The sequence below is a fragment of the Hymenobacter chitinivorans DSM 11115 genome (assembly GCF_002797555.1).
GTDB lineage: Bacteria > Bacteroidota > Bacteroidia > Cytophagales > Hymenobacteraceae > Hymenobacter > Hymenobacter chitinivorans.
The window spans coordinates 1,945,119-1,999,590 of the sequence record NZ_PGFA01000001.1 but is presented as its reverse complement, the minus strand read 5'-3'; the positions used below and the strand labels follow the sequence as shown (position 1 = coordinate 1,999,590).

The window sequence follows — 54,472 nt, the reverse complement described above, 5'->3', positions numbered from 1 at the left end:
TGGGTACCTGCAGCTCCATCTGGTCGAAGGCCAGGTTCAGCTCGACGCCGCCGGAAAGCTTGGACAGCAGCGAAGCGGCCGTGTCGGCCCAGCTGCCGGATGATTGGGAAGAATCAGCCATGAGGGGAAAGGGGTTGAGAAGAAAAAAGGAAATGCTACCCGGCAAACGTAGCCGGGCGGCGCAAGTTACACCACCGGCCGGGCCGCCGGCAGCCTGGCAGGCCATTTGCCCTAGCCGGCGTAAATCTAAATAAAGTTGCCTGCGTATGTTGCCCAGGTTGCGCCCCTACTGTTCACCTTCCCCGCCATGTCTGCTCTTCCCTCCCTGCGCCTGCTCGGCGCTCTGCTCCTGACCCCGCTGCCCCTGGCCCTGCTCCGGGCCCAGACAGCTCCCCCAGCCGCCCCCGACACCGCCACCACCGTCGCCCCCGCCGCTACCCCGGCCCCGGCCACCGGCCTCGACTGCCACCACCCCTTTGGGCTGAGCGACAACAACGAGCGGGTGTACCGCCTGACCTCGGCCGACGGCAAGCCCGCCGGCGAATTGCGCATGCGGGTCGTGAGCCTGAGCGCGGAGATGAACAAGAAAAAGACCGTCGAAACCCATAAGGTGCTACTCAAAAGCGGCCTCTACGACAGCAAGAGCCGCCTGCTCAACATGCAGGACCTGACCATTAGCTGCCGCCAGGATACGAGCTTCGTCGACGGCATGAGCGAGTTTAAGCCCGAAAGCATCCGCTCCTTCCGGGACCGGAAGTTTGAGTACGCCCCCGTGGCCCTGGCCTGGCCCCACCAGCCCAAGATTGGCTCCCTGCTGCCCGCCGGCGGCAGCCAGGTGGCCGTCAGCAGCTCGGTCGTCGATATTGCCAAGGTCAGCAGCATGGTGCGCAAGCGCAAAGTCGTCGGCGGCCCGGCGCCGGTGCAAACCCCGGCCGGCACCTTCTCCTGCTACAAGGTCGAGTCGGAGCACGAAGACGCCACCCAGGCCCGCAAGGACATCGTACTGCGCACTACCTATAAGGTCGTCGACTACTACTCGCCCACCATGGGCATCGTCAAAACCGAGGTCTACGACAAGAAGGGCAAGCTCAGCCAAACCCGCACCCTGGCCGTCGTCAACAGCGGGCAGGGCCAGTAAACTTCCTGGAAAACTGCTAGTTTAGGGGCCGAATCTTCGGCCCCTTTTTGTTTCTACGCCCATGACGCTCAAGCTGCTCGCCCTGGCCGCCGGCCTGGTTTCCCTGGCCGCCTGCCACTCCGCCTCCACCCCCGAAACCGCCGCGGCCGCGGCCCCAGCCACTGCCGCCCCGGGTGGCCACACCTACGGCGCCCCCCTTACCGCCGCCGGTGCCCGGCCCATGAGCGAGTTGCGCCAGGTGCTGGGCCAGCAGGATTCGGCCCAGGTCAAGCTCGTGGGCACGGCCGCCGAGGTCTGCCAGGCCAAGGGCTGCTGGCTCACGATGACCACCGCCGAAGGCCAAGCCATGCGGGTGCGCTTCAAGGACTACGCCTTCTTCGTGCCCAAGGACATCAGCGGCAAAACCGTGGTCATCAACGGCTGGGCCCACCGCGAAGTCGTCCCCGTCGAGGACCTGCAGCACTACGCCAAAGACGCCGGCAAGTCGGCCAAGGAAGTAGCCGCCATCACCCAGCCCGAGGAGCAGCTCAACTTCGAAGCCGACGGCGTCCTGGTCCAGGACTAACAGCAGCCCGGTCGTAGCGCGAACTTTGTAGTTCGCGTACCCCGCGCCGTTCCAACGATTGTCATTCAGCCACGCAAACTATACAGTTCACGCTACGCATTCCCCATCAAAAGGCAGCCCGCAAGAGCTGCCTTTTTACGTTCCAATTCCAACGGAGCAGCTTCCAACTTCAACGGAGAAGCTTCCAACTCCAACGGAAAGGGTTTCTACCCCAGCGGAGTGGCTTTCTACCATGACGGAGCAGCCTCCGACTCCAACGGAGCAGCCTTCGACCCCGGCGGAGAAGCTTCCAACTTCAACGGAGCAGCCTTCGACCCCGGCGGAGAAGCTCCCGACCCCGACGGAGAAGGTTTCTACCCTGACGGAGAAGCTCCCAACTACGACGGGGCAGCTTCCGACCCTGAAGGCGGAGACTTCTACCCCGGTGGCGGAGCTTTCAACCCTGACGGAGAAGGTTTCTACCCTGAAGGCGGAGCTTCCGACCATGAAGGCGGAGCTTCCTACCGTGAAAGCGGAGCTTCCGACCATAAAGGCGAAGCTCCCGACCATGAAGGCGAAGGTTTCTACCTTGACGGCGGAGCTTCCCACCCCAACCGCGCCCCACCTGACAACTGACAACGAACAACTACCAACTAAAACTGCGTACACTCAGGCCAACTCGGTTACTTTTGCCCCATGCCCGACAACACTACCGCCATCCAGGAGAAAATCACCGCCCTCACCGAGCGGCTGCACTACCTCAACCACCAATACTACCAGCACGACACCTCCGAAGTTACCGACCAGGAGTTCGACCAGCTGCTGGCTGAGCTCCAGCAGCTCGAAAAAGAGCACCCCGAGCTGGCCCTGCCCAACTCCCCCACCCAGCGCGTGGGCGGCACCATCACCAAGCAGTTTCCCACCGCCCTGCACAAGTACCCCATGCTCAGCCTGGGCAACACCTACTCCGAAGCCGACCTGCGCGACTTCGACGAGCGGGTGCGCCGCGGCCTGGAAGGGGCCGAATTCACCTACGTCTGCGAAATGAAGTTCGACGGCGTCGCCATGAGCCTCACCTACGAACAGGGTCAGCTCACCCAGGGCGTAACGCGCGGCGACGGTACCCGCGGCGACGTCGTCACCAACAACGTGCGCACCATCAAGAACCTGCCCCTGCACCTGCGCCCCGCCGGCCCCGCCCAGCCCGCCGAGTTCGAGGTGCGCGGCGAAATCTTCATGCCCCTGCCCGTCTTCGACGACCTCAACAAGGAGCGCGAACAAAACGGCGAGGCCCTGCTGGCCAACCCCCGCAACGCGGCCAGCGGCACCCTCAAGCTCCAGGACTCGGCCCTGGTGGCGGCCCGCCGCCTGCGCTTTTTCGCCTACAGCTTCCTGAGCCCCGTCCGCGGCGTGTTTCCCACCCACAGCGCCTCCCTGGAAGCCCTCAAAGCCTGGGGCCTGCCCGTCTCCGACACCTGGCGCCAGTGCCACAGCATCGACGAAGTCCTCGACTTCATCCACCACTGGGAAAAGAAGCGCTTTGAGCTGCCCGTCGCCACCGACGGCATCGTCATCAAGGTCGACGACTTCCAGCAGCAGGAAGCCCTGGGCTTCACCTCCAAAAGCCCCCGCTGGGCCATTGCCTATAAGTACCCCGCCGAAGCCGCCCGCACCCGCCTCAACAGCATTCAGTACCAGGTGGGCCGCACCGGCGCCGTCACGCCCGTGGCCATGCTCACCCCGGTTCCCCTGGCCGGCACCGTAGTAAAACGCGCCTCCGTCCACAACGCCAACCAGATTGCCGCCCTCGACCTGCGCCTCGGCGACATGGTCTTCGTCGAAAAAGGCGGGGAAATCATTCCCAAAATCACCGGCGTCGACCTCACCCAGCGCCCCGAGGGCAGCCAGCCCATCCAATATCCCACCGAGTGCCCCGCCTGCGGTACGCCCCTTATCCGCCCCGAGGGCGAGGCCCACTTCCGCTGCCCCAACGACACCGGCTGCGCCCCCCAGCTCAAGGCCAAGCTCGAACATTACGTGAGCCGCAAAGCCCTCAACATCGACGGCCTGGGCGCCGAAACCGTGGCCCGCTTCTTCGACCTGGGCCTGGTCCGCACCCCGGCCGACATCTACGACCTCTCCGCCGACAAGCTCACCGGCCTCGAGCGCCTGGGCGAAAAGTCCATCCAAAACCTGCTCAGCGGCATCGAAGCCAGCAAGCAGGTCCCCTTCGACCGGGTCCTCTTCGGCCTGGGCATCCGCTACGTGGGCGAAACCGTGGCCGAAAAGCTGGCCGCCCACTACCGCTCGATGGACGCCATCCTGCTGGCCGCCGCCCCCGAGCTGGGCGCCGTGCCCGAAGTCGGCGGCGTCATTGCCGAGTCCCTGGCCGCCTGGAGCCAGAACGAGGCCAACCGCGCCCTGGTAGAACGCCTGCGCACGGCCGGCGTGCAGCTCGCCCTCACCGGCGAGGCCCCCAAGGCCGTCAGCGACCGGCTGGCGGGCCTCACCTTCGTGCTCTCGGGCGTCTTCGAGCAGCACAGCCGCGAGGAATTGCAGCAGCTTATCGTCCAGAACGGGGGCAAAATCACCGGCTCCATCAGCAAGAAGCTCAGCTACCTCGTAGCCGGCGACAAAATGGGCCCTGCCAAGCGCGAAAAGGCCACCGAGCTCAAAGTGCCCATCATCTCCGAAACCGACCTGCTGGCCATGATTCCCACCGACACGCAAACGGCGGACGAGGAAGAAATTTTGGCGCCCCAAAACCCCGATTCCAGCGCGGAAACGGCTTCCAACGAGACTTTTCCGGCCCCCACGGGCACTGCAAACGATTTAGGTCGGCAAGCTTCCCTATTTTAGCGCCTGAAACCACTGTTCCGGTGGTATTTTGGCCTCAACCGTGAGCCGGACCGCGCCTTCTGCCAGCCGGTCTATTCCCACCCCGGCTCACGGTTGTACCGCCCCCTGCGGCGGCGCACTTTTTTGGCCCCCAGCCGTTTAGCCCACGGCCCCCTACCCGCCTTGACGTTCTTGCTTATGCTCCGCTTCGCCTTTTCGGCCGCCGTGTTCTGCGCGCTGCTGTCGGCCCCCTCGGCCTTTGCCCAAACCGCCCCCGCCGACGCGCCCCTGCAAGGCGCTCCTACCGCGGCCCCCAGCCGCCCCATCACGCCCCCGGCCGAAACCCAAAAGCTGCTTAAGAAGCGGAATGTGGTCGTGCTGGACGTGCGTACGCCCGAGGAATTTGGCACCGGCCACCTGCGGGGCGCTCAGAACCTAAACTTCCGCGACCCAAACTTCCCCACCCAGCTCACCGCTCTGGACACGACCAAAACTTACGTGCTCTACTGCGCCTCCGGCAACCGCAGCGGCAAAGCCGCCGTGCTGATGCAGGAGAAAGGCTTCCGCAAGCTGGTCAACGCCGGGGCCTACAAGGACTTGAAAGCCGCGGGCCTGAAAACGGAGTAATCCGCATGGCGCAGTTCGTTTCCAGCAGATGGTTAGGCAACCACTGGCCCAGCATCGAAGTGGAGCCGGCTGAAACTGCCTTGTTTCAGCGTCTGCTGGCTCACTTAGCGGCCACTTATCATTTTCCCCTCCCGCCGCTAATCGACATTCTGGATGGCTACGTCGCCGATTTCACCTTACTAGGCTCGGCGGCCACCCTGCATCTGGACAACTGGACCCTGTCGTTGGCCTGCGCAAGTGAAGCCGTCCGGGACCAGGTGCTGGCTGAGCTACTGGCTCTGCCCGCTGACTTTTTCGCCTAGTCATGACTCAAAGAAAGCCCAACACCAAAGCAGGTGTTGGGCTTTTTTACGTCAGCAACATTCTATTTCTCGAAGGTCAATAAGCCGGTCTTGAATTGCCCAGCCGCTTCAGCGCTACCCGTTGCTGGCCACTACCTCATTCGAATGAACAACGGACGGTGCTGGCACTGTGGCTTGACGGCGTTGCTTCCGGGGCTTGAGGCCGAAGAGCACCCGCAGCAGCGCAAACTGCCGGATTACCAGGTAGAGCAGCAGCGTAACGCCAAACGTCCCCAGGCTGAGCAGCACAAACTTGGCGGCGTTGCTGGCGGGCCAGGGCAGCACGTAGTAAGTCAGCCAGATAAGCACCGTTTGGTGCAGGATGTAGAACGGGTACACGGCCTCGTTGGCCTCCTGTAACAGGGGCGAGTTGCGGTTGAGGTGGCGCCGCCCAAAGCCCAGCACAGCTAAAATCCAGCACCAGCAGTTCAGCCCCTGTACCCCGCGCTTGATGGCCCCGCCCAGCTGGGCGTAGTAATAATCGTCGGCCCAGTAGTAGAAGCTGAAGGCCAGCAGACCCAGGGCCAGGAACCAGTAGCGCTGCCGCTCGGCGGCCTGCCAGAAACCGTTCAGGGAGCCCAGCAGGTAGCCGTAGACAAACAGTGTGAGGTAGAAGGCGAAGTTGAACCAGTCCGAAATCAGGTTGCGGTGGTCGGGCCAGGACGGGCGCAGCACCAGCTGCAGCAGAATCAGGGGCAGGGCCAGCAGCAGCACGGCGCCGGGCCGCTGCAGCCACTGGCTCAGCCGGGCCAGCACCGCTTGCCCCGCAGCCTGGCGGAACAGCAGAAAAACGGGCAGACTGACAAGGGAAAACACCAGCAGGTAGGCAATAAACCAGAGGTGGTTCCAGGTGAAGTTGCCCTTCGGATACGTCCCTTCGAAGTAATGCGGGTAAAAATCGAGCAGGGATGCATACGCGGCGCCCTGGCTCAGCCGCTCGTAGTACACCTGCGGCACCACCACGACCACCATCCCAAACGCCAGGGGCAGCAGGAGCCGCTGCAGCCGCTCACCCACAAACTGGCCCGCGGTGCGGTGGCGCAGGGCGAAGCTGATACCGACCCCGGATATTACAAATAGCAGCGGCATGCGCCACTGGTTCAGAAACTCCATGGGCAGCTCCAGGGCGGGGCTGCTGGGCTGGCTCATGAGGTGGAAGTTCCAGCCCACGAAAACCATTCCCGTGTGGTAGAAGATGAGCAGGCCAAAGGCCAGCACCCGAAGCCAGTCGAGGTCGTAGCGGCGGGTGGCCGGGGCTAGTGCGGCAGGAGAAGAAAGCATAGCGGCAAGCGGTGTAGGTGAATCGATGCTCAAACCTACTCGGGCCGCCGCCACTACACGACGTACCTCACAAACCCGGCGTACTACCTTACGAATCCGGACGCGACACTCTTAACTAATCCCCTCTGCTACTGCGTAAACGCCGTTTTTCGGAATTGTGACGGGGTGGTCTGGGTGTGCTTCTTAAAGGCCGCGTTGAAGGCCGATTTCGAGTTAAACCCCGCCGCAAACCCGATTTCCTCCAGCTTGAGGTGGGCCAACTCGGGCCGCAGCAGCTGGCGTTTCACCTCCTCGATGCGGTAGGAATTGATGAAGTCGAAGAAGTTCTGCTGGCACTGCTCATTGATAACCTGGGAGAGCTGATAGCCGGGCACCCGCAGCTGGGCGGCCAGCTCGGCCAACGACAAGTCGGGGCTGCGGTAGGGCTCGGCAGTGGTCATCAGGGTGCGCAGCCGGCCCAGTATTTCCGCGGACACCTCTGGGCTCAGCGCAGTTTTTTCATATTTCCTACGCGCGGCTTCCGCGGGTTCTGCGGCCGTTTCTGTCTCCGAAACTGGCTGGGTCAGCAGGTTGGAGCGACTAATGGCCCAGCCGTTCATGCCGTAGAAGAGCAGGGAAATCAGGGAAGCCAGCCACACGTCGCCGGCATCGTTGACGTCGCCGGTGGCGCGGTGGAAGTAGGTCGTGGCTCCCACGTACACGAGCAGCACCAGCCCAAAGCCCAGCCCCAAACGGCCGAGCCAGGCCCGCTCGGTAGTTGCCCCCTTGGGCTGGGTCGCCAGCCGGCGCCAGTACGGCACCAGCACGCGCAGCTGCAGGCCCAGGTAGAGCAGCAGATAGCCGCTCAGCACCAGGTAGAAAACGGGGTAAAACTGCTCGTAGGTCGCAAACCACCAGAAATCATGCGCCGGGGCCGGAACTGCCGGCGGGGCCCGGTGAAACGAATTGGCGACGGTGCACAGCTTCCAGGCATCAGTCTGGGCGAAGAAGGGCAGCATGTACACCGCGTGCAGCCCGGCCGGCCCCAACAGCCATAGGTAGCGCGGCTGCCAGCGAAACGCGGGCTGGGTAAGACTGCGCACGTAGAGGTAGAGCAGCGGCGGGGCCACGAAGGTGAGCGGCTCGGTGAGGCCCACGAAGAAGGGCGCAAACTTGATGTAGCCCGAGTAGCAGAGCAGAATCTCGATGACCAGCAGAGTCAGGCAAAACAGGAGTAGCCCCAGCAGGCGGTTGCGCAGGCGCAGGCCGTGGGGCGAGAAAAAGAACGTCCAGCTCAGAAACAGCCCCTGCCCCGCCCCCAACAGAATCAAGACCGACCAGATATCCAGAAAAGGCTGCATAGAAAAAAGTAATCATCACCTGGGAGCTGGGGCGCTATACCAGTAGGCCTGCCGGGGTAAAAGTAACGGATTCACTTGCTCCTGCCGGCGGTACAGATTCTGAAAGCCGATGCAAAGCAGCTTGTCCTTTGAAACGTAGAGAGCCCTATATGCCGTACCGCGAAGTTCTACTTCGCGAGTCGTTGCCCGACACTCGTACCAACGGCGCGGGTGTCTCGCGAAGTGAAACTTCGCGGTACAGCAGAAAGCCCTCTACTCCGGCTGGAATAAAGGGCTTTTGGGTACAGGTCACTTAGGCCTGCGCAGCGGACGAATTGCTTCGTCTCTGCTTTATGCGCAGAATGCTCGCAACGACAGGCGCCAGTGGCTTAGAAGCTCTGCACGATGCTGTTGTGCAGCGTCCGGGGCTTCCAGTAGCCGCTGGCAATGATGCGGCGAATGGTGAAGAGCGGGTCCTGCTGGTCGCGCTTCTCGGCCAGCACGAAGGCTGCCACCATGCCGCGCTGCTTGAGCTGCGGAATGGCTTCGGGGTTCCAGAGGCCGAAGGGGTAGGCGAAATACTTGATGTCTTTGCCCGTAATTTCCTCCAGGGTCTTGGTGGGCTTCTCAATCTGGGTTACCCAATCCTGGCCCTGGTATTTCTTCACGTTGTGGTGGTCCCAGGTGTGGGAGCCGATGACGTTGCCCTCATCCGAGAGCTGCTTCACCTGGGCCTTGCTCATGTAGTTGGGGCGGCCCAGGCTCACGGTCATCACGAAGTAGACGGCCTTGTAGCCGTACTTGTCGAGCGTGGGCTTCGCCACGGTGAACTGGTCGAGGTCGGTGTCGTCGAAGGTGAGCATGATGGGCTTGCTCGGCAGCTTGGCGCCCGTGGTCAGGTAGGCGTAGAGCTGGTCGGGCAGAATGGTGTGGTAGCCCGAGTCGGCCAGCATCTTGATCTGGTCCTTGAACTGCTGCACCGGCACGATGTAGTCCTTGGCGCCTTTCGAGTCCTTGGCGCGCCAGTCGCGAATCTGGTGGTAGCACAGAATCGGCACCTGGGGGCGGGCGGTGATGGTAGCCGCGTCGGCAATTTTATTGGCCGGAATGCTGCTCGGGTCGGGCGCCGGGGTGGCGTTGGCCTCGTCGGTAGCCGTAGCGGCCGTGCCCGACATAGCGGCGGCCGTGGCGGCTGAATCCGACGTTACGGCTTCGGCCGTGGGGCTGCCGGCCTCGGAGGCCGTGGCGGGCTTGGTGTCGCAGGCGGTGAGAAATGAGCTGGCGGCCAGGGCGGCGGCGGCCACAAAAAGCGGGGTACGGAACAAAATCATTCGGTGAATTGCGGCGGCACAAAGCCAGACCCGGTACTTTTGGGGAGAAAATGCCGGAAGCCGACCTTGACCAAGCGCATTGTATCTTCGCCGCCGGCCTTCCAAGTCACAAAACAACAGCTAATTCCCCGCATGGACAAACTTCGCGGCACGGGCGTTGCGCTCATCACGCCCTTCACCCCCGCCCCCGACCACGCCGTCGACTACCCCGCCCTGCGTCGGCTGCTCGATTTTAACATCGACGGCGGCGTAGAATACCTCGTTATCAACGGCACCACGGCCGAGTCGCCGACGACGACGGCCGAGGAAAAAGCCGAAATCTTGCGCGTGGTAAAAGAGCACGTGGCCGGTCGGGTACCGCTCGTGTACGGCATCGGCGGCAACGACACGGCCGGCCTCGAAACCCTGCTGCGCACCACCGACCTGACGGGCATCACCGCCATTCTCTCGGCCAGCCCGGCCTACAACAAACCCAGCCAGCAGGGCATCATCCAGCACTACCTGCGCCTGGCCGACCTCAGCCCCCTGCCCATCATCCTGTATAACGTGCCGGGCCGCACCAGCTCCAACCTGACGGCCGACACCACCCTGCGCCTGGCCCAGCACCCCAACATCATCGGTATCAAGGAAGCCAGCGGCAATCTGGAGCAGTGCATGGCCATTGCCGCCCGCCGGCCCGAGGGCTTTATGCTCATCAGCGGCGACGATATGCTGACCACACCCATGATTTCCTTCGGGGCCGAGGGCGTTATCAGCGTGCTGGGCAATGCCTACCCCAAGCGCATGAGCGACATGACCCGCCTGGCCCTGCAAGGCGACTACGCCGCGGCCACCAAGCTGCTCTTCGAGTTTCTGCCCCTGAACCCACTGATGTACGAGGAGGCCAACCCGGTGGGCATCAAGGCCGTGCTCGAAGCCCTGGGCCTGTGCTCCCCCGCCGCCCGCCTGCCCCTGCTCGAAGCCAGTGAAGGCCTGAAGCAGCGGATTCAGAAGCTGCTGTAGGTTTTCTGTCATTGCGCGGCCGAAGGCCGTGGCACCCGAAGGACAGCGCCGCTAATCCGTCCTCTGCGCCGGTAGTCCCATCCTTTAACCAGAAAGCCCTTTCCCGTTGCTAACAGGAAAGGGCTTTTCAGTTTAGAAGGCGTCGCACATTTCAGCGGACGGATGGCTTCGCGCTGCTCGCAAGGACACGCAATTTCTTCGGGCCTCCTCACTCACAACCGGCTCCGACCTACCACCCACTAGCCAGCACGTCGGCCACGTGCAGGGTTTTGATGGGCTTTTTCTCCCGGCGGATGTAGGCGTCCAGGTGCATGAGGCAGCTCGTGTCGGTGCTGATGAGGTAGTCGGCGCCGGTGGCCAGGGCGTGCTCTACTTTCTGCTCGGCCATTGCTACCGAAATGGCCTCGAACTTGACGGCGAAGGTGCCGCCAAAGCCGCAGCAGGTTTCGGTTTCGGCCATTTCCAGGCGCTCCAGGCCCTGCACGGCATCCAAGAGCTGGCGCGGGGCCTCCCGGATGCCGCACTCCCGCAGGGCCGAGCAGGAATCGTGGTAGGTGTACTTGCCCGGCAGCTGGGCGCCCTGGATGGCCGAGACGCCGAGCACGTCGACGATAAACTCGGTCATTTCGAAGATGCGGCGCTGCACGCTGTGGTACTGGCCCTGCTCGGGCGTGTTTTCGAACAGCTCGGCGTAGGTATTGCGCACCATGCCCACGCAGGACGCCGACGGACTCACGATGTAGCGGCCCGTGTCGGAGGGAAAGTCGCGCAGAAACTTGGTGGCCACCGAGCAGCTTTCGGCCTTGTAGCCGGCGTTATAGGCGGGTTGGCCGCAGCAGGTCTGGTTACTGTTGTAGTGCACCTCGCAGCCCAGCTTTTCCAGCACTTTCACCATGTTCATGGCGGTGTCGGGGAAGAGCTGATCCACGAAGCAGGGAATAAACAGGTCGACGGCAGTTGGCATGGCGTGTGGTGTGGTTAGGCAGGAGTAGCGCGAACTTTGTAGTTCGCGTGACAGAACGACAATCGTTGCTGCCGTTGTTGGGTTTGCGCGGCACCGTATCGTTCAACGACGAGACGCAAATATGCGTCTCTACAGGCAAAACCGATTCAACATAAGCCTTAAAAATGAAACACCGAGCCGGCCGCCTGCCAGGCCTGGGCTAGGGCTTTGGGGTCGAGGCCGGTGTCCTGCCCGATTTCGGAGAAGTAGGCCACCAGGTTTTCCGTGGGCATGTTGCCCGTGAGCTGGTCGGCGGCCATGGGGCAGCCCCCGATGCCGCCCAGGGCCCCGTCGAAGCGGCGGCAGCCGGCGGTGTAGGCGGCCTGCACCTTCTCGCGCCAGGTGCCGGGCGTGGTGTGCAGGTGGGCCCCAAACTCGATGCGGGGGAAGGCCGGAATGAGCTGGCGAAACAGGGGCTCGATGGTGGCGGGCGTAGAGGCCCCGATGGTGTCGGAAAGAGCCACCACGCGCACGTCCATGTCGGCCAGCTGCTGGGTGAAGTCGGCCACGGTTTCGGGGCTCCACGGGTCGCCGTAGGGGTTGCCGAAGCCCATGGAAAGGTAAGTCACCAGCGTTTTGCCCGACTTTTCGCACAGGTCCTGCATGGCGTTGAGCTCGGCCAACGCCTCGGGAATGGTCTTGTTGGTGTTGCGCAGCTGAAAGGTTTCGGACACCGACAGCGGGAAGCCGATGTACTGAATTTCGGGGAAGCTGGCGGCCGTTTCGGCCCCGCGCAGGTTGGCTACAATGGCCAGCAGCTTGGTCGTGGTCTGGCTCAACTCGAGGCCGGCCAGCACCTCGGCCGTGTCGCGGAGCTGGGGTATGGCCTTGGGCGAGACGAACGAGCCGAAATCGAGCGTATCAAAGCCCACGCGCAGCAGGGTGTTGAGGTAGCTGATTTTGGTGGCGGTGGGAATAAACTCGGTCAGGCCCTGCATGGCGTCGCGGGGGCATTCGATGAGCTTCATAGGATGGCAAGGTTGGGTGGATGAGCAAAGTAAACCGTTTTTACCCGCTTGCGGATTTCTGTTCAGCTCGCCCAGCCCCGGTTTTACCCGCTCAGGGAATCCGCCAGGGCCTTCCGCCCACCGTTTTGCCCGCTGAGGGAATCCGCAGCGGGCTTCCCGGCGCCGGGAAGCCCGTTGCGGATTCCCTGAACCCGCTCCCAGACGCCCGGCAGGCCGTTGCGGATTCCCGCAATGCCCTCCCAGGTACCGCGAAGGCCATGTAGGATTCCCTGCATGCCTTCCAGGCGCCATGTGGCCCGCTCAGGATATCCGCAGTGCCCCTTCGCCTACCGTGAAGCTCTTGGGACGTACGTCCCACGCCCGTTTTGCTACCGAATTGGGCATGGGACGTACGTCCCATGCCCTTCCCAACGCCGTGGAGGCCGTGGAGGCCGTGGGACGTACGTGCTACGCCCTGCCTGGCACTGCGGAGGGCATGGGACGTACGTCCCACGGCCTCCCAGCCACCGCGGAGGCCGTGGGACGTACGTGCTACGCCCTGCCTGGCACTGCGGAGGGCATGGGACGTACGTCCCACGGCCTCCCAGCCACCGTGGAGCCCTTAGGACGTGCGTGCTACGCCCTTCCCGATACTGCGCAGGCCGTAGTACGCACGTGCTACGGCCTGACGGGCGCCGTGGAGGCCCTAACACGCGCGTGTTACGGGCTTCCCGACACGCGGGAGGGGTTGGTACGCGCGTACTACGGCTTCCCCGGAGCGGTGCCACCCTCGGTACGCGCGTACTACGGCATTCCCAGTGCCTTGGCGCCCTCAGTACGCGCGTACTGAGGGCGCCAAGGCACTGGGAAGCCAGGCGAACCACTCCGCTGCATTTGGGGTTTAGTCTGGTATATCAATTCCGTTCGATGCCCGCTATCCGCCTGTCGCTCCGCTTCCTGTTTCTAGTTCTCCTTACCACCGCCTGTAGCCAGCAGCAAACCCTGCAGGGCCTGTTCCAGAAAAGCACGCCCCACGAAGCCTACGCCCGCCGCCTGCGCCAGGCCCACCTCGACGAAACGGCCCTGGGCCGCGACTGGCTGGCCGCCGCCGACCGGGCCCTGCGCGACTCGCTGGTGGTAGCCCTGCCCTTCCAGGAAACCGGCCTCTTTCGGGCCGACCGCGCCATGGCCGCCGCCTACCGCTACACCGTGCGGGCCGGGGAGCGAATCAACATCAGCCTGACCCTGGCCCCCGGCACCGACGCCCACGTGTTTCTGGACGCCTACGAGCTTAGCCCCAACCACCTGCCCAGCCCCATAGCCTCGGCCGATACCACCGCCCTGGCGTTTAGCTACGACGCCGCCGACGACCAGCAGCACCTGCTGCGGGTGCAGCCCGAGCTGCTGCGGGCCGGCCGCTACACCCTGCGCATTCAGCGGGCTCCGTCGCTGGGCTTTCCGGTGAAGGGCAAGAACGACGTGGCCGTGGCCAGCTTCTGGGGCGCCGACCGCGACCAGGGCGCCCGCCGCCACGAGGGCATCGACATCTTTGCCCGGCGCGGTACGCCCGCCGTGGCCGCCGTGTCGGGCCTCATTACCCGCACCGGCGTCACCAAGCTGGGCGGCAACGTAGTCTGGCTGGCCGACGCCCAGCACGGGCAGCACCTCTACTACGCCCACCTCGACAAGCAGCTCGTGCAGCCCGGCCAGCTCGTACAAGCCGGCGACACGCTGGGGCTGGTCGGCAACACCGGCAACGCCCGCACCACCCAGCCCCACCTGCACTTCGGCGTGTACCGGGCCGGCCGCGGGGCCGTCGACCCCTTCCCCTTCGTGCGCCACGCCGACGCCCTGCCGCCCGCCCCGCGCACCAAGCCCGAGCGCCTGGGCCAGTGGGTGCGGGTGAGCCAGAAAACCACCAACCTGCGCCGCAGCCCCGCCGCTAAAGGCAGTGCCCTGGCCGCCGTGAGTCGTAACACGCCCCTATTCGTGCTCGGCAGCCAGGCCAGTTGGTACCGCGTCGAGCAGCCCGACGGCCGCATCGGCTACGTGGCCGCCGAGGCCGTGGTGCCCGCCGCCGCGCCCGTGCTGCGCCGCGAGGCCCTGGCCGCCACCGCCGACCTCTACGCCTACCCCACGGCCGCCGCGGCCCCCCTCGACCTGCTGCCGGCCCAGAGCCAAGTGGCCGTGCTGGGCGAGTTCCGGGGCTTCCGGCTGGTGCGCAGCACTTCGGGCAGCATTGGCTGGCTAAGCAAGGCCGCCAAGCAGGGATAATTTCCTGGGCACTTCACCCAAACCTCACGCAAGCCCCCGCATCTTTCGCCCAGGTGATTGGATTTAGACATGGCGTGGCTCCTTGGTTGGGGGCTGCGCCATTCTTTTTTCCGGGGAACCCAGCGGGTAGCGCCCCGTATGGGAACTAGCCGAGGGTATTAATCCTTTTTTAATCTCCTCCTTCCTCCTCGCCCTTATGCGTCTAGTAACCCTGCTCTTCAGCGCCAGCCTTGCGCTTGCGGCCCAGTCTGCCGCCCACGCCCAGGCTCCCGCTGCCACTACCACGGCTGCCGGCCCCACCTGGGGTGCCGACCTGACGGCGGCCCTGCAACAGGCCAAAGCTTCCCACAAGCCCGTGCTGGCCGTTTTCTCCGGCTCCGACTGGTGCAAGCCCTGCATCATGCTCAAGCAGGAAGTGTTCGACCAGCCCGAGTTTGCCCGCTTTGCCCAGGACCGCTTCGTGCTGGCCCGCTTCGACTTTCCGCGCAGCAAAAAGAATAAGCTCCCGGCCGAAGCCACCCAGCGCAACGAGCAGGCCGCGGCCCAGCTTAATAAGGAAGGTGCCTTCCCGCTGGTCGTGCTCTTGTCGCCGGAGGGCAAGGTGCTGGCCAAAACCGGCTACCGTCCCGGCGGCGTGGCGGCCTACGACGCCTATTTGCAGTCCTTGCTGGCCAAGCAATAACCGCCCCGATGACGCGCTGCTGGAAGGCTGTTCTGCTCTTGCTACTGTGGCCCGCCGGGCTGCTGGCGGCCCCGCGCCCGGTCCGCAACTTCACCAAGAGCGCCCACCTAATGGGCTCCCACTTCGAGTTTACCGTCGTTTCTAGCCACGACACGCTGGCCTGGCAGGCCCTGGAGGCGGCCGTGAGTGAGGTGCGCCGCATCGACCACCTCATGTCGTTCTGGGACTCCACCTCCCAGATAACCCAAATCAACCGCCAGGCCGGCCGGCAGCCGGTGCAGGTCGACCAGGAAGTGTTCGACCTGATTCAGCGCACCCTGCGCATCTCCGAGCTCAGCGGCGGGGCCTTCGACGTGACCTTCGCCAGCGCCGACAAGATCTACAAGTTTGACCGGCAGGCCCACGCCGCCCTGCCCGACCCGGCCGTAGTCAAGGCCTCAGTGGCCCGCATCAACTACCGCAACATCCTGCTCGACCCCGCCCGGCGCACGGTGCTGCTGCGCGAGCCCGGCATGCGCCTGAACCTGGCCGGGGTGCTGCAGGGCTACGGGGTGCGGCGGGCTAAAGCGCTGCTGGAAGCCCGGGGGCTTAAAGGCGGCCTGCTCAACGGCTCCGGCGACGTGCTCTGCTGGGGCCGGCAGGCCGACGGCTCCCTGTGGCGCGTAGCCATCGGCGACCCGAAACACCCGGGCAGCGTGGCCTCCTGGGTATCCCTGACCGACATGGCCGTGGTGACGGCCGGCAACTACGAGCAGTTTTTCACGGTGCAGGGCCAGGTCTACGGCCACATCATCAACCCCCACACCGGCTACCCGGCCACCGGCCTGCGCTCGGTCACCATCCTGTGCCCCGACGTGGAGCTGGCCGACTGCCTCGACGAGGTGGTGTTCGTGCTGGGTCCCGAGGCCGGCCTGGCCTTTGTCAACCGGCTCAAAGACGTGTCCTGCGTGCTCATCACCGACGACAACCGCACGCTCACCTCCAAGGGCCTGCAGCTAAACTACTACCGCAACAACGACCCGAGCCAGCCCGTGCCGGCTCCTGATTCCGCTCCCAAACCATGAGGCTACTTTTCCCATTTCCCCGCCCCGGCCGGCTGGCGCGGCTAGCTGTAGTGGCTGGCCTGCTGGTGGCCCTGCCCGGCTGCGTATCGGTGGCGGCCTACCAGAAAGTCTACCTCAACGACGAGGACATGAAGCTGGCCACCAAGCGCGTCGAAACCTACGAAACCAACTTTGAGTCGTACCGCGAAGGGGCCGGCGGAGCCAACGGCGGCAAGGTCGGCGGGGGCTGCGGCTGCAACTAACCGGACGTTTTCAACTACAGGCAATACTTTACGTGAGCAGACGCATACTTTTGAAAAACAGCGCCTTGTTGCTGAGCCTTAGCCTAGGCCTGCTGGTGCCGCTAAAATCGTTAGCACAGGGCGGCAACACCCAAAACCGGGTGGATGGCTACGGCGCCCCGGCCACTCCTGCTGCCACCCGGGGCGCGGCCGGCGAAACGGAGCTCAACATCCTGATGAGCTACTACCAGCAGGATGGCAGCCACGGCGCGGTGGAAGGCGGCCGGGGCACCGAGCACCTCACCAACCTGACGCCCACCATTATTCTGAACGTGCCGCTCGATACCCTGAGCCGGCTGTCGGCCAACCTGGGCATGGACGTGTACGCCTCGGCCTCCACCGACCGAATCGACCAGGTACTCTCCTCCCCTTCCTCCAGCGACACCCGCTTCCACGCCGACTTTGGCTACACCCGGCAGCTGCCGGGCCGCCGCAGCATCGTGGGGCTGGGCGCGGGCGTTTCCACCGAGTACGACTACAAATCGGTGAACGTGGCCGCCTCCTGGGCCCAGACCTCCCGCGACGGAAACCGGGAGCTGAGCGTGGCCGGGCAGGTATTTTTCGACCAGGCTACCATTATCCGGCCCGTGGAGCTGCGTACCAACGGGCGCAAGGAAGACGGCTCCGCGCCCCGGCAGAGCTATAACCTGTCGGCCGTGTTGTCGCAGGTGCTCACCCAGCGCCTGCAGGTGAGCGTGAGCACCGAGCTGGTGTATCAGAAAGGCTTGCTCTCGACGCCGTTTCACCGGGTGTATTTCCAGGGCAGCACCGGGGCCCTGGGCGAGGCCAAAGTGGAGGCCCTGCCCGGCTCCCGCTTCAAGTACCCGGTGGGGTTGCGCCTGAGCTACTACGCCTCCGACCTAGTGCTGCTGCGCGGCTACTACCGGTTCTACAACGACGACTTCGGCATCCGGGCCCACACCCTGGAGCTGGAAACGCCGGTGAAAATCACGCCGTTCTTCGTCGTGTACCCCTTCTACCGCTACCACACCCAAACCCAGGCCCGCTACTTCGCGCCCTACCTGCAGCACCAGCCCGGCGAGCAGTTCTACACCTCCGACTACGACCTCTCGGGCTTCTCGGCCAATAAGCTGGGCCTGGGCCTGCGCTACTCGCCGGTATACGGTATTGGGCGCTTCAAAACGCCATTTGGGGGCCGGATTGCCCAGTTCAAGGCCCTGGACCTACGCTACGCCCACTACCGCCGCAGCACCGACCTGACAGCCGACATCTTCAGCGCCGACTTCTCCTTTATCCTGCCCTAAGGCGTGGTAGCGGCTGATACCGAGTTGTCCTCCTGAGGCGCAGCCGAAGGACCTTCCTCACCTATCCCGCAGCAGGTACTACCACCGCTCAACACTTTTTACTACTGGCGTGGCGAGGGGCTAAGGCCCATTGACCGAAGCTTGTCAGAGCATAGAGGAAGGTCCTACACTGCGTTCAGGATGACAGCCTGGAAACACAAAAAGCCCCGCTGCGTGCACAGCGGGGCTTTTGCTTTGGGCAACTACCGACGTTACTCGGCAATAACTACTGCTTTCTGCAGCTTCTTGGCGTAAGCAATGCGGCGCTCTTTGCCGCCGGCGGTGATGTAGTCGAAGCCAACGGCCTTGTTGTCTTCCTTCACGGCCGACCAGCTTTGCGGATCAATTTCGGCGGGCTGAGCAGCAGTTTTGGGCACGGCGGGCTGGGTGAAACGGTCCTCGCGGAAGAAATTGTTCATGCCCTTGAGAATGGCAATTTCCTTGTCGCGCACGGTGGCAGCCTGCGGATCTTCCAGCTCCCGCTCGTCGAGCAGGGCACTGGCCGGCATTACTTCCTTGCGCAGCGTATCGCCGGCGCTATTGACAATGATGAACCGGGCCTGGGCATTCAGGATTTTGGGCCCCTGAAGCTGCAGAATGAAGTTATCCTTGGTTTTGGTATTGGAAAAGTAGTGCGAAGCCCGCACCGTGTTGAGCACCGTACGGCTGCTGACGCGGTTGGTCGTCGTGGGGGGCGTGTACACCTTATCCGCGTTCTGCGATGTTCCAACCTCCCGCTCCGTGTTGATACACGAGGTCATTTGCAGCAAGAGAGCTGCACAGGCAGCGGGGAGAACGAGTTTTTTCATTGTGGGGTAATCAACCATCTTCAAATCAGTTCGGCAAAATACAAAACGTCCCGAACAGCCTTGCTACCTGAACAGGAAATCAGCGGCAATTTTGCAGCAAAGCAGGGTTGTTGGGTGCATGTACCACAAAAACGGGCCGAAGGTTGCCTTTTCCCGGCCGGGTATTTTACAAATTACAGCCAGCCCAGCTCCAGCCCGACAACCCAGCGCGGCAGCTCCGGATAGAGCCCCTGATAGGGCGCCGTAAACACGTCGGAAAGGCGGTAGCGGGCCGTCAGGGCGTAGCGGCTGGAGCCGGCCCGCAGCCCCGCCCCGTAGGTCCAGCGGCGCAGGTAATCTAGGCCGTGCTCGGTCACGTCCACACGCTTGGCCCCGCTGGTAGCGGGCCGGTCCTCGTAGTGGTGGGCCGTGCTAATCACCCAGCCGCCCCAGCCGCCCACGTCCACGTAGCGCCCGATGACGTTGCCGCGCCGGCCGTAGTTGACGCGCACGAAGCCTTCCAGCTGAGCCTGGGGCAAAGCCAGATACTCGCGGTAGTGCGGGGCGGGGTTGGGCACCACTTTCTGGGCATTCTGGGCCAGGTAATAAGCCACGCGGGCGTAGCGCAAATCGAAGCCCAGGGCCAGGGCCTGCGACACCCGAAACTTGTTGCGCAGCCCCACCACGATTTCGGCCGAGTTGCCGTAGCGCAGCCCGGCCCCGGCCCGTGCGCTACCGGGCCCCGCCACCAGGCCGTAGCCCACGTAGAAATGGTTGTAGTAGGCCCGGTTGGGCCCAAAAACGCTGGCCACGGTATCCTGGGCCGGGTTTTCGCGCAGCAGCACACGCTGGGCCTGGGCGTGCCCACCTACGCCCAGCAACCCGGCCAACAGCACGAAGCGGGAATTATTCATGGCACTAAATAGCTTTGGGTGAGGCCCCGGTAGCAGACCCGCACCGTGTCGCCGGGGCGCAGGGTGCGCAGCGGAATCTGGAGCACGGCCCGCTGGGTTACTTCCCGCACTTCGTAGCTGCGCAGCACCCCGCGGCCGTCGGCCACGTGCCAGTAGAGGTAGCCCGGGCGCACCAGCGGCACCAGCCCCGGGTCGGCCTCGGCCGGCGGCTGACTTTGGGCGGGGCGGTTACCGCCCGGCTTATTCAGGGGCGGGGCCAGTTCCTCGCGGCCCACGGCGGGCACGGTTGTGTTGCGGGTGCCCCCGACCAGGGTCACCGAATCGGAGTACAGGGGCAGCACCTGGGCCGGAATAACGGCCGCCTCGGGCCGAATCAGCACGGCCAGCACCGTATCCTGCCGCACGAAGTCGACGCTGGGACGCGGCCTGGGCGCCGGGGCCGCCGGGCGCAGCAACGCCGCGGCCTGGGGCAGGCCGTAGCCGTGGGCGTAGTCGAAGTACGGGTACAAGTCGGCGCAGCGCTGCAGCTGGTCGAAGAGCTGCATGACGGTCAGACTGCGGTTTTGCTGCCAGGCGCAGGCCGCGAAGCCCGCCAGCAGCGGACTGGAGAAGGAAGTACCCTGGGTGCGCACGTAGCCGCCGGGCGCGGCGGCCAGCACCGTCCCGAAGGCAATGACGTTGGGCTTCACGCGCCGGTCGGCACTGGGGCCGTAGCTGCTGAAGTCGATGTGCAGGTAGGTATCCGGGTCGAGGCCGCCCACGGCCAGCACCGAGTCGGCGTCGGCGGGCGTGCCGATGGTGCGCCAGTCGGGGTCTTCCCCATCGTTGCCGGCGGCATTGACTACCAGAATACCCTTGCGCACGGCCAGCTCGGCGGCCCGGGCCACCAGGCTGGTGCGCCCGTTCATCTGCTCGGGGAAGTAGCGCCGGTCGGTGTAGCCCAGCGAAGAGTTGATGATGTCGGCCCCGTTACGGTCGGCCCACTCGGCGGCGGCCAGCCAGGCTTCTTCCTCGGCGTAGATTTCCCGGTTGAGCCGCTCGGTGCGGGCCAGCAGAAACTCGGCCTGCGGGGCCAGGCCCAGCGGCGTGCCATCGGGCAGCAGGCCGGCAATGCAGGACAGCACCTCGGTGCCGTGCGTGCCGCTGACAAACACGTTGGGGCGGTTCCGGACGAAGTCGTGGGTGGCTACCAGGCGCTTCTCGGCGAGCAGGCGCTGGAAGGCCGGGTGCTGGGCGGCGCCCAAAAAGCCCACGTCGAAAATGGCAATGCGCAGCCCCTGGCCGCGGAAACCAGCCTGCTGAAAGGCGGCCCCGCCCAGGCTGGCGGTTTGGCGGCGGGCCAGCTGCCGGTCGTCGGCTGAAATCGTCATTGTGCCCCGCTCGTTGGCCTGCTTCGTGGAGGCCACCACGGGCGTTTGGACCGGCCAGGGTTCCACGCTCCGCACGCCGGGCAGCCGGCGCAGGCGGGCGGCCTGCCCGGGCGTGGCCCGGCACGCCACGGCATTAAACCAGCGGCTGACCAGCGTCACGGAATCGGCCACGGCCGTAATCTGGCGCACAAAGTCGGGGCGGACGGGGAAGTCGGTACTGTCGCAGGCGGGCAGGTGCTGGCGCTGGCGGCGGGCCTGGGCGGCGGGGCTGAAGTACGCGGCCGGGCTGAACTGCACGCCGGCCTTGTGGCGCAGGCGCACCCAGTAGCGGGCCGTAGGCGGGGCCGCCGGGTGGGGCGAGGGTCCGGGAGCTGCCGCGGCGCTCAGGCTGCCCAGCAGCAAACCGGCGCCGGCCAACAATTTGCCCCAGCGGGCAGCATACCAACGAGGAGCCGTAGAAAACACAGCAGAAAGCAGCACAGATTGGGAATGAGAGGCGGAAGGTACGAGGCCGGCACCAAAAGCCGGCGGCAACCGGCAAAAAACCCGGTGGCGGGGCGGGCCAACAACTCGCGGCGGGCAGATTACCCCTGCGGCTAAGTCTTTCAGCAGCAGATTCTGGGCCGCCGGGCCGCTTAGAAGCTCAACAACTCCGGCCCGGCGCGGCCCGTTTGAGGCAGAAGCTAACCATTTATTTACCCTACCCTATTGCCATGAACCGTTCCTTTTTTCGCCCTACCCTCGCTTTATTGCTCAGCACCAGCCTGCTCACGCTGGGTACGGGCTGCGTGTCGCAGAAGAAATACACCGCCCTGCAAAGCCAGTACGACGAGCTGACCAAGTCGCGGGAGCAGCTCCAGGCCCAGAAAACGGCCCTGGAGCAGGACAAAGCCCGCAGTGAGGATGCGCTGCGCTCCAGCCTGCTCAACAAAAATCAGCAGGTCAACCAGCTCAACGACAACCTCAGCGGGGCCCAGGCGGCCAATACCCAGCTCTCGGCCGACCTGCGCTCCAAGGAGCAGCGCATTGCCGAAATGCAGCGCATCCTCGACCAGAAAGACGCCGCCGTGAAGGCCCTGCGCAAGAAAGTGGGCGACGCCCTGCTCGGCTTCAACGCCAACGACCTGCAGGTGAACGTGCGCAACGGCAAGGTCTACGTGTCCTTGTCGGAGCAGCTCTTGTTCAAGTCGGGCTCCACCAAAGTGGACCCCAAAGGCCAGGAAGCCCTCAAAAAGCTGGCTACGGCCCTGCAGGGCAACCAGGACGTGAACGTCCTGGTGGAAGGCCACACCGACAACGTGCCCATCACCAAAGGCACCCTGGGCATGAAGGATAACTGGGATTTGAGCGTGCTGCGGGCCACCGAAATTACCCGAATCCTGACTGAGTCGGGTCTGAACCCGGCCCAGGTAACGCCCTCGGGCCGCTCGCAGTACGTGCCGGTGGCGGCCAACACCACCCCGGCCGAAAAAGCCCTGAACCGCCGCACCGAAATCATCCTGACGCCCAAGCTCGACGAGCTGTTCCAGATTCTGGAGGCCAACTAAGGACCTTCCCAGCCACTAGCAGGGTCAGCTACCCACGGGCCGACTTTCCTGGCAACTGCATACAAAAAGCTCAGCCGGTGGCTGAGCTTTTTGTTTAGGGCAATCTACTAGCCGCGGAAGGCCTTGCCGGCTTCCTAATCAGCCAGGGCAAACTCGCGGATATTTTGCCACTGCCGGCCGTCGTGGCGAAACAGCACGAGGCTATGCACCTCGAAACAGGCCTCGTAGTGCCGGGCCTGAAACAGGGGCCGCAGCTCGGGCACGGCGGCCGGGGGCAGGTCCCGGGTAGCCAGGGTCATGTGGGGCGTGAAAGGGCGGGTTTCGCGCGGCACCTGGGGCAAGTGCCCGGCGCACCACTCCGTCAGGGCCGCGTGAAAGGCTTTGACGGCCTCGGCCGGCTCCACGTGCACATACAGGGTGCGGTTGCCAAACCAGCGGAAGTCGCGCAGGCCTACCGAAAAAGTGGACTGCGAGCCCGCAAACTCGGTTAAGGTCTGCGCGGCGGCGGCCTCAAACGTGGCGGGCTGGCGCAGGGGCGGAATCAGGGTAATGTGGGGCGGCAGGCGCACGGCGTTGCGGCTGCCGGTACGCTGATGCACTTCCTGCTTCAGGGCCCATACCTGGGAAAACACGGGCTCGGGCGGCAGCAACGCCAGCAGGTACAGCGACGATGGTGGAGAAGAGGGGGGCTGGTTCACGCTACGTTGAACGGCAAAACCGGCCGCCGGGATTACGAATCCCCCGACGGCCGGTTCCCCGTTCTTTAGCCAGAATATACTGCCTGGCCAAGGGCGGTTAGTACGACAAGCTGGCCGCCTGGCGCAGATAGGTGGGCTCCTGCAGCTGCCCAAGCATGAAGTCGGCCACGTCGGCCCGGGAGATTTTGATTTTCAGGCCTGAAGCCGAAGCGGGAAAGCCGTGGCGGTACGTGCCCGTGCGCACACCGTCGGTGAGCGTAGCCGGGCGGGCAATCGTCCAGGCCAGTGGGCTGCGCTGAATATAGCTTTCCTGCACCTCAGAATCGGCGAAGGCCTGGCGCAGAAACAGCGGCACGATAAAGTACTTGTAGGAAAAAGGCAGCGCGGCCCGGCTGTCGCCCATGCCCAGAGTGGTCAGGCAGATAAAGCGGGAAACCTGGCTGGCTTCCATTGCCTGCAGAATGTGGCGGGTGCCCACCGAGCGCACAGCTCCTTTCTGGGTGGCTGGGGCTCCCAGGGCCGACAGCACGGCTTCGTGCCCGGGCATGGCGGCCAGCACGGCTTCGTAGTCGAGCACGTCGCCCTGCACGGTGCGCAGCCGGGGGTGAGTAATGGCCAGCTTGGCGGGGGTGCGGGCAAAGGCCGTTACGTGGTGGCCGGCATCGAGGGCTTGGGCGACCAGCTGACGACCCGTGCCGCCGGTTGCTCCGAAAATAAGTAGGTTCATGGTGCGGAGAAGTTTGGTTCTCTGCAAAGCACCACTTTCCGAGGCCCAGAAAATAGAACAAAACCGCCAAATACGCTTAAAGCACCAGGGTCAGGTTTTCAAGGACTTCCCGCGTGCGGGTAGCGTACTGGTGGGGGGCTACCCCGGCAAACTCCCGAAAGGCGCGGATATGGTGCGACTGGTCGGCGTAGTCGTTGGCCAAGGCCAGATCCGAAAGCTTGTCGTACTGAGCGGCGCGCAGCTGGGTCAGCGTGGTCTGAAACCGGCAGATCCGGGCAAAGAGCTTGGGTGATACGCCCACGTATTCCTGGAATTTGCGCTGAAAGCTGCGCTCTGAAAACGGCAAGCCGGCCAGCAACTCGCCCAGCGGCAAGGCGCCCCGGCTGGCAATGAGCTGCTGCAGGGCGTACTGAATACCCGGCTCCAGGCTCGCCGGGGTGGTGCCCACCGCCCGCAGCAGAAAGACGCAGAGCTGGGCCAAGCGAGTATCCGGGCTTTCGATGCTTTGCAGCTGCTGCCGAAACCGGCGCCCCCCCGCCGGAAGCAGCTCCACGTCCAGGCAAGTATTGGTTAATTCATCGGCCCGCAGGTGAAACAGCAGCCGCTCGGTGCCCGGGTACAAGCAGGCCCCCAGCAGCGCAAACGCGCCCCCGGCCCGAAGCTGGGTGGCCCGCGTCGCCTGTCCATAGAGCAGAACCTCGGGCCAGAGCTTGCCGACCGGGTCGCAGATGGGCGCTGAACCCGCGGCCTGCAGAATCAGCCCCGGGCAGCCATCCACGATGGTGTGAAACGTGGCGGGCTCCGGGGAGGAATGTTCCAGCCGCCAGAAGTAGCGGACATAGGCTTGAAGCGGCTCCGGCGGCGCAAACTGCTGAAAGTGCATAACAGGTGAGTCAGAAGCTCAACAACGATAACCCAAGGCCCTCCCCGGCTATTCCGGTGCGGGGAAGTGCAGCAAGGTACTGGTTTTTCAAAAACCTGATAGTCAAGAACCTTCCTCAGCAGACTCCTGGATATTCTCCTGGTATTGTATTCAGCAAGGCGGCGGGCGGAAAGCTGGGGCCGGATGGCCTTTCCCCAGTGGCAGCTACCAAAAAGCCTCGCCCGGCTGGTACTACCAACCGGGCGAGGCTACACGGATTCAACCCGAAATACCGCTTACAACCCGTATTTGCTGAGCAGATAAATCAGCGAGGCCATGCTGGCGCCGCCCAGCTCCAGCTCCCGGCGGTTGACTTTGTTGAAGGTGTCGGCGGCGGTGTGGTGGATGTCGAAGTAGCGCTGGTCGTCGCAGTCGTAGCCGATGAGGGCTTTGGCCTGGTCTTTCAGGGGCTCGATGTCGGTGCCGGAGTGGCCGGCCTTGAACTCGGTGCTGCCGTAGGGCCGGAACAGGGGCTGCCACTGCTGTACTTTCTTCACCGTCGCGGCCGGCGCCTCGATGTTGAAGCCCCGGGGCGTGAAGCCGCCCCCGTCCGACTCCATGGCGGCCAGGTGCTGCTCGCCGGCGGCCTTGGTCAGCTCGGCGTATTTAGTGCCGCCCCGCACCCCATTTTCCTCGTTCATAAACAGCACCGCCCGCACCGTACGCTCGGGCTTGAGGCCGGTGGCTTTGAGCAGGCGCAGGGCCTCGATGCTTTGCACGCAGCCCGTGCCGTCGTCGTGGGCGCCCTGGGCCAGGTCCCAGGAGTCGAGGTGGCCGCCCACGGCAATAACCTCATTGGGGTATTTGGAGCCCTTGATTTCGCCCACCACGTTGTAGCTTTTCACCTCGGGCAGGGTCTGGCAGCTCATTTCCAGCTCGAAGCTCAGGCCCGGGTCGGCTTTGAGCAGCTGGCTGAGCCGGTCGGCGCCGTCGGTGCTCAGGGCGGCCGCCGGAATCTTGGTCACCTTCTCGTCGTAGCGCATGGTGCCGGTGTGGGGAAAGTCGTCGTGGGCCAGGGTCAGGGAGCGAACCAGGGCCCCCACGGCCCCGCGCTTGGCGGCCTCAATGGCCCCGTTGCGGCGCTGGTCGCCGGCGTCGCCGTAGGCCTGGCCGGTTTCGATGAAGGTCGGGTTCATAGGGCGGTTGAAGAGCACGAACCGGCCCTTGACCTGGTCGTCGGGCAGAGCGGCCAGCTCGGCCCAGCTTTTGACTTCCACCACCTGGGCCCTGATTTTGCCATTGGTACCCACCGAGCCGCCCAGGGCGCAGACGTTCATTTCCACGCCCTTGCCCTTGGCGGGCTTGATTTCGGCCTTCTCCTTGGCCCCGCGCACCCAGTGGGGCACCATTACTTCCTGCAGGTACACCCGGTCGAGACCCAGCTTTTCCATCGTGGTCTTGCCCCACTGCACGGCTTGCTCGGCCTGGGGCGAGCCGCTCAGGCGGCCCCCAATCTGCCCGGTGAGGTAGCGCAGGTTTTCGTAGCTCTGCCCCCGCAGCAGGGCCTCATCGTAGATTTTGCGCAGGGCCAGGGAGTCGTTTTTAGTGCCGGCCACCGTTTGGGCCTGGGCCGTAAGCGTCAGAAAACCAAGGCCGGAGAGCAGCAGTCCGCGGCGGAAGAAAGAGCGCATAGCAGAAGAAATTCAGCGAGTTGAAAAACGGATAAACGGGCCTCGGCGGGCCTATTTCAAGCCCGTGGCGCCGGGCTAAGGTAACAGGAAACGCGGGTGGGCTGCGTCGGGTGGCTACTTTTTTGGCAGCAGGCCCCGCTCCCGCAGCACCGGTGCCAGGGGCCCCTTGCGCCGAATCAGGGGTAGCAGCTCCTCGTAGGGCAGCACCACTTCCAGAAACCGGTCGGCCTTGTCGTCGAGCGGCTTGCTCAGGGTGGGCGCATCCCGGTCGTCGTAGGTGAAGACCAGGCCCGCGGGGGCCAGCACGAAGCCTCCGGTGGGCAGCTTCGGGGCGGGCCCGCCGAGGGGCCCGTAGCCGGGGGCGGCGGCCAACGCCCGCTTCAAACCCCGCCGAAACAGCTCCAGCAGGCGTTTCTTGTAGTCGGCCACCAGCAGGTCCGGCAGGCGCAGGCGCTGCCCGGTCCGCAGGTCGAAGGTGGCCCCGTCGTACCACTCGTGGGGCTCGTAGTAGGGTCCCTGCTGGAAGCTGGTCACGCGCATCACCGAGAGCAGGTTGTTGCCATTATAGACCACGTCACTGTAGCTGTGAAACTGGTAGCGGTTGTACTGCTGCTGGCGGCGGGCCAGCAGGGTGTCCAGGTACAGGGGCATCAGGTCCGGGGCAAACGGGGCGGCCAGGGCCCGGCGCAGACGCTGCTCGGCCCCGGGGTTCTGGGGCAGGCTGACCCGCACGTAGAGCTGGTGAAAAAAGGCCGAGTCGCGGGGAATGTAGCTCGTGTCGCGCCGCACGGTGTAGCGCCACATTTCCCACAGGTCCTGCTCGTAATGGGCGGCGCCGGCGTAGGTTTCGCGCAGCACAAACGGGTACTGGTGGCGGCCATCGGCATTTTCCCAGGTGCCCTTGAGCTGAGCCGCCGCCTTGGTTGGCAGGCGCAGGCGGCCGGTCAGGTCGCCCGCCGGGGTTTCGCACAGATTCAGCGTGCGGGCCCCCCGGCGCGCGTCGAGGCGCACTTCCAGCCAGCGGCCGGCCCGGTCGTAGTAAAACCCGCCCACGTAGCTGCCGTTGGCCGAGTCCAGCTCCACCGTCACGGACTGCTTGCCGATGGTACCCCGCAGGCGGCGCGGCCCGGGATACCGCTCGTGCGCCAGCAGATTAGGGCGGGCCGCACTATCCAGGGGCCCGATCAGACTGAACTTGCGGGCCAGGGTATCGACCACCACGGGCACCAGAACCGGCTTCCGGGAGCTGTCCGGGGGCAGGGTAACGCCCTGGGCCGCCGACCAAAACCGACCACTCAGCAGCCCTAGTACCAGCAGCAGACGAATTCGGTTCATTTGGCGGGCACGGGTACCGGGGCCGCGCCGTACTGCCGGGCCGTGGCCGTAGCCGGGCCCGCGGCGGGCAGCTTCACTTCCAGCAGGTAGCTGAACTCATTGTCCTGCACCGTGGGCACGGGCCGGGTGGCACCCAGGGCTTCGGCCGTTTCCAGAATCGTGTTGGAGTGGCCCACGACCAGCACCTTTTTACCCGCAAACTCGGTTTTGATTCGCTCGACCAACGCGCTTTGCTGCTTGGCATCGTACACCTGGGGCGTGAGGCCGAGCTGCTGGGCCAGGGGCGCCGCCGTGGTGCGGGTACGGGTGGTGTTGGTGGTAAAAATGGCCGCAATGGGTTGCTTGCCCAACTGCTCGCGCAAGGCCAGGGCCCGTGCCTCTCCGGCCGGGGTCAGGGCCGGGTCGGGCAGGCCGGGCGTGGGGTCCTTCTCGGCGTGGCGCACGATGTAGACGGTCGTCACGGCCGCGGCGCCGGGCTTGGACGCGGCGCAGCCCAGCAGGCCCAGCCACAGCGCGAACAGCAGGCCGCTCAGAGCCCAAACTCGATTGGTACCAGCAAGGCGAAAGGCGAATTTCATAGAACGGGGCGGGTTATTTCAAACTCAGAATCTGTTGCAGCTCGGCGGCCGACACGGTCAGCAAGCCGACTTTGGGCAGCCGCTCGGTGAGGGTGCGCCAGTTGGGCTCCTGCCGGAAAATGGACCGCAGCAACGCCAGCGCGGCGGGTAGCTGCTGCTTGTTGGCCAACGTAATGGCGTGCCAGTACTGCATTTCCAGGTTCTTGGGGAACATCTTCTCGGCCGCCTCATACTCCTGAATGGCCCGGGGCATGTCATTCTTCTCCACGGCCAGGTCGCCGGCATTCATATGGTCGTAGGCGCGGGTGAGGCGCAGCAGGCGGGCCAGCTCGGGCAGCGGGGCCGGGTTGTCTTCCACCCGCAGGTCGATGAGCCGGTCGTCCCAGGGCGCGGCCGTGGCTTTGCCGCGCACCACCAGCAGGGCCGCCGACTGCCGCCCCCGGATGTCGCCGCCCGCGGCCTGGGCCGCGTCCAGGGCCGACAGCACCCGCTCGGCGAAAGGTAGCTGGGCATTTTTCTCGTAGGCCTGGGCCATGGCGGGCCACACTTTATCGGTGAGCATCATGTTGGCCTGCACCGAAAACTGCTTGCCCTGCTGGTGGCCGGCCATGTCCACGCACTTCTTGCCGGTGTGGGTGGCCACGTTGCCCTGGGCGTCGAGGATGGCCACCTGGCGCACGTCGCGGCCTTCGTCGGTGGCCAGCAGCTCGTCGAGGGCCTGCTGGGCGGTTTTGCCGCTTTTGAGCAAGGCCAGGCCCCGGGTGCCAAACGACTTGTTGGTAAACGACTGGGTGGCTACCACGCCCACCCCGGCCTCGCCCCAGCTCACGGCCGTGCCCACCGAAAACCAGTGGCTTTGCACGGCCACGGCCATGTCGCCGGTGGCCGGGTCGCGGGCGACGATGGAAAACGTGTGGGCCAGCGGGTCGGAAGCGGTGTAAACCTGGGCCGTGGCGCGCTGGCCCAGGCCGAGGGCCAGCAGCAGCGCCACGAAAAAGCGGGATTTGAGCAGCATCAGAAAAGGGGGTAGCAGGAGGAAGTAGACGGGCAAGATAACGCACAAACGCGGTTAGGCCCGCCAGGCTTCTTGCGAAAGCAGTCATCACGCCCCGCACGACCGTCATAACCTCTTGCACGACTGTTATAAGGCTTCGCACGGTCGTCACAAGGCTTCGCAAAGCTGTCATAAGGCTTCGCAGGGTCGTCACAACCCGTCGCACGGTCGTCATAAGGCTTCGCACGCGTGTCACACCTCGTCGCAAGTGCGTCACAACGTGTCGCACTTGCGACCGAGCCTATCACAGGGCCGTCACAACCCGTCGCACGACTAACTCAGCCTATCACGCACCGTGTCCGAGCCCGAATCCCCCAAAAATGCCGAGCCCCGAAACGTTATTTCGGGGCTCGGCATTTTTGGATGAAATCCTTACTTCCTACTGGCTTTCTTGGCGGGCTGCGCGGCTTTGGCCGGCTGGGCGGGCTGCGGGGAAGAGGCTTTTTTGGTCGCCACGTTGGCCTTCGATTCTTCCCCATTCAGGGCCAGGCTCCACTGCTCGTTCATCTGGGTGATGCCGTGCAGGGCCGTCAGGTCGAACTGGCAGGGCACGATGGAAATGTAGTTGTGGGCCAGGGCAAACTCGTCGGTGTCCTCGCCCTGGTCTTCGTTCACAAAGTTGCCGATAAGCCAGTAGTAGGGGCGCTTGTGGGGGTCGAGGCGCACGTCGAATTCCTCGGCCCACTTGGCCCGGGCCTGGCGGCAGAGCTTAGCCCCGGCAATGGGCTGCGCCTGCTTCTTGGGGAAATTCACGTTCAGGGCCGTGCCCACCGGAATGCCGTTTTGCAGGGCCTGGCGGGTAATGTGCTCGACCCACTCTTCGGTGTGGGAAAAATCGGCCTCGTGGCCGTAGTCGCACAGCGAGAAGCCGATGGCGGGCAGGCCCTCAATGGCAGCTTCAATGGCGGCCGACATCGTGCCCGAGTACAGCACGTTCACCGAGGAGTTGGAGCCGTGGTTGATGCCCGACACCACCAAATCGGGGTTGCGGTCCTTGAGCACCATGTGCTTGGCCAGCTTCACGCAGTCGGCCGGGGTGCCGCTGCACTCGTAGGCCTCGATGCCCGGGAATATGGTGCTCGGGTCCAGGCGCAGGGAGCTGCCAATGGTAATGGCGTGGCCCATACCCGACTGCGGGGAGTTGGGCGCCACGACCACCACCTCGCCGATGCGGCGCATCACGCGCACGAGCATGGCAATGCCGGGGGCCGTGATGCCGTCGTCGTTGGAAATCAGAATCAGCGGTTTGCGGGCTTTAGCACTCACGGGCGGCTTGGGTTAAGGGTCAGAAAGGTGGGGCAAAGGTAGCCAAGGCGGACGTTTGGCCGGTTATGCCTACGTAAAGCCGGGGCTTTCGTCAACGCTAAACTCGTCCCACCCGTATTTCCTGCCAACCATGACCATCTCCACTCCTATTATAGCCGGCGCCCTGCTGCTGGCTCTGCTCAGTGCCTGCGACTCGCCCGCGGGCCGCACCCCAACGGCCTCCTCGGGCTCCGAAGCCCCGTTTGCCGGCGGCTCGGGCGCCACCGACCCGGCCGCGCTCAGCCCCTCGGCCACCCGCCTGCCCGATTCGCTCCACCTAATTAGCCCTAGCCAGGTGGGCCGGCTGCGCCTGAACATGAAGGAAGCGGAGCTGCTGGCCGTGGTGCCGGCCGCCCAGCTCACCAAAACCACCTATTCCTATAAAGGAGCCACCTACCCCGCCTACCGCCTGCGCGACGCCCAGCAGCCCCAGGCGCCCGAAACTGTGCTGGAGTTCATCCGCAGCGGCCCCGACTCGGCCCTCACCCTGCGCCGCATCCGCATCTACGACCCGCAGTACCGCACGGCCGAGGGCATCGGGGTGGGCTCCCCGTTTGGGGCGGCCCGGCAGGTGTACGGCCTGACGCGGGTGCGCCAGGACGAAAATGACTTCGTGGCCATTTCGGGTCAGATGCGCATTGGCTGGATTCTGGACGAGAAGTCGCTGCCCGATAACCACGGCCCCGACATGAGCACGGCCGACATTCCGCCCGCCACCCGCATTATTGGGGTGCGGGTGCGCTAGTGCCGGATCAGCCCAATTGAAGCTCAGCCTTGGCAAGTATGGGATTCCACCATAATTCTTGTACTTTGGCAACGATGGGAGCTTTTCTATATAGCCTCGCTTCGCCCCCGCCCCACCTTCTAGCCCGTCCTTTCTTCCCCTATGGTCTTGTTTGAAAACCGCTACCGCACGCACGATTTGGGCTTATTACTGCTCCGCATCGGCATTGGGGTGATGTTTACCATTCACGGTTACCCCAAGCTGATGGGCGGGCCGGCAATGTGGACTCAGGTAGGAAGCGTGATGAAAATGGTGGGCCTGGACTTTGCCCCGGCCGCCTGGGGCCTGCTGGCCGCCGTGGCCGAGGCCGTGGGCGGGCAGCTGCTGGCCCTGGGGTTGTTTTTTCGCATTGCCTGCTTTCTGCTGCTGGTCACCATGATTATGGCCACCGTGATGCACGTGCTCAGCGGTGATGATTTCAACGCCTATTCCCACGCCCTGGAATCGGCGTTTCTGTTTCTGGGCCTGCTCTTCGCCGGCCCCGGCCGCTTCAGCCTCGACCAGGCCCTGTTCCCGGCCCGCCGCCGTTTGTATTAGGCAGGTAAACCAGAACGTCATTCCGAACGCAGCGAAGCGAAGTCGAGGAATCTCGCCGGCACTGCTACCGTATTTCCTCTGTCATCCTGAGCGCAACGCAATGAGCGAAGGACCTTCCTCGCCTAGCCCGCTATGGTTTCTACCAATGTGACGAAGTCTTTTTCCTAACTGAATAAAGCACTTTCTCACGTTGGCATAAACCTCGTCACTGAGGCGAGGAAGGTCCTTCGCTTTGCTTCGCGCCGCTCAGGATGACAGAATAAACAATGTGCCCCTGTTGGAAGCGCGTGCGCAGGCCCAAACCAGCATTTAGTTCTAGCTTCGCGGCTCTTTGCTACTTTCGCCTGCATGCTAGCTTTCCTGCTTTCCGCGCTCCTGGCCGTTTCGGCTCCCGCCACTCCCCCGGCGGCCGATTGGCGCACACCCTTTGAAAAGGGCAACGGCAATACCACCACGACCCACGCCGAGTGCATTGCCTACTACCAGCGCCTCGACGCGGCCTACCCCGAAGTCACCCTGCGCGAGGCCGGCACCACCGACATCGGCCAGCCCCTGCACGAGGTGGTCGTGTCCCTGGACGGCGACGCGGACCCGGCTTCGGTGCGGCAGAAAAACCGCCGGGTAGTTTTTATCCAAAACGGTATTCACCCCGGCGAGCCCGAGGGCATCGATGCGGCCATGATGCTGGCCCGCGACTACGTGCAGAAAAAGGAGCTGCGCCGGCAGTTGGAAAACGTGACCCTGGTCATCATCCCGATTTACAACGTGGACGGCTCCCTGGTGCGCAACTCCACCACCCGGGCCAACCAGAACGGGCCCGAGAGCTACGGCTTCCGCGGCAACGCCCGCAACCTGGATCTGAACCGCGACTATATTAAGCAGGACTCGCGTAATGCCCGCGCCTTTGCCCAGCTGTTTCAGCGCTGGCAGCCCGACGTGTACGTGGACACCCACACCTCCGACGGGGCCGACTACCAGTACACGATGACCCTCATTGCCACCCAGAAGGACAAGCTCCACCCGGTGCTGAGCCAGTATCTGCAGGGCCGCCTGCTGCCGGCCTTGTACGGGGGCATGACCAAGCGCAAGTCGCCGATGACGCCCTACGTGGACTTCGAGGGCCGCACGCCCGACGCCCGCGGCCTGCAGGGCTTTCTGGAAACCCCGCGCTACTCCACCGGCTACACCACGCTCTTCAACACCATCGGCTTTGTGACCGAAACCCACATGCTGAAGGCCTACACGCCCCGGGTGCGGGCCCAGTACGACTTCCTGGATTTGCTCGTGCGCTCGGTGCACCAGGATGCCGCCGCCCTGGCCGAGGCCCGCGCCACGGCCCAGGAGCAGCTCCGGACCCAGGCCCAGTTTCCCCTGGCCTGGGCCATTGACACGACGTCGTTCGAGAAAATCAGCTTCCGGGGCTACGAGGGCAAAACCAAGCCCAGCGCCGTGAGTGGGCAGCCCCGGCTGTACTACGACCGGCAGGCGCCCTACACCCGCCAGATCAACTACTACAACACGTTCCGGCCCACGGTGAGCGTCGCGCGGCCGGCCGCTTACCTCATTCCGCAGGCCTGGGGCGAAGTAGTGGACCGCCTGCGCCTGAACGGCGTGCAGCTCCGGCGCCTCACCCGCGACACGACCCTGACCACCGAGGTCTACTACATTGCCGACTACAAAACCGGCCAGCGCCCCTACGAAGGGCATTATCTGCACAACAAGGTGGAACTGCGCCCCGAACAGCAGCCCCTCACCTTCCGCCGCGGCGACTTCGTGGCCTTCCTCGACCAGCCCGCGGCCCGCTACCTCATCGAAACCCTGGAACCCCAGGCCACCGACTCGTTCTTCGCCTGGGGCTTCTTCGACTCGATTCTGCAGCAGAAAGAGTACTTCTCCGACTACGTCTTTGAAGACGTGGCCGCCGAGCTGCTCAAACGGGACCCGGGCCTGCGCGAGCGGCTTACTGGCCTGCAGAAGGCCAACCCCGCCTTTGCCGCCAGCGGCGCCGCCCAGCTCGACTTCATGTACCGCCAGTCGCCGAACTACGAAAAGTCTCACCTGCGCTACCCCGTCGTGCGCTGGTCGGGCGGTAAGCTGCCTACGGAATAGCTGTTCGTTGCTCGTTGTCAGTTGTCAGGAGCAGTCATCAGCCCGAACAAACCAGTGACAACGAACAACTACCCTCCCAACAACTAACAACCAACAACTAACAACTATAGAATGGCTGTTCTGGAGCTCGATAATCTTTCCAAGCGCTACGGCGGCACTACGGCGTTGCGCGGGCTGAGCCTGCAGGTGGAAGAAGGCAGCGTGTACGGCTTGCTGGGCCCCAACGGCAGCGGCAAAACCACCACGCTGGGTTTGGCCCTGGGCGTGCTGCGGGCCGATGGCGGCGCGGTGCGCTGGTTTGGGCAGCCCTTGTCGAGCCAAAGCAAGCGGCGGGTGGGGGCTTTGCTCGAAACGCCTAACTTTTTCCCCTACCTCTCGGCCCGCCAAAACCTGCTGCTGGCCGCCGACGTGAAGCGCGCCGACCCGCGCACCGTGGACGCGGCCCTGGAAATGACCGGCCTTACCGCCCGCCAAAACGACGCCTTCCGGGGCTTTTCGTTGGGCATGAAGCAGCGCCTGGCCCTGGCCTCCACCCTGCTCGGCCAGCCCGACGTGCTGGTACTCGACGAGCCCACCAACGGCCTCGACCCCCAGGGCATTGCCGAAGTGCGGGAGCTGATTCAGCGCCTGGCCGCCCAGGGCAAAACCATCATCATTGCCAGCCACCTGCTGGATGAAATTGAAAAGGTGTGCACCCACGTAGCGGTGCTGCAGCGCGGGGAGCTGCGCACGGCCGGCCCGGTCAGCAGCATCCTGGCCTCCGCCGACCGGGTGGTGCTGCGCGTGGAGCCCGACCTGAGCCCGGCTTCTTTGCTGCACGCCCTGGGCCAGCTGCCCTGGGTGAGCGACGTGCGCCCCGAAACCGGCGGGGGCCACAGCGCCGTGCTGGCCCCCGGCCACTCGGCCGCCGAGCTGAACCGGGCCCTCTTCGCCAGCGGCGTGGTGCTCTCCGGCCTCGAAACCCGCCACCGCAGCCTCGAAGCCCAGTTCCTGGAGCTCACAAGGTGAGCTGGTGCACTGGTGAGTTGTCGTTCGGCTAGCGCGGCCTCGCGCATTCAGAACGACAACTCACCAGTGCACCAGTGCGCCATTTCACAACTTCACATTTCACTATTCCATGAAAGCTGAGCTTCGGAAAATTCTACCCTACCGCACCGTGTGGGTTATCTTGCTGCTATACGTGGTGCTGCTGGCCGGCTTCGTGTCGGTGGGCGGCAGCGTGACGGTCAACGGGCAGCAGCTGGGCAACACGCTGTACCAGTTTCCCGAGCTCTGGAACCGGCTCAGTTACGTGGCCAGCTACTTCAACCTGCTGCTGGGCATCTTGCTCATCATCCTCATTACCGACGAATATCAGTTCCGCACCTTCCGCCAGCAGGTCATCGACGGCAGCTCGGTGGCGGGCCTGGTGCAGGGCAAGCTGGCCGTGTCGGGGCTCTTGGCGCTGTACGGCATGCTGGCCGTGCTCGGCGTTGGGTTCTTCCTGGGCCTCACCCGCTCCCCCGAAACCCTGGGCCGGGCTCCCGAAACCCTGGGCGCGGTGCTGCTCTACGGTGTGCAGGCCCTGGGCTACGTGTCGTTGGCCGGACTGCTGGGCTTTCTGCTGCGCAAGGCCGGCCCGGCATTTTTGGGCTTTCTGCTCTACGCCTGGGTTGTGGAGCCCCTGGTGCGCTTTGGCACCCCCGACCAGCTCGACCGGTTCTTTCCCGTCAAGGTGCTCGACAGCCTCACGCCCACGCCGGGCCGGGAGCTGCTGGCTACGGTCACGGGGCCGTCCAGCGCCCTGCTGCCCACCCAGGCCGCCCCGCTGGCCCTGGTCTACATTGCCTTGTTCTGGCTACTGAGCTACCTGCTGCTGCGCAGCCGCGACTTGTAAGTTCCTCGTTGCCTACAACCAAAAAGGAGCCCCGACCAGTGGTCAGGGCTCCTTTTTATTGGTGGCTTAAACCAGATTCGGTTCAAGGTTTGGGCTGCAGGGAATTGGCGTAGTTAACAATAAAGGCCAGCTCCCGGGGGTCCGAGAAGTCGAGCTTGTTGTCTTTGGCGTACTGCTCAATCTGCTTGGCCTGCTGGCGGAAGGCGGCCAGCAAATCCTTCTTGGGGTTGCGCAGGGGCAGCACGTTGCCGCTGGGCAGGCCCAGGTAGAAAGCATCCTTGATTTCCCGGTAGTACGAGGTGCGGGGCACGCCGTAGGGGTTATAGCCGTAGCCACCGTACATGGGTCCGTTGTTCACGGCCCGCTCCACCAGGGCCTCGCGCCGCAGTAGAATGTTGGGGCCGCCGCTGAGCTGCTCAAAAAAAGCCGGCGACTTGAAGTCACTGTAGTCGTTGTCGTGGTTCCAGCGGTAGGTCCGGAACACGCGCACCAGGCTGGTGTCGACCCGTTCGCGCCGGGGCCGGGGCGGCATGTTGTAATACGGGCTGCCGTAGTAGTAGCCCGAGCGGGCGTCGTAGAAATCGTCGTAGTAGTTGCGGCGGTCGGCCTGCTGCCCCTTCACGGCAAAGCTCTGCACGGCCACGGCCGAGAGCGTATTGACCGTGTTGTCGGGCATCGTCAGCCGAATCACGTCCTCGTTGCGGTGCAACGCCAGCGGGCCGCGCAGCGTGTCGCCGGTAGTCAGCAGCACGGTGCTGCCCCCAAACTCCTGGGTGAAGTTGGCCCGCTGCTGGGCCGCGGCCGGCGTGGTCGCGCCCAGGCTCAGCCCGACGGCCACCAGCACGATTCCGAGAGAGTAGCGTAGTGTTTTCATAGCGAAAGAAAGATACCCGAAAAAACCGTTTTCCCCGCCAGTCGAGCCTCTTTCGGGCGCAGCTCGCGCGGTGAAAGGCCCGGCTGGGGCAGCTTTTTTCGTAACCCGTACCATCTCGCCCGGGTTCACGCGGCCCGCGGGTTTTTCGGGGGCGCCGCGCCGCTCTTACCGGGCCGGGGGCTGCAGCTCACTGGTCTGGATCTGCTCGGGCAGGATCGAGTGCCAGGAGTAGTAGAGGTCGGCGCTGAATTCACGGACCTGGTACTGGGTAATGGCGTAGGTAGCCTCGTAGCGGGTGGCGCAAAAAACGCCCTGCGTTAGCACAATTTGTAGCTGCTCATCCAAGGAAAGGCCACAAAACGATTCGTGAGTGAGAGACATAACAGTAATGGGTAAGTAGGCAATCTGCTATATAGGATAGCTACATAACGTACTTTTTACAGAATAGCTGCATGGCGAAGAACAATGGATTCCCGAAGGCACCTGGCTCCTACCTTGCCAGCCTTGTTGGTTACGGCCGACCGCGCATGATTTGCTGGATTATTTCAGCCGTCAGATATTCCCGCCGGTCGATATTCAGTCGTGGGTCATTAAAGCCCCGAGCCGCCGCCCACTTTTCCTCGAATATTGCCTGAGTGCTCCTATCCTGCTCCGTCAACAAGGTCGCGTCCAAGCGTAAGTCGGATAAGTAGCAGGTACCCGCAATTCTATCGTTGACCCACTCAATGTAAGAATACAGCAGGATAACCCCTCCCGAATTATCAACGAGTTCGTTCACCTGCCGAATGGGCTCATTGTGCTCGTCGTACTCCACGAAGGCCCGCCCTTCCCCGAATTGGTCATCCGCGCAGAAAAATTGGCAGTACGTATTCATTACCTGGTTAAAAGCAAACTTATCAGGCACCTGACCTGGGCGCGGCAGCGGCCCAACTGACGTGAGAATCATCCGCAAAAAAGCCCGCACTACTTTTGGCAGAGCGGGCTTTCGGATTTAATCAGGCGGAGGTGCTACCCTACAGATATGGCCGCGTCGGGGTCGGCGTGGGGGTGGCGGTCCTTGGTCAGGATGGTGTGGCCCAGCTTGTCGCGCTTGGTGGTCAGGTAACGCTCGTTGTGCTGGTTGGCGGCAATTTCAATCGGCACCGTTTCCACGATTTCCAGGCCGTAGCCTACCAGGCCGGTACGCTTGCGGGGGTTGTTGGTGAGCAGGCGCATCTGGCTGATGCCCAGCTCGCGCAGGATCTGGGCGCCCACGCCGTAGTCGCGCTCATCCATGCCGAAGCCCAGCTCCAGGTTGGCTTCCACCGTGTCGCGGCCCTGTTCCTGGAGCTTGTAGGCCCGCAGCTTGTTGAGCAGCCCAATGCCGCGGCCTTCTTGGTTCATGTACACAATCACGCCCCTGCCCTCGGCCTCGATGCGCTCCATGGCCCGGTGCAGCTGGGGGCCGCAGTCGCAGCGGCAGGAGCCGAAGATGTCGCCCGTGACGCAGCTGCTGTGCACGCGCACCAGCACGGGCTCGTCGCCCGAAATGTCGCCCTTAACCAGCGCCAGGTGCTGGGCGTTGGTGGAGCGCTGGGTGAAGGCCACCAATTCAAAGTCGCCGTGCTCAGTGGGGAGCTGCACCGCAATTTCGCGGGTAATGAGGCTTTCCTTTTGCAGGCGGTACTTAATCAGGTCCTGCACCGAAATCAGCTTCAGGTCCCAACGCTTGGCCACTTCCTGCAGGTCGGGCAGGCGGGCCATTTCGCCATCGTCCTTCAGAATCTCGACCAGCACCCCGGCCGGCTCGAAACCGGCCAGGCGGGCCAGGTCGATGGCGGCCTCGGTGTGGCCGGCGCGGCGCAGCACGCCTTCCTTGCGGGCTTTGAGCGGGAAGATGTGGCCGGGCTTACCCAGCTCCTCGGGCTTGGTGTCGGGGTCAATCAGGGCCAGAATGGTCTTCGAGCGGTCCGAAGCCGAGATGCCCGTCGTCACGCCGTTCTTGAGCAAGTCGATGCTCACGGTGAAAGGCGTGGAATGCAAGGCCGTGTTGCGGCCTACCATCAACTCCAGGCCCAATTCCTCGCAGCGCTGCTCGATAAGCGGGGCGCAGACCAAACCGCGGCCGTGGGTGGCCATAAAGTTGATAACCTCGGGCGTGGCGCAGCGGGCGGCGCAGATAAAGTCGCCTTCGTTTTCGCGGTCTTCGTCGTCCACTACAATTACCACTTTGCCGGCGCGGATATCGGCAATGGCGTCTTCAATAGAGTCAAGCATAGGGTTGGGGGAGCAGGAGAGTAATGCCCCGGCAGCATAACCACCGACGGCGCCGCGAAGTTACGAGGGTTCGGCCGGCTTTTCGGCGTGGGCGGGGAAATGGGCTAGGCAGGAGCGCAATAGTAAGACGACCAGTAGCGCGAACTTTAGCTTCGCTGACCTCCGGTTGTAGTTCGCGTGCCAGAACGACTATTACTGCAACGATTCTAACGGCGCGGGCCACGCGAACTACAACCGGAGGTCAGCGAAGCTAAAGTTCGCGCTACTGGGCCAGCTCCTGCTGCAGGGCAGCAGCTTCGGCCAGCAGCTAGTACGAAGCGTTGCTTATACCGCCGAGCCAAAGCTTCGTCCTACTCCCCGAACAGCGCTTCCAGCTTGCCGGTGGCGGCGGCCCAGTTGTAGTGCTGGCGCACAAATTCCAGGCCGCGGGCGGCCAGAGCGGCGGCGGCTTCGGGCTCGGCCAGGAGCTGACTGATGCCGGCGGCCAGCTCCGGGGCCGACTTCCCCACCAGTAAATCCTGGCCGGGCACGCCGCGCAGGGCGTTGTTGGCCAGGGGCGTGGTGAGGCAGGGCAGGCGCATAGCCATGGCTTCGAGCAATTTGTTCTGCAGGCCCGTGCCCACCCGCATGGGCGCCACAAACACCCGGGCCGACGCATACGCATCCCGGATATCGGGCAGCCAGCCGCTGATGACCACGGCCTCCGAGGCCAGGGCCAGCACCCGGGGCGCGGGCGTGGTGCCGGCGATGAGCAGGCGGGCGCCGGGGTGCTGCTGCCGCACGAGGGGCAGAATTTCCAGGGCCAGAAACTCGGCCGCGTCCACGTTGGGGTGGTAGCTCATGTTGCCGCAGAACACCAGCGCGTAGTCCGGGGTGCGGGCGTCGTCGGGCTGGAAGAAATCGGTGTCGATGCCGTTGAGCACCACGTGAATCTGCTGGCGGCGCGGATGCTGGATGAGCTGGCGGTCCTGGTCGGAAATAATGGTATGGTGCCGAAACCACTCGAAAGCGGCAGCCTCGTAGGCGAGCAGGCGGCGGGCTTCGAGGCTGATGACGGGCCGCTGCCAGCCCGGGGCCTGGGTGGCGCGCCGCGCCATGCCGGCCGAAAACACGTCCATGTAGTCGAGCGTCATGGCAAACTTTCCGGCGTGGGGCCGCAGGTACTCGGCCATCCGGATGAGCTGGCAATACACGTGCTCGGGCCGGAACTCGCGCAGCAGCGCGTCGAGCCGGCGCTGGGCGGCCGCGTCGTAGAAGTAGCCGACCTGGGCCGGCAGGCCCTTAACCAGGGCCCGGGCCATGTTGAGGGCAATGCTGGGCTTACCCAGGGCATGCACGTGCAGGCCGCCCCGGCACAGGGGGCGCACGGCGGCGTACGACTCGTCGGTGACGGGCTCGTCGGTGAGGGCCAGCAGGCAGATTTCGTGGTGGCGGGCCAGGTGGCGCAGCTGGTGAAAGGCGCGGAGCTTGTCGCCCTTATCGAGCGGGTACGGAAACCGGGACAGCAGAACGAGCAGCTTCATCAGGCAGGCGAAAACTTAGGCGCGCGGGGCGAGTTGGGCGCGGCTCTGCGCAATGCTGTACAAATCCAGGAAGCCCTCGATAACCCGGCGGTTGTCGTAGAGGCGGGCAATGGTGCGGGCGGCCTCCTGCCCGATGGCCTGCTGATCCAGCTCGCCGTGGTAGTAGCGGCGCAGAAACTCAACCCAGGCCGAGGGTTCGTCGCCGAGCACGATGTCGAAGCCGTTGCGCACGAAGATGCCCTCCGAGCCCAGCCCGGTGCTGATGATGCACTTGCCCAGGGCCATGCCCTCGATAATTTTAATGCGCATGCCCCCGCCCGAGAGCAGCGGCACGATCATCACGTCGTACTGCTGCATGAACTCGGCGGCCGACTCCACGAAGCCGTGAACCACCACGTTGCGCTTGCTCAGGCTGTGCAGGCGGGCGGGCGTGTCTTTGCCGGCAATGTGCAGCTCGAGCTCGGGCAACTGCTCGTGGGCCTGGGGCCAGACGTTGGTGAGAAACCAGTCGAGGCCTTCCAGGTTGGGCAGCCAGTTCAGGGAGCCAATCATGAACAGCGTCCGGGGCTTGGCCTGGAGGGCGGGGTTGCGTTGGAAGCGGGTCAAATCGACGCCGGCGGGCACGAACACCACCGGCTCGGGGCAGCCCAGGGCCCGCAGGCGGCGCTGGTCGGGCTCGGTAATGGCAGCCACGGCGTCGAAGCGGGGCAGGAAATCTTCCTCAAACTTTTTCAGGCCCCGGGCCAGGTGGCGCAGATACAGGCGCTTGAGCGGGTTGGCTTCGCCCTCGGCCAGCATCTGCCAGATGGTGTACTCCACGTTGTGGGCCCGCAGCACCACCGGCAGCTTGGGATTTTCGCGCTTGATGACGTCCACGTACCAGGCCACGAAGGTGCCTTCCACCTGCACCACGTCGAACTGCTCGGTGCGCAGCAGCTCCACCAGCCGGGCCTCCACTGCGGGGCTGATAAAACGCTCCACGTTGTAGGGCACCGTGCCCACGAGCAGGTTTTTCAACGCTTTCACCGGCGAGAGGCTCGTATCGACGGGCACCGTCACGAGGCGCACGCCGGGCAGGTGGCTGAGCACCGCCTCGGACTGGAAGTGCTTGGGCGTGTTGATGGCCAGCACCGTGACGCGGTGGCCCGCGGCGGCCAGGCCGGCCGCCACGTCGTACATGGCAATGGCCCCGCCGTCATGGGGCGGAAACGGCACGCGCGGACAGAGTTGAAGAATGTGCACTACGAAAAACGAACGGTAGAGAGCAGGCGGGGCGGAGGGCAAAGCTACGCAGAAGCCTCCGGATGGCCGGTATTGCGGCGCGGCAAGGCCGAAAGAACGTTTGGACTGAGCCCGTTACGCAAGCCCGCAGGTGACGTTGTTTTATCTGTCCTCCTGAGGCGCAGCCGAAGGACCTTCCTCCCCTACCCCACGAGGGCTCAGTACCAACGTGCCAAGATGCTGGCTGAGCCTTTAATAGTGTAGTACCCGGCGTTAGGCGTTGACTTGACTTTGTCACTGAGGAGAGAAAGGTCCTTCGCAAGCTCAGGATGACAGAGCAAGGATGACAGATAAAACAACGTCACCCAAGCGAGATTCCTCGCTCGGCTCGGAATGACGTTCTTTTTTCTCCGCCGCTACTCCTGCCCCTGCCCTTCCTCGCTGCTACACCCGGAACTGCACGGCCAGGGCGTGGATTTGCTCGTCGGTGCCGAGCACGAGCAGCACGTCGCCGGGGCCGGGACGGATATCGGCGCTGGGGCTGACGGTAAACTCGCCGGTGCTGTGCTTGAGGCCGATGACGGTAGCCCCGGTGCGGGAGCGGATGTCGAGCTCCCGGATGCTGAGGCCCTGGTAGCTGCGCTGAATCTCGCGGTAGCTGAGCTCTTCGAGGCGGAGCTTGTTGGGTCCCAGGCCGTTCATCATCTCCAGAAAGCGGATTACTTCGGGCCGCATCACCAGGTTGGCCATGTGGGAGCCCCCGATTTCGTCGGGCATCACGACTGAGTCGGCGCCGGCGCGCAGCAGTTTGCTTTCGGAAGTTTTGAGGCTGGCGCGGGCAATGATTTTGAGGTTGGGGTTCAGCTCCCGGGCCGTGAGGGCCACGAAAACGTTGTCGGCATCCTTGGGCAGGGCCGTAATCAGGGCCCGGGCCCGACCGATGCCGGCGGCCAGCAGGGTTTCGTCGGTGGTGGCGTCGCCGATGACGGTGGGAATGGCCGTGCCCCCGTCCTGGGCCGCGTCGCGCAGCAGGTCCGGGCTTTGCTCTACCACTACCACCGTGGCCCCGTTGGCGCGCAGCTCGTGGTAGGCCTTGCTGCCGTTGCGCCCGAAGCCGCAGACGATGACATGGTCGTGGTAGCCCCGGATTTCCTGGTCGGTTTTGAACATCTTGAAAATAGTACGCAGCTCGCCGTCAAAGATATACGTCGTGAGCACCGACACGAGGTAGGCAATGACCAGCAGGTTGAAGAAAATATAGACCGACACGAACAGCCGCCCCGCCGCCGAGAGCGGGTGCAGCTCCCCAAAGCCCACGGTGGAGATGGTAATCATCGTCATATACACCGCGTCGAGGAAGTTGTAGCCCTCGATGGTCATGAAGCCGATGATGCCCGTGGCAAACCCCAGGACCGTGAGCAGCACGGCCACCACGAAGCGGCTCAGGTTAGCGCGTTTCCACATTCGATTGGTTTGTATTCAGAGCTTAATTGACCGTCAGGCGCAGCGGAGTCGAGGAACTCAGCATACGCAGGCACCTTAGAACGTCATGCTGAGCTTGCCGAAGCATCTCTCCCGCAGGAGTAATTCATTTTACTGTGGCAGTAGAGATGCTTCGGCAAGCTCAGCATGACGTATGCCATTCCAACGTCAGCACGCGAGATGTCTCGCGGGGCTCGACATGACGGGCGGCGGAAACTTACATAGCGCCGCGGGGAATGACGGTGCCGAGCATGTTGCCCAAATCGTCGTCCATCTTTTTGAGCAGCTTGATAGTGTGCAGGGTTTCGAGCAGGGCCAGTTCGTCCATCGGGTGGCGCAGGGCTTCGAGGCGGATAGACAACTCGCGCTGCACGTTGACCTTGTTGAGGCGCAGAATGGCGTTGTCGCAGGCCTGCTGGAGCTGGTCTACTTCCCGGGGCACGTAAATCTGGTGGGTGCTCCAGTTGGGGCTGAGCTCGTACTTTTCGGTAGCCAGGTCGCTGACCAGCATGCGGATGTCGGAGCGGCTGTGCTGGATAAAGGTGCGCACCTCGGGCCAGCGGCCTTCCTCCATTTCCTGGCGGCACAGGTGGAGCAAGTCGGCGTAAATCGGGGTTTGCAGCGGGGTTTCTTCCAGCTGCCCGAAGATGTACTGGGCCACGGCCAAGTCCTCGCTCAGGGGCTGGGCGGCGTAGAGCAGCAGCAGGCGCACCACTTCCCGCTCGCAGGCCTGCTGCAAATCGGGCACGGGCTCCAGGTCGGTGTCGGCCTCGGTGCCGGTGCTGCCGCCGGCCGCGGCCAGCTCGTCGGGCGAGGCGCCGTACATGGCCATTTCGGCCTCTTCCTCGGGGCTGAGGTTAGTTGTTGGTTGTTGGTTGTTAGTTGTTAGGGCGGGTGAGTAGGGGCGGCTGGCCGACTGCGGCCGGCCATTGGCTCCGCTCCCACTGTTGCCGCTGCCGCCCTGGCCGCTGCTGGGGGAAGCGCGCTGGGAGTCCTTCTTAACCAGCTTGTTGTACTCGGTGATGAGCACCTGCTCGTCGATGCCGAAGGTGGTGCTGGTTTGCTGCAAAAACACCTGCCGCTTGATTGGGTCGGGCACTTTGGCAATGCTCTGGAGCACCTCCCGGATGGCTTCGGCCTTTTTCACCGGGTCGTGGGCCGCTTCCTGCGAGACCAGGCGGGTTTTGAAGGAGATGAAGTCCTGGCTGTTCTTTTCTAAATATTCCTTAAAGCGCTGGTCGCCGACCTTGCGGATGTAGCTGTCCGGGTCGTCGCCGTCGGGAAACAACACTACGCGCACGTTCAGGGCGCCTTCGAGCAGCATGTCGATGCCGCGCAGCGAGGCCCGAATGCCGGCCGCGTCGCCGTCGTAGAGCACCGTCACGTTGTCGGTGTAGCGCCCGATGAGGCGAATCTGGCTTTCCGTCAGCGACGTGCCCGACGAGGCCACCACGTTCTTGATGCCGCCCTGGTGCAGGCTCAGCACGTCGAGGTAGCCTTCCACGAGGTAGCAGACTTCCTCGGTCCGGATGGCCTGCCGCGCCTGAAACAAGCCGTAAAGTACGTCCGACTTGTGGTAGATGTCCGACTCGGGCGAGTTGAGGTACTTGGCCGTCTTGTCGTTGGCCTTGAGCGTGCGGGCCCCGAAGCCGATGACCCGGCCCGAGACGTTGTGAATCGGGAACATGACCCGGCCCCGGAACCGGTCGTAGCGCCGGTTCGGGTCGTCCTCGCGCACGATGGTCAGGCCGGTCTTCTCCAGGTATTTGGCCTCGAAGCCCTGCTTTTGAGCGGCCTTGAGCAAATCGTCCCACTGGTCGAGGGAGTAGCCCAGCTCAAAGGTTTTGATGGTCGTCTGGTTCAGGCCGCGCTGCATCAGGTAGCTTAGCCCGATGCTCTCCCCTTCCTCCGTTTCGTGGAGCAGCTTCTGGTAGTGGTCCTTGGCCCAGTTGGAAACGATGAACTGGGAGTCCTTCTCGTTTTGAACGAGCTGCTCCTCGGGCGTCTTTTCCTCCTCCTGGATATCAATACCGTACTTTTTGGCCAGGTACTTCAGGGCTTCCACGTAGCTGGTGCCCTCGATATCCATGATGAACTGCACCACCCCGCCGGCCTTGCCGCAGCCGAAGCATTTATAGAGGCCCTTGGCCGGGGCGACGGAAAACGAGGGCGACTTTTCGTGGTGAAACGGGCAGCAGGCCCACATATTCTGACCCTTGCGCTTCAGGGTCACGAAGTCACCCACCACCTCGACGATGTCGGCGTGGTGAATAATCTGGTCAACGGTTTCTTTCGGGATTCGGGCCAAAGCAGCTACAGCAACAGGTTTCTCGGGACGACACGGGGACGGGACTACGAAGGTACGAGGTTCGGGGGGCAGAAAGCTAGTTTTCGTTTGTGCTCCCAGCGCGCCCAGCCGGAGCTGGCGGCCCGCCAAAAGCAGCAAAAGGCGGCCCCTGCTCGTGCAGAGGCCGCCTTTCCGGGGTGTCGGCCGCTTTTTCGCCCAGTCGGGGCCGACGGATTCTACCGGATCGGTGGCCCGCCACTCACAAGCGGGCCGCCAAGACGCCGAAGAGCTGTTGCAGCAACTCCTGCGGCGTGGTAGAGCACTGGTTTGGTATCTTGCATAGCGGCAACCCCGGGCGGAAGGTTACACGAAATGCAGGCTTCTTAAAAGAGTACAACTGCTTCAGCAGCGCTTACTTGGCCTTGCGAATGTAGATGTTGCCCATCAGGGACTTCATCATAATCTCGGCCCCGCCTCCATTGAGCCTGCCGTAGGTCCAGCTGTCGGTGCTCACGCGGTACACCCCGTTCTGATTCGTCCGGTTGACCTTGGGCGCCGTCTTCTCCGGCACCAGGTCAAAGTCGCTGTAGACCTCGCCCTGGTCGGACTTAAGCTTCAGGGAAGCTTTGGCCGTGGCGGGCAGCGTCACGTCGACCTGGCCGTTGACGGTGGAAAAGGCCATGGGCGCCCCGGCCGTTACGGTCTTGAAATAGGCCTTGATGGGCCCGTTCACGGTATTGGCCACCGCCGAGCCCGACACCTGGCGCAGAATTACGCCCCCGTTCACGTTGCTGATTTCCAACTCCCCGGTCACGTTCTCCACCACAATGTCCCCGTCGTTGACGGTCTTGAGCTGCAGGGAAAAATGCTGGGGCACTTTGATGGTCAGGTTGACGGGCCGCTGATACGAGTTCGACTTGACGGAGACTTTGTTGTCCTGCTCTTCGGCCGTCAAATCGAAGCCCGAGTTGGAAGCAATCCGCTTCATTCCTTTGGGCGGGGCGGGCCGCCCATCGTCATTATCGTCGTTGTCGTCGTCTTTGTCGCGCGAGGAGCGGGAAGAGGCATCAATCACGACGTCTTTGCCAGCGTAGCCCACCACGGTGATGGAGCCGTTCACGAGTTTGGCGCTGAGCAGGCCGGGCTTGCCGGGCGAGCTGAGGGGCACAACCAGCTGCTCTTTATTTTGGGCGGCCACGGTCAGGGAAAGCGTCAGCAGCAGGAGTAGCACGCCGGCGCGGAGCCGGAAAAAGGAGGTTTTCATTAGGGTCGTCGTTTGATGGTCACGTCGCCGTTGAGGGTTTCGAAGCGGAAGTCGTTGCCGCCCTTGCCCAGGCGCACGGCCGTGCCCTTGGAGAGTTTGTACTTGGTGCCGCCGGTGCTGCCTTCCTTGGTCTGCACCACCTGCACCGGCAGGTTTTCCACGTTCGGGAAGTCGGTCAGCAGCTCGCCGTGCATGCTTTTGAAGCGTACGTCGGCGGCCACGTCGGGCGGGTACTGCACGGTGATGTCGCCGTTGATGGTGCTGTAGCGGCAGCTGCCGGTGGGGCTGCTGGTGTAGGCCGCTTCCACGTTGCCGTTGATGGTGGCCGCGTCGGTGGGGCCCTTTACGTTCGTGAGCGTCACGGGCCCGTTGATGTTGTGGGCCCGCAGCGGGCCGCTGACATCCTGCACCGTCACGGCCCCGTTGTTGATGGTCGAGACGTTGAGCGTCATCTGACTCGGCACCTTGATGACGTACTCAAACGTGTAGTGGTAGTCGATGTCGCGGTGGTTGGAATGGCGGCCGTGATTTTCGTGGGGCCGGGAGTCATAGGGGCCGGCCATGTAGGCCACGATACTGTCGTGGCGCTGCAGAAAGCCTGGCACGGCCTCTTTTTTGCCCAGCTCCAGGTCGGCCTCGTTGTCGGCCCGGATGGTGCGGGTTACTTCCACCACCACTTTGTTGCCGCCCGTGCCCTGCACGCGCACCGGCCCGTCGATGTTGTAGACGGCCAGCACGCTGCGGCCCGGCTCGGCGGTGAGGGTAAATTCGCGGCTGACCTGCTCCCGGAACTCGCGGTTCTGGGCCTGGGCGTGGCAGCTAGACAGCGAGGCCAGCAGCAGCGTCAGGCTGAGTTGAATAGTTGGTTTCATGGTAAGGTTCGGTGGTTGCGGGCGCGGCAGCGGGCCGGCCGTTGGAAAGGTGTTTGATGCTTTCTTCAATCTTGCTTTTGACGGCCTCGTTCAGGTCGGGCTGCCGGAGCAGGCGGCGCAAGGGCTGCACCGAGCGGCGCTCCTGGAGCTGCACCATCACGTCGGCCAGGGCACTCTGCACCAGGGGCGAATCCTGGTGTTTCAGGGCCTGCACCAGGCCCAGGCGAACTTTGGGCTCGTGGGCCAGCTGGGCCAGGGCTTCGAGGGTAGCCAGGCGCACGTTCACGTTTTCGTCGTGGTTAAGGGTGCTCAGCAAGGCGTCGATTACCTTGTCGTTGGCTCCGCTTAGCTCCTTGGTGTAGCTCACGGCCCGCAGCCGCTCGGTGGCCGAGGGGTTTTCGATGAGCGAGAGCAGCATCACCTGCCGCATCTGCTCCACCTGGCTGGTCAGGGCGGCCAGCTGCTGCTGGTCGACCGAGGCCGGGGCCACTTTCGGGCTGCCCTTGAGCCAGTAGCCGGCCGCCAAACCGACCACCAGCAGCCCCAGACCGTAGGCCAGGCGCAGGGCCGGACCGGGCACCAGCAGGGTCTGCAGCTGCTGCCAGAAGCCCGCCAGCCGCGCCTGGGGCGCCGACTCGATTTCCTCCTTGTAGGAAGCCAGCATCGAGTAAAACGCGGGCCGCAGGTTTTCGCTCGGCACGGGCTCGGGCACGGCGCCCAGCGTTTGCCACACCCGGCGCACGGCCTGCAGCTCCTCCTGGCAGTCGGTGCACTGGGCCAGGTGGGCATCGAGGCGGGCCTGCTCGGCGGCGGGCAGCTCCTGGTGTAAGTAATCAATCAGCTGGTGCTGAGCTTGTTCGCAATTCATGTCCATCCCGTCAGTTTTCAATGCGCAGGTAAATTGTTTTCAATTCGTTCATGGCCCGGTGCACCCGCACTTTCACCGCGCCTTCGGTCGTATTCATCACCCGGGCTATTTCCTCGTACTTGAGCTCCTGAAACCGACTCAGAATGAGCACTTCGCGGTTTTCGGGACTCAGCCGACCCAGCGCCTTATGCAGGGTAGCTACTTCCTGCTCGCGCTGCAGCCCTTCGTCGGCCCGCTGCCCGCCCCCTATCCGTTCACTGAAGTCCGTCACGTCGGCGTGGTGGGCGCTGTGGCGGTTCTTCTTGACGTGGTCGGCTAGTACGTTGCGGGCCAAGTGGTACATCCAGGTCCGGAACTCGCCCTCGCCGGTGTAGGTGTGCCGGTACTTGAGCATGCGGTAAAACACGTTCTGCACCAGATCTTCGCTGGTATCCGCGCGGCCCAGCATATGGTAGAGAAAGGAATACAGCTTGCGGTGGTAGCGCTCAAAGAGCAGACCCATCCGGTCCACGTCCCCGGCCTTAACCCGGAGCATAAGCGCATTGTCTGAAAGCGAGTCCAACCGGATAGAGGTGGTAGGTGGGGGTTATTTGCAAGTGGACACCGCCCTGCGAAAGGAAGGTTACAGCAAAGCAGAAATTATTTTTTGGTAGTTGGACATCAGCGGCAAAAATCATCTGTCATCCTAAGTGAAGCGTAGCGCGGTGAAGGACCTACCTTCCTCACCTACCCCACTGCCGGCCTTGCCAACGTGACAAAGTTTTTTTCTCCTCTCGCCAACAATTAAGGACTTAGGCGTTGCACAAGCTTTGTCACACAGGTGAGGCAGGTCCTTCACTCCGCGTTGCTGCCCTCAGGATGACAGGCGGGAAAGGATATGACCTTGTTTAAAACTAACTCTATTTAGCCCGGCAACTTCCGCCCGCATTTGTGGGTTATCTTTGCAGTCCGCATTCTGCATTTCTGACCTATGGCTATTACCAAAGAAGACGTCCTCAAGGCCCTGAGCTACGTGGAGGAGCCCGACCTGGGCAAAGACCTCGTGACGCTCAACATGATTGAGGACGTGCATATCGACGGCAAGACGGTGTCGTTTTCCGTGATTCTGACCACGCCCGCCTGCCCGCTCAAGGAGCTGATTCACAACGCCTGCGTGCGGGCCATCCACACGATGGTCGACAAGGACGCCGACGTGAAAGTGAACCTGACCTCGCGCGTGACCACCGCCCGGGCGGCCAACTCGGCCGTGCTCCGCGGCGTGAAAAACATCATTGCCATTGCCTCCGGCAAAGGTGGCGTGGGCAAAAGCACCGTGACGGCCAACCTGGCCATTGCCCTGGCCCGCACCGGCGCCAAAGTCGGCCTCGTCGACGCCGACATTTCCGGCCCCAGCATGCCCGTCATGTTTGGCGTGGAAGATGCCCGCCCCCACGTATTCCAGGCCCCCGACGGCCGCAACCTGATTCAGCCCATCGAGAAATTCGGCGTCAAGCTCATCAGCATCGGCTTCCTGGCGCCTTCCGACAGCGCCATCGTGTGGCGCGGGCCCATGGCCTCCTCGGCCCTGAAGCAGTTTATTACCGAAGTCGACTGGGGCGAGCTGGACTACCTGCTGCTCGACATGCCCCCCGGCACCTCCGACATCCACCTGACCCTGGTGCAGACCGTGCCCGTAACCGGCGCCCTCATCGTGACTACGCCGCAGAAAGTGGCCCTGGCCGACGCCCAGAAGGGTTTGCAGATGTTCCGCCAGCCCCAGATCAACGTGCCGGTGCTGGGCATCGTGGAAAACATGGCCTGGTTTACGCCCGCCGAGCTGCCCGATAACCGCTACTACATCTTTGGCGAAGGTGGCGGCAAGGCCCTGGCCGACAAGCACGAAGTACCCCTGCTGGGCCAGCTGCCGCTGGTGCAGAGCATCCGGGAAAACGGCGACTACGGCACGCCCGCCATTACCCAGCCCGGTACCCCGGCAGCAGCCCTGTTCGAACAGCTGGCCGAGGAGCTGGCCCGGCAGGTGTCCATCCGCAACGCCGTGGCACCCCGGACGCAGGTGGTCGAAATGAAGTCCTAAGCTCAACCGGAGCCTCGGCTTTTGCCGGGGCTGGTAACTTTGTAACCCCGCCCGGTGTTACTTCGGAGCCAGCCAAAAGCTGTATCTTTACCCGCCTACCTTGATTTCGGCGCCCGCGTCACCTCGATTTCCATGAATTCTACCGCTGTACTTGAGCATCCTTTGTTGTCCCGCGTCGAGCAGGCTCTGGACACGATTCGCCCCTACTTGGCGGCCGACGGCGGCAACGTGCGCGTGCTGAACATCACCGACGAACTGGTGCTCCAGCTGGAGCTGCTGGGTGCCTGCGGCACCTGCCCCATGTCGCCGATGACGCTCAAAGCCGGCGTGGAGGAATCCGTGAAAAAGGCCGTGCCCGAAATCGTGCGGGTGGAGGCCATCAACGGCACCCCCTTCGCCGAGCAGCCCGCCGGCCAGACCGGCCACCCGGTGTCGCCGGCCCCGGTGCCCACGCCGGAGTTTTAGATTTGACTTCTTAATGTAGAAAGCCAGCTTCCCTTGCGGGGGCTGGCTTTTTTGTTTATCAAACGGTTGTGTTGGGCAGCTTCTTTTGCGCATCGTATTGACACCAATTCTTACTATGGCTTTTGGTTTTCCGAAAGTCGGTTAACAGCATACGAAAACGCTACGCCACTTAATACTGCTCCCGCCATATAGATAGGTAGCATTCTTGTATCAAAGCGGGCCCCGGTAAGCCCGATACCGTACCCTCTGGAAAAATCAGCGGGCAAGAAGGCCAGCACAAGCGTAGCTGATACTACTGCAAAAATAATAGACAATGCATAGCTGGTCCTCCGATTCCGGTTGATTACTGATTTGGAAGCAAAGATCAATAGACCGAAAAGAACAATATAGGAGATTTTGACTGCTGGCCCCATTGCATCCCCTATTTCCCAGATAGTGCGGAATGAATTTACCAGCCAATTTGAGCTGTATCTATCCTGCTCAAGCGGAGCAAATAGAAAAATAAGAATGCTCGTACCAAAAACCATGACCACCCAACCCGCCAACAACGCTTTAAGCAATGCCCCAACACCAAGATTATTCTTTTCTGTGACCATGTTAATAGACCCAACTCTTTAATGAAGATTTGAAAATTTTACTCTATAATTTATCTGGTTTGGCCATGCATCTTACGCATGGCACCAGGGCTTTTAAATTATTTTCTTAGCCGCCCTTATTAAGCATCCAAAAACAAATACAATGATTTAATTAACTCATCCTCAATAACAGCCACATCCATTCCTGCGGCCACGGGATTGAGACCTTCTGGCCCAAGGACCCAAGAGGCAACCTGTGTTGTGTGGTTTACCTGCGTAGGTTTCGTTAACTGAAACTGAAACTCAAGCGGCCATTCGGCCTGTAATTTTGAGATGAGGTCATTTATTTCCTGATACCCAACAACGGCATTTCCGGCGTTGCTTTCATAAAAATGAATATCAGGCGCGTATATTTTGTGCATTGCCTCCAGGCGCCGGTCCGCATTTCTATCATTCCAAATTACGAGCAGGCTATCTTCTAGCAGTTGGGCTTTCGTTGTCATTAAATTCACTTTTTGACCGTTTGGAATTAGACTATGAGCAAGGCCGGTTCTGGCATTGCCACTCAGGCTACCAGCTCTGGCTGAAGTAACAGCCAATAGTCAGCGGAGCCGCGGCCTAAGGTAGCAGCTTGGCCCGGTTCGGCCCAACAGCGCCCCGTTCAGCGCCCTGTCCTATCTTTGCTCGTCACCCTACGCTATTCTTTTCCGATGCCCAACCCCAACAACCCCGCTCTGCACTCCTGGATTGATATTACCCCGACCAGCGACTTTCCCATTCAGAACCTGCCCTTTGGCGTGTTTGAAACCCCGGAGCGGGGCCCGCGGCTGGGCGTGGCCATCGGCGAGTACGTGCTGGATTTGTACGCCGTGAGTCAGTTCGGCTTTTTCCAAGACCTCGATATTCCGACCCAGCCCAAGGTGTTCCGCCGCCGCTCCCTCAACCAGTTTATTGCCCTGGGCCGGCCGGTGTGGCGGGCCGTGCGCCAGCGCGTCTCGGAGCTGCTGCGCCACGACAACGGCGAGCTGCGCGACAACGAGGAAGCCATGCGCACTTGCCTCGTGCGCCAGAACGAGGTGCAGATGCTCCGCCCAGTGAAGCCCCACAACTACACCGATTTCTACTCCAGCATCGAGCACGCCACCAACGTGGGCATCATGTTCCGGGACCCGGCCAACGCCCTGCTGCCCAACTGGCGCCACATCCCCATCGGCTACCACGGCCGGGCCAGCAGCATCGTGGTGAGTGGCACCGATATTCGCCGGCCCAATGGGCAGCGCAAAGCCCCGGATGCGGCGGCGCCCACGTTTGGCCCGAGCCAGCAGCTGGACTTTGAGCTGGAAGTGGCCTTCGTGGTCGGCAAAAGCACCGAGCTGGGCCATTCTATTCCGCTGCAGCACGCCGAGGAGCACATTTTCGGACTGGTCTTGTTCAACGACTGGAGTGCCCGCGACATTCAGAGCTGGGAGTACGTGCCGCTGGGGCCGTTTCTGGGCAAGAGCTTCGGCAGCAGCGTCTCACCCTGGGTCGTGACGCTGGACGCGCTGGAGCCCTTCCGCACCGCGGGGCCCGTGCAGGAGCCCGAGCCCCTGCTCTACCTGCGGCAAGTAGATCAGCACAACTTCGACCTCAACCTGGAAGTGGGCATTCAGCCCGCCGGCGCGCCCGAAACGACGGTGTGCCGCTCCAATTTCCGCTACATGTACTGGAGTATGGCCCAGCAGCTTACGCACCAGGCCAGCAACGGCTGCAACCTACAGGTCGGCGACCTGTACGCCAGCGGCACTATCAGCGGCCACACCCCGGACTCGTTCGGCTCGATGCTGGAGCTGGCCTGGAAGGGTACCAAGCCCCTGCCCCTGACCGACGGCTCGGAGCGCAAGTTTATCCAGGACGGCGACACGGTTACCATGCGCGGCTTTGCCGAGAAGGACGGGGTGCGCATTGGCTTCGGGGAAGTGCGCGGCACGGTGCTGCCCGCCAACCCGCTGTAAGCCACGGCATAGCACCGTAGTCAGCAAAAAGAGCCGCCGGATGACTCCGGCGGCTCTTTTTTATGCGGATTCTTGGTCGGCCGCGGGCGGTACTGACGGCGCGGGGTCGGCCTCGTCCAGCAGTTCAAACTCGTGCCAGGCCGTAGCGGGGTCGAAAGAGTGCAGCAGGCCCAAAACGGGCTCCTCCGGAGTGGGAGGTGGCGTGGGCACTGGAGGCGGGGAGTCGTGGGCAGGAGCTTTCATAAAACCTGGGCTAAAATACTACTACTAAAACTCTTACTGCAATACTACCTCCGGGTTGCTGCCTGCTTGACCACCTTACAGCACCGGCATTTCCACGCCCCGGTAGTAGCAGTTCAGAATGGAATCCATGGGCTGCCGGCCGGCTGCTACGGCTGCCACCGTGGCCCGATACGGGGCTTCGAGCAGGGGCAGCAAGGGCTGCTCGACGCGGTTGAAGTGCTGAAAAGCGGCCAGCAGTTTGGCGTCCCACTCGGCGTGAAAGTGCAGCAAATCGTCGGGTAAAACCCGGGTGCGGGGGCTGCCGGGCTCGGGCAGGGCCTCAA

Annotated in this window: 54 protein-coding genes (2 of these 54 only partly in view); 21 read left to right on the top strand and 33 right to left on the bottom strand. The window is 63.5% G+C overall.

The window, feature by feature from the left end; genetic code table 11:
• Positions 1–121, bottom strand: partial view of a hypothetical protein gene (locus CLV45_RS08400; protein ID WP_157807372.1) — the beginning only. It extends 137 nt beyond the left edge of the window; the window shows 121 of its 258 coding nt (coding positions 1–121); it begins with the start codon at positions 119–121; its stop codon lies off the left edge, out of view.
• A 186-nt stretch (positions 122–307) separates the two neighbouring features.
• Here CLV45_RS08400 and CLV45_RS08395 point away from each other — a divergent pair, with 186 nt between their 5' ends.
• The 6 genes from CLV45_RS08395 to CLV45_RS08370 all read left to right on the top strand — a co-directional run bounded on the left by CLV45_RS08395 (position 308) and on the right by CLV45_RS08370 (position 5,449).
• A complete protein-coding gene (locus CLV45_RS08395) occupies positions 308–1,138 on the top strand; it encodes a TapB family protein (RefSeq protein ID WP_100335914.1) in 831 nt (276 codons plus the stop codon).
• A 61-nt stretch (positions 1,139–1,199) separates the two neighbouring features.
• Complete coding sequence (locus CLV45_RS08390) at positions 1,200–1,703, top strand: DUF4920 domain-containing protein (RefSeq protein WP_100335913.1); 504 nt, start codon at positions 1,200–1,202, stop codon at positions 1,701–1,703.
• Positions 1,704–1,922: 219 nt separating this feature from the next.
• Positions 1,923–2,318, top strand: a complete 396-nt coding sequence (locus CLV45_RS24875; protein ID WP_157807371.1) for a hypothetical protein — start codon at positions 1,923–1,925, stop codon at positions 2,316–2,318.
• Positions 2,319–2,378: 60 nt separating this feature from the next.
• Complete coding sequence (ligA, locus tag CLV45_RS08380) at positions 2,379–4,541, top strand: NAD-dependent DNA ligase LigA (RefSeq protein ID WP_100335911.1); 2,163 nt, start codon at positions 2,379–2,381, stop codon at positions 4,539–4,541.
• A 177-nt stretch (positions 4,542–4,718) separates the two neighbouring features.
• Positions 4,719–5,147 (top strand): rhodanese-like domain-containing protein, encoded by a 429-nt coding sequence (locus tag CLV45_RS08375; RefSeq protein WP_157807370.1) that lies wholly within the window; start codon positions 4,719–4,721, stop codon positions 5,145–5,147.
• 5 nt (positions 5,148–5,152) lie between these two features.
• A complete protein-coding gene (locus CLV45_RS08370; protein WP_100335910.1) occupies positions 5,153–5,449 on the top strand; it encodes a hypothetical protein in 297 nt (98 codons plus the stop codon).
• A gap of 114 nt (positions 5,450–5,563) precedes the next feature.
• Here the strand turns inward: CLV45_RS08370 and CLV45_RS08365 are convergent, their stop codons facing one another.
• From CLV45_RS08365 to CLV45_RS08355, 3 genes are all read right to left on the bottom strand, one after another.
• On the bottom strand, positions 5,564–6,769 hold the full coding sequence (locus tag CLV45_RS08365; protein ID WP_100335909.1) for an acyltransferase family protein: 1,206 nt from the start codon (positions 6,767–6,769) through the stop codon (positions 5,564–5,566).
• A 128-nt stretch (positions 6,770–6,897) separates the two neighbouring features.
• Positions 6,898–8,109: a helix-turn-helix domain-containing protein gene (locus tag CLV45_RS08360; protein ID WP_100335908.1), complete on the bottom strand. Its 1,212-nt coding sequence runs from the start codon at positions 8,107–8,109 to the stop codon at positions 6,898–6,900.
• A gap of 368 nt (positions 8,110–8,477) precedes the next feature.
• Complete coding sequence (locus tag CLV45_RS08355; RefSeq protein WP_100335907.1) at positions 8,478–9,419, bottom strand: polysaccharide deacetylase family protein; 942 nt, start codon at positions 9,417–9,419, stop codon at positions 8,478–8,480.
• A gap of 132 nt (positions 9,420–9,551) precedes the next feature.
• Between CLV45_RS08355 and dapA the strand changes: the two genes are divergently transcribed.
• On the top strand, positions 9,552–10,421 hold the full coding sequence (dapA, locus tag CLV45_RS08350; protein WP_100335906.1) for a 4-hydroxy-tetrahydrodipicolinate synthase: 870 nt from the start codon (positions 9,552–9,554) through the stop codon (positions 10,419–10,421).
• A gap of 229 nt (positions 10,422–10,650) precedes the next feature.
• Here the strand turns inward: dapA and CLV45_RS08345 are convergent, their stop codons facing one another.
• Positions 10,651–11,385 (bottom strand): (Fe-S)-binding protein, encoded by a 735-nt coding sequence (locus CLV45_RS08345; protein ID WP_100335905.1) that lies wholly within the window; start codon positions 11,383–11,385, stop codon positions 10,651–10,653.
• A gap of 158 nt (positions 11,386–11,543) precedes the next feature.
• Complete coding sequence (locus CLV45_RS08340; RefSeq protein WP_100335904.1) at positions 11,544–12,392, bottom strand: hydroxymethylglutaryl-CoA lyase; 849 nt, start codon at positions 12,390–12,392, stop codon at positions 11,544–11,546.
• Positions 12,393–13,298: 906 nt separating this feature from the next.
• Here CLV45_RS08340 and CLV45_RS08335 point away from each other — a divergent pair.
• The 5 genes from CLV45_RS08335 (at position 13,299) to CLV45_RS08315 (ending at position 17,937) form a co-directional block, all read left to right on the top strand.
• Positions 13,299–14,645, top strand: a complete 1,347-nt coding sequence (locus CLV45_RS08335) for a M23 family metallopeptidase (protein ID WP_170061830.1) — start codon at positions 13,299–13,301, stop codon at positions 14,643–14,645.
• Between the two features lie 196 nt (positions 14,646–14,841).
• A complete protein-coding gene (locus CLV45_RS08330) occupies positions 14,842–15,327 on the top strand; it encodes a thioredoxin family protein (protein WP_100335902.1) in 486 nt (161 codons plus the stop codon).
• 8 nt (positions 15,328–15,335) lie between these two features.
• Entirely contained in the window at positions 15,336–16,391 is a 1,056-nt protein-coding gene (locus CLV45_RS08325) for an FAD:protein FMN transferase (protein ID WP_100335901.1), read from the top strand.
• Positions 16,388–16,633 carry a DUF4266 domain-containing protein gene (locus CLV45_RS08320; RefSeq protein WP_211289916.1) on the top strand — a complete coding sequence of 82 codons (246 nt, stop codon included), beginning with the start codon at positions 16,388–16,390 and terminating at the stop codon, positions 16,631–16,633. Before CLV45_RS08325 ends, CLV45_RS08320 begins: the two co-directional genes overlap by 4 nt.
• A gap of 50 nt (positions 16,634–16,683) precedes the next feature.
• Entirely contained in the window at positions 16,684–17,937 is a 1,254-nt protein-coding gene (locus tag CLV45_RS08315; RefSeq protein ID WP_100335899.1) for a DUF3570 domain-containing protein, read from the top strand.
• A gap of 251 nt (positions 17,938–18,188) precedes the next feature.
• Here CLV45_RS08315 and CLV45_RS08310 read toward each other — a convergent pair whose 3' ends face one another.
• From CLV45_RS08310 to CLV45_RS08300, 3 genes are all read right to left on the bottom strand, one after another.
• Positions 18,189–18,785, bottom strand: coding sequence for a hypothetical protein (locus CLV45_RS08310; RefSeq protein WP_157807369.1), 597 nt, complete (start codon positions 18,783–18,785; stop codon positions 18,189–18,191).
• Between the two features lie 173 nt (positions 18,786–18,958).
• Complete coding sequence (locus tag CLV45_RS08305; RefSeq protein ID WP_100335897.1) at positions 18,959–19,678, bottom strand: hypothetical protein; 720 nt, start codon at positions 19,676–19,678, stop codon at positions 18,959–18,961.
• Positions 19,675–21,528 carry a S8 family serine peptidase gene (locus CLV45_RS08300; protein WP_157807368.1) on the bottom strand — a complete coding sequence of 618 codons (1,854 nt, stop codon included), beginning with the start codon at positions 21,526–21,528 and terminating at the stop codon, positions 19,675–19,677. The genes CLV45_RS08305 and CLV45_RS08300 overlap by 4 nt, the downstream gene beginning before the upstream one ends.
• Positions 21,529–21,761: 233 nt before the next feature.
• Between CLV45_RS08300 and CLV45_RS08295 the strand changes: the two genes are divergently transcribed.
• Positions 21,762–22,595: an OmpA/MotB family protein gene (locus CLV45_RS08295; protein WP_100335895.1), complete on the top strand. Its 834-nt coding sequence runs from the start codon at positions 21,762–21,764 to the stop codon at positions 22,593–22,595.
• 134 nt (positions 22,596–22,729) lie between these two features.
• Here the strand turns inward: CLV45_RS08295 and CLV45_RS08290 are convergent, their stop codons facing one another.
• From CLV45_RS08290 to surE, 8 genes are all read right to left on the bottom strand, one after another.
• Complete coding sequence (locus tag CLV45_RS08290; protein ID WP_157807367.1) at positions 22,730–23,293, bottom strand: 2'-5' RNA ligase family protein; 564 nt, start codon at positions 23,291–23,293, stop codon at positions 22,730–22,732.
• Positions 23,294–23,390: 97 nt separating this feature from the next.
• On the bottom strand, positions 23,391–24,020 hold the full coding sequence (locus CLV45_RS08285; RefSeq protein ID WP_100335893.1) for an NAD(P)-dependent oxidoreductase: 630 nt from the start codon (positions 24,018–24,020) through the stop codon (positions 23,391–23,393).
• Between the two features lie 76 nt (positions 24,021–24,096).
• The gene (locus CLV45_RS08280; protein WP_100335892.1) at positions 24,097–24,903 is read right to left on the bottom strand and encodes an AraC family transcriptional regulator; all 807 of its coding nucleotides are present in this window, start codon (positions 24,901–24,903) and stop codon (positions 24,097–24,099) included.
• Between the two features lie 275 nt (positions 24,904–25,178).
• Positions 25,179–26,573 carry a M20/M25/M40 family metallo-hydrolase gene (locus CLV45_RS08275; protein WP_100335891.1) on the bottom strand — a complete coding sequence of 465 codons (1,395 nt, stop codon included), beginning with the start codon at positions 26,571–26,573 and terminating at the stop codon, positions 25,179–25,181.
• Positions 26,574–26,687: 114 nt separating this feature from the next.
• Complete coding sequence (locus CLV45_RS08270) at positions 26,688–27,908, bottom strand: hypothetical protein (RefSeq protein ID WP_100335890.1); 1,221 nt, start codon at positions 27,906–27,908, stop codon at positions 26,688–26,690.
• Positions 27,905–28,486: a phosphoglycerate mutase family protein gene (locus tag CLV45_RS08265; RefSeq protein ID WP_100335889.1), complete on the bottom strand. Its 582-nt coding sequence runs from the start codon at positions 28,484–28,486 to the stop codon at positions 27,905–27,907. Before CLV45_RS08265 ends, CLV45_RS08270 begins: the two co-directional genes overlap by 4 nt.
• A 13-nt stretch (positions 28,487–28,499) precedes the next feature.
• On the bottom strand, positions 28,500–29,501 hold the full coding sequence (locus tag CLV45_RS08260) for a DUF1028 domain-containing protein (protein WP_100335888.1): 1,002 nt from the start codon (positions 29,499–29,501) through the stop codon (positions 28,500–28,502).
• A 411-nt stretch (positions 29,502–29,912) separates the two neighbouring features.
• Positions 29,913–30,734 (bottom strand): 5'/3'-nucleotidase SurE, encoded by an 822-nt coding sequence (gene surE, locus CLV45_RS08255; RefSeq protein WP_245882860.1) that lies wholly within the window; start codon positions 30,732–30,734, stop codon positions 29,913–29,915.
• A 202-nt stretch (positions 30,735–30,936) separates the two neighbouring features.
• On the opposite strand from surE, the gene CLV45_RS08250 reads away from it, so the two are divergent.
• From CLV45_RS08250 to CLV45_RS08230, 5 genes are all read left to right on the top strand, one after another.
• Entirely contained in the window at positions 30,937–31,590 is a 654-nt protein-coding gene (locus CLV45_RS08250; RefSeq protein ID WP_100335886.1) for a hypothetical protein, read from the top strand.
• Between the two features lie 141 nt (positions 31,591–31,731).
• Entirely contained in the window at positions 31,732–32,166 is a 435-nt protein-coding gene (locus tag CLV45_RS08245; RefSeq protein ID WP_100335885.1) for a DoxX family protein, read from the top strand.
• Between the two features lie 348 nt (positions 32,167–32,514).
• Positions 32,515–34,275, top strand: a complete 1,761-nt coding sequence (locus CLV45_RS08240; RefSeq protein WP_100335884.1) for a M14 family zinc carboxypeptidase — start codon at positions 32,515–32,517, stop codon at positions 34,273–34,275.
• Between the two features lie 111 nt (positions 34,276–34,386).
• Complete coding sequence (locus CLV45_RS08235; protein WP_100335883.1) at positions 34,387–35,283, top strand: ABC transporter ATP-binding protein; 897 nt, start codon at positions 34,387–34,389, stop codon at positions 35,281–35,283.
• A 109-nt stretch (positions 35,284–35,392) separates the two neighbouring features.
• Positions 35,393–36,151 carry an ABC transporter permease gene (locus CLV45_RS08230; RefSeq protein WP_100335882.1) on the top strand — a complete coding sequence of 253 codons (759 nt, stop codon included), beginning with the start codon at positions 35,393–35,395 and terminating at the stop codon, positions 36,149–36,151.
• A gap of 82 nt (positions 36,152–36,233) precedes the next feature.
• Here the strand turns inward: CLV45_RS08230 and CLV45_RS08225 are convergent, their stop codons facing one another.
• The 12 genes from CLV45_RS08225 to CLV45_RS08170 all read right to left on the bottom strand — a co-directional run bounded on the left by CLV45_RS08225 (position 36,234) and on the right by CLV45_RS08170 (position 49,333).
• Positions 36,234–37,025 (bottom strand): hypothetical protein, encoded by a 792-nt coding sequence (locus CLV45_RS08225; RefSeq protein WP_100335881.1) that lies wholly within the window; start codon positions 37,023–37,025, stop codon positions 36,234–36,236.
• 165 nt (positions 37,026–37,190) lie between these two features.
• Positions 37,191–37,406 (bottom strand): hypothetical protein, encoded by a 216-nt coding sequence (locus CLV45_RS08220; protein WP_157807366.1) that lies wholly within the window; start codon positions 37,404–37,406, stop codon positions 37,191–37,193.
• A 130-nt stretch (positions 37,407–37,536) separates the two neighbouring features.
• Positions 37,537–37,971, bottom strand: coding sequence for a hypothetical protein (locus CLV45_RS08215; protein ID WP_100335879.1), 435 nt, complete (start codon positions 37,969–37,971; stop codon positions 37,537–37,539).
• 62 nt (positions 37,972–38,033) lie between these two features.
• Positions 38,034–39,281 (bottom strand): bifunctional 3,4-dihydroxy-2-butanone-4-phosphate synthase/GTP cyclohydrolase II, encoded by a 1,248-nt coding sequence (locus tag CLV45_RS08210; RefSeq protein WP_100335878.1) that lies wholly within the window; start codon positions 39,279–39,281, stop codon positions 38,034–38,036.
• Positions 39,282–39,631: 350 nt separating this feature from the next.
• Entirely contained in the window at positions 39,632–40,804 is a 1,173-nt protein-coding gene (locus CLV45_RS08205; RefSeq protein WP_100335877.1) for a glycosyltransferase, read from the bottom strand.
• Between the two features lie 15 nt (positions 40,805–40,819).
• Complete coding sequence (locus tag CLV45_RS08200) at positions 40,820–42,019, bottom strand: glycosyltransferase family 4 protein (RefSeq protein ID WP_100335876.1); 1,200 nt, start codon at positions 42,017–42,019, stop codon at positions 40,820–40,822.
• Positions 42,020–42,469: 450 nt separating this feature from the next.
• Positions 42,470–43,489, bottom strand: coding sequence for a potassium channel family protein (locus CLV45_RS08195; protein ID WP_100335875.1), 1,020 nt, complete (start codon positions 43,487–43,489; stop codon positions 42,470–42,472).
• Between the two features lie 235 nt (positions 43,490–43,724).
• Positions 43,725–45,815 (bottom strand): DNA primase, encoded by a 2,091-nt coding sequence (dnaG, locus tag CLV45_RS08190; protein ID WP_100335874.1) that lies wholly within the window; start codon positions 45,813–45,815, stop codon positions 43,725–43,727.
• A gap of 391 nt (positions 45,816–46,206) precedes the next feature.
• Complete coding sequence (locus CLV45_RS08185) at positions 46,207–47,058, bottom strand: DUF4097 family beta strand repeat-containing protein (RefSeq protein WP_100335873.1); 852 nt, start codon at positions 47,056–47,058, stop codon at positions 46,207–46,209.
• The gene (locus tag CLV45_RS08180) at positions 47,058–47,930 is read right to left on the bottom strand and encodes a DUF4097 family beta strand repeat-containing protein (protein WP_100335872.1); all 873 of its coding nucleotides are present in this window, start codon (positions 47,928–47,930) and stop codon (positions 47,058–47,060) included. Before CLV45_RS08180 ends, CLV45_RS08185 begins: the two co-directional genes overlap by 1 nt.
• Positions 47,878–48,798 carry a HEAT repeat domain-containing protein gene (locus CLV45_RS08175; protein WP_100336988.1) on the bottom strand — a complete coding sequence of 307 codons (921 nt, stop codon included), beginning with the start codon at positions 48,796–48,798 and terminating at the stop codon, positions 47,878–47,880. The genes CLV45_RS08180 and CLV45_RS08175 overlap by 53 nt, the downstream gene beginning before the upstream one ends.
• A 10-nt stretch (positions 48,799–48,808) precedes the next feature.
• Positions 48,809–49,333, bottom strand: coding sequence for an RNA polymerase sigma factor (locus CLV45_RS08170; RefSeq protein ID WP_100335871.1), 525 nt, complete (start codon positions 49,331–49,333; stop codon positions 48,809–48,811).
• A gap of 435 nt (positions 49,334–49,768) precedes the next feature.
• Here CLV45_RS08170 and CLV45_RS08165 point away from each other — a divergent pair, with 435 nt between their 5' ends.
• Together CLV45_RS08165 and CLV45_RS08160 are read left to right on the top strand one after the other, a co-directional pair.
• Positions 49,769–50,872, top strand: a complete 1,104-nt coding sequence (locus CLV45_RS08165; protein WP_100335870.1) for an Mrp/NBP35 family ATP-binding protein — start codon at positions 49,769–49,771, stop codon at positions 50,870–50,872.
• Between the two features lie 132 nt (positions 50,873–51,004).
• Entirely contained in the window at positions 51,005–51,337 is a 333-nt protein-coding gene (locus CLV45_RS08160; RefSeq protein WP_100335869.1) for a NifU family protein, read from the top strand.
• Between the two features lie 113 nt (positions 51,338–51,450).
• Here the strand turns inward: CLV45_RS08160 and CLV45_RS08155 are convergent, their stop codons facing one another.
• Positions 51,451–51,933 carry a hypothetical protein gene (locus tag CLV45_RS08155; protein WP_100335868.1) on the bottom strand — a complete coding sequence of 161 codons (483 nt, stop codon included), beginning with the start codon at positions 51,931–51,933 and terminating at the stop codon, positions 51,451–51,453.
• 119 nt (positions 51,934–52,052) lie between these two features.
• Positions 52,053–52,511, bottom strand: a complete 459-nt coding sequence (locus CLV45_RS08150; RefSeq protein ID WP_245882779.1) for a nuclear transport factor 2 family protein — start codon at positions 52,509–52,511, stop codon at positions 52,053–52,055.
• 111 nt (positions 52,512–52,622) lie between these two features.
• On the opposite strand from CLV45_RS08150, the gene fahA reads away from it, so the two are divergent.
• Positions 52,623–53,906, top strand: coding sequence for a fumarylacetoacetase (gene fahA, locus CLV45_RS08145; RefSeq protein WP_100335866.1), 1,284 nt, complete (start codon positions 52,623–52,625; stop codon positions 53,904–53,906).
• 60 nt (positions 53,907–53,966) lie between these two features.
• Here fahA and CLV45_RS24870 read toward each other — a convergent pair whose 3' ends face one another.
• Together CLV45_RS24870 and CLV45_RS08140 are read right to left on the bottom strand one after the other, a co-directional pair.
• Entirely contained in the window at positions 53,967–54,149 is a 183-nt protein-coding gene (locus CLV45_RS24870) for a hypothetical protein (protein WP_157807365.1), read from the bottom strand.
• A gap of 75 nt (positions 54,150–54,224) precedes the next feature.
• Positions 54,225–54,472, bottom strand: partial view of an SET domain-containing protein gene (locus CLV45_RS08140; protein ID WP_100335865.1) — the final stretch only. Its footprint extends 358 nt past the window's final position; 248 of the gene's 606 nt are visible here — the last part of the coding sequence; the start codon falls outside the window, past its right edge; the stop codon is at positions 54,225–54,227.

Excerpts from the sequence above, each read along its gene's own strand:
- CLV45_RS08395 (WP_100335914.1), top strand. The coding sequence starts at position 308 with ATGTCTGCTCTTCCCTCCCTGCGCCTGCTCGGCGCTCTGCTCCTGACC.
- CLV45_RS08390 (WP_100335913.1), top strand. The coding sequence starts at position 1,200 with ATGACGCTCAAGCTGCTCGCCCTGGCCGCCGGCCTGGTTTCCCTGGCC.
- ligA (WP_100335911.1), top strand. The coding sequence starts at position 2,379 with ATGCCCGACAACACTACCGCCATCCAGGAGAAAATCACCGCCCTCACC.
- CLV45_RS08375 (WP_157807370.1), top strand. The coding sequence starts at position 4,719 with ATGCTCCGCTTCGCCTTTTCGGCCGCCGTGTTCTGCGCGCTGCTGTCG.
- CLV45_RS08370 (WP_100335910.1), top strand. The coding sequence starts at position 5,153 with ATGGCGCAGTTCGTTTCCAGCAGATGGTTAGGCAACCACTGGCCCAGC.
- CLV45_RS08365 (WP_100335909.1), bottom strand. The coding sequence starts at position 6,769 with ATGCTTTCTTCTCCTGCCGCACTAGCCCCGGCCACCCGCCGCTACGAC.
- CLV45_RS08360 (WP_100335908.1), bottom strand. The coding sequence starts at position 8,109 with ATGCAGCCTTTTCTGGATATCTGGTCGGTCTTGATTCTGTTGGGGGCG.
- CLV45_RS08355 (WP_100335907.1), bottom strand. The coding sequence starts at position 9,419 with ATGATTTTGTTCCGTACCCCGCTTTTTGTGGCCGCCGCCGCCCTGGCC.
- dapA (WP_100335906.1), top strand. The coding sequence starts at position 9,552 with ATGGACAAACTTCGCGGCACGGGCGTTGCGCTCATCACGCCCTTCACC.
- CLV45_RS08345 (WP_100335905.1), bottom strand. The coding sequence starts at position 11,385 with ATGCCAACTGCCGTCGACCTGTTTATTCCCTGCTTCGTGGATCAGCTC.
- CLV45_RS08340 (WP_100335904.1), bottom strand. The coding sequence starts at position 12,392 with ATGAAGCTCATCGAATGCCCCCGCGACGCCATGCAGGGCCTGACCGAG.
- CLV45_RS08335 (WP_170061830.1), top strand. The coding sequence starts at position 13,299 with ATGCCCGCTATCCGCCTGTCGCTCCGCTTCCTGTTTCTAGTTCTCCTT.
- CLV45_RS08330 (WP_100335902.1), top strand. The coding sequence starts at position 14,842 with ATGCGTCTAGTAACCCTGCTCTTCAGCGCCAGCCTTGCGCTTGCGGCC.
- CLV45_RS08325 (WP_100335901.1), top strand. The coding sequence starts at position 15,336 with ATGACGCGCTGCTGGAAGGCTGTTCTGCTCTTGCTACTGTGGCCCGCC.
- CLV45_RS08320 (WP_211289916.1), top strand. The coding sequence starts at position 16,388 with ATGAGGCTACTTTTCCCATTTCCCCGCCCCGGCCGGCTGGCGCGGCTA.
- CLV45_RS08310 (WP_157807369.1), bottom strand. The coding sequence starts at position 18,785 with ATGAAAAAACTCGTTCTCCCCGCTGCCTGTGCAGCTCTCTTGCTGCAA.
- CLV45_RS08305 (WP_100335897.1), bottom strand. The coding sequence starts at position 19,678 with ATGAATAATTCCCGCTTCGTGCTGTTGGCCGGGTTGCTGGGCGTAGGT.
- CLV45_RS08295 (WP_100335895.1), top strand. The coding sequence starts at position 21,762 with ATGAACCGTTCCTTTTTTCGCCCTACCCTCGCTTTATTGCTCAGCACC.
- CLV45_RS08285 (WP_100335893.1), bottom strand. The coding sequence starts at position 24,020 with ATGAACCTACTTATTTTCGGAGCAACCGGCGGCACGGGTCGTCAGCTG.
- CLV45_RS08280 (WP_100335892.1), bottom strand. The coding sequence starts at position 24,903 with ATGCACTTTCAGCAGTTTGCGCCGCCGGAGCCGCTTCAAGCCTATGTC.
- CLV45_RS08275 (WP_100335891.1), bottom strand. The coding sequence starts at position 26,573 with ATGCGCTCTTTCTTCCGCCGCGGACTGCTGCTCTCCGGCCTTGGTTTT.
- CLV45_RS08270 (WP_100335890.1), bottom strand. The coding sequence starts at position 27,908 with ATGAACCGAATTCGTCTGCTGCTGGTACTAGGGCTGCTGAGTGGTCGG.
- CLV45_RS08265 (WP_100335889.1), bottom strand. The coding sequence starts at position 28,486 with ATGAAATTCGCCTTTCGCCTTGCTGGTACCAATCGAGTTTGGGCTCTG.
- CLV45_RS08260 (WP_100335888.1), bottom strand. The coding sequence starts at position 29,501 with ATGCTGCTCAAATCCCGCTTTTTCGTGGCGCTGCTGCTGGCCCTCGGC.
- surE (WP_245882860.1), bottom strand. The coding sequence starts at position 30,734 with ATGCTCGTGCGCGTGATGCGCCGCATCGGCGAGGTGGTGGTCGTGGCG.
- CLV45_RS08250 (WP_100335886.1), top strand. The coding sequence starts at position 30,937 with ATGACCATCTCCACTCCTATTATAGCCGGCGCCCTGCTGCTGGCTCTG.
- CLV45_RS08245 (WP_100335885.1), top strand. The coding sequence starts at position 31,732 with ATGGTCTTGTTTGAAAACCGCTACCGCACGCACGATTTGGGCTTATTA.
- CLV45_RS08240 (WP_100335884.1), top strand. The coding sequence starts at position 32,515 with ATGCTAGCTTTCCTGCTTTCCGCGCTCCTGGCCGTTTCGGCTCCCGCC.
- CLV45_RS08235 (WP_100335883.1), top strand. The coding sequence starts at position 34,387 with ATGGCTGTTCTGGAGCTCGATAATCTTTCCAAGCGCTACGGCGGCACT.
- CLV45_RS08230 (WP_100335882.1), top strand. The coding sequence starts at position 35,393 with ATGAAAGCTGAGCTTCGGAAAATTCTACCCTACCGCACCGTGTGGGTT.
- CLV45_RS08225 (WP_100335881.1), bottom strand. The coding sequence starts at position 37,025 with ATGAAAACACTACGCTACTCTCTCGGAATCGTGCTGGTGGCCGTCGGG.
- CLV45_RS08220 (WP_157807366.1), bottom strand. The coding sequence starts at position 37,406 with ATGTCTCTCACTCACGAATCGTTTTGTGGCCTTTCCTTGGATGAGCAG.
- CLV45_RS08215 (WP_100335879.1), bottom strand. The coding sequence starts at position 37,971 with ATGATTCTCACGTCAGTTGGGCCGCTGCCGCGCCCAGGTCAGGTGCCT.
- CLV45_RS08210 (WP_100335878.1), bottom strand. The coding sequence starts at position 39,281 with ATGCTTGACTCTATTGAAGACGCCATTGCCGATATCCGCGCCGGCAAA.
- CLV45_RS08205 (WP_100335877.1), bottom strand. The coding sequence starts at position 40,804 with ATGAAGCTGCTCGTTCTGCTGTCCCGGTTTCCGTACCCGCTCGATAAG.
- CLV45_RS08195 (WP_100335875.1), bottom strand. The coding sequence starts at position 43,489 with ATGTGGAAACGCGCTAACCTGAGCCGCTTCGTGGTGGCCGTGCTGCTC.
- CLV45_RS08185 (WP_100335873.1), bottom strand. The coding sequence starts at position 47,058 with ATGAAAACCTCCTTTTTCCGGCTCCGCGCCGGCGTGCTACTCCTGCTG.
- CLV45_RS08180 (WP_100335872.1), bottom strand. The coding sequence starts at position 47,930 with ATGAAACCAACTATTCAACTCAGCCTGACGCTGCTGCTGGCCTCGCTG.
- CLV45_RS08175 (WP_100336988.1), bottom strand. The coding sequence starts at position 48,798 with ATGAATTGCGAACAAGCTCAGCACCAGCTGATTGATTACTTACACCAG.
- CLV45_RS08170 (WP_100335871.1), bottom strand. The coding sequence starts at position 49,333 with ATGCTCCGGGTTAAGGCCGGGGACGTGGACCGGATGGGTCTGCTCTTT.
- CLV45_RS08165 (WP_100335870.1), top strand. The coding sequence starts at position 49,769 with ATGGCTATTACCAAAGAAGACGTCCTCAAGGCCCTGAGCTACGTGGAG.
- CLV45_RS08160 (WP_100335869.1), top strand. The coding sequence starts at position 51,005 with ATGAATTCTACCGCTGTACTTGAGCATCCTTTGTTGTCCCGCGTCGAG.
- CLV45_RS08155 (WP_100335868.1), bottom strand. The coding sequence starts at position 51,933 with ATGGTCACAGAAAAGAATAATCTTGGTGTTGGGGCATTGCTTAAAGCG.
- fahA (WP_100335866.1), top strand. The coding sequence starts at position 52,623 with ATGCCCAACCCCAACAACCCCGCTCTGCACTCCTGGATTGATATTACC.
- CLV45_RS24870 (WP_157807365.1), bottom strand. The coding sequence starts at position 54,149 with ATGAAAGCTCCTGCCCACGACTCCCCGCCTCCAGTGCCCACGCCACCT.